The 56,624-nt window shown below is 70.0% G+C and carries 51 protein-coding genes and 5 pseudogenes; 29 read left to right on the top strand and 27 right to left on the bottom strand.

Annotated elements, in window-relative coordinates:
- Window positions 1-206: 206 nt before the first annotated feature.
- From AB0C84_RS12015 to AB0C84_RS12000, 4 genes and pseudogenes are all read right to left on the bottom strand, one after another.
- Window positions 207-1,700, bottom strand: coding sequence for a SulP family inorganic anion transporter (locus AB0C84_RS12015; protein WP_361064425.1), 1,494 nt, complete (start codon window positions 1,698-1,700; stop codon window positions 207-209).
- A gap of 10 nt (window positions 1,701-1,710) precedes the next feature.
- A complete protein-coding gene (locus AB0C84_RS12010; protein WP_361064423.1) occupies window positions 1,711-2,340 on the bottom strand; it encodes a carbonic anhydrase in 630 nt (209 codons plus the stop codon).
- Window positions 2,341-2,561: 221 nt separating this feature from the next.
- Window positions 2,562-2,930, bottom strand: a complete 369-nt coding sequence (locus AB0C84_RS12005; protein WP_361064420.1) for a hypothetical protein — start codon at window positions 2,928-2,930, stop codon at window positions 2,562-2,564.
- A 509-nt stretch (window positions 2,931-3,439) separates the two neighbouring features.
- Window positions 3,440-3,661: pseudogene (locus AB0C84_RS12000) on the bottom strand (transposase); the annotation flags it as partial.
- Between the two features lie 145 nt (window positions 3,662-3,806).
- Here AB0C84_RS12000 and AB0C84_RS11995 point away from each other — a divergent pair.
- Window positions 3,807-5,306: a DUF4241 domain-containing protein gene (locus tag AB0C84_RS11995; protein ID WP_361064417.1), complete on the top strand. Its 1,500-nt coding sequence runs from the start codon at window positions 3,807-3,809 to the stop codon at window positions 5,304-5,306.
- 239 nt (window positions 5,307-5,545) lie between these two features.
- On the opposite strand, the pseudogene AB0C84_RS11990 reads toward AB0C84_RS11995, so the two are convergent.
- Window positions 5,546-5,943 (bottom strand): annotated as a pseudogene (locus tag AB0C84_RS11990) (transposase); the annotation flags it as partial.
- Between the two features lie 186 nt (window positions 5,944-6,129).
- The gene (locus tag AB0C84_RS11985) at window positions 6,130-7,008 is read right to left on the bottom strand and encodes a helix-turn-helix transcriptional regulator (RefSeq protein WP_361064414.1); all 879 of its coding nucleotides are present in this window, start codon (window positions 7,006-7,008) and stop codon (window positions 6,130-6,132) included.
- 607 nt (window positions 7,009-7,615) lie between these two features.
- Here AB0C84_RS11985 and AB0C84_RS11980 point away from each other — a divergent pair.
- From AB0C84_RS11980 to AB0C84_RS11970, 3 genes are all read left to right on the top strand, one after another.
- Window positions 7,616-8,167, top strand: coding sequence for a hypothetical protein (locus AB0C84_RS11980; RefSeq protein ID WP_361064411.1), 552 nt, complete (start codon window positions 7,616-7,618; stop codon window positions 8,165-8,167).
- 148 nt (window positions 8,168-8,315) lie between these two features.
- Window positions 8,316-8,582 carry a hypothetical protein gene (locus AB0C84_RS11975; RefSeq protein ID WP_361064408.1) on the top strand — a complete coding sequence of 89 codons (267 nt, stop codon included), beginning with the start codon at window positions 8,316-8,318 and terminating at the stop codon, window positions 8,580-8,582.
- A 281-nt stretch (window positions 8,583-8,863) separates the two neighbouring features.
- The gene (locus AB0C84_RS11970; RefSeq protein ID WP_361064405.1) at window positions 8,864-10,348 is read left to right on the top strand and encodes an FAD-binding protein; all 1,485 of its coding nucleotides are present in this window, start codon (window positions 8,864-8,866) and stop codon (window positions 10,346-10,348) included.
- A 272-nt stretch (window positions 10,349-10,620) separates the two neighbouring features.
- Here AB0C84_RS11970 and AB0C84_RS11965 read toward each other — a convergent pair whose 3' ends face one another.
- A complete protein-coding gene (locus AB0C84_RS11965; RefSeq protein ID WP_361064753.1) occupies window positions 10,621-10,902 on the bottom strand; it encodes a TetR/AcrR family transcriptional regulator C-terminal domain-containing protein in 282 nt (93 codons plus the stop codon).
- Between the two features lie 60 nt (window positions 10,903-10,962).
- Entirely contained in the window at window positions 10,963-11,478 is a 516-nt protein-coding gene (locus AB0C84_RS11960) for an SRPBCC family protein (RefSeq protein ID WP_361064402.1), read from the bottom strand.
- A gap of 141 nt (window positions 11,479-11,619) precedes the next feature.
- Here AB0C84_RS11960 and AB0C84_RS11955 point away from each other — a divergent pair, with 141 nt between their 5' ends.
- Window positions 11,620-12,498, top strand: coding sequence for a LysR family transcriptional regulator (locus tag AB0C84_RS11955; protein WP_361064399.1), 879 nt, complete (start codon window positions 11,620-11,622; stop codon window positions 12,496-12,498).
- A gap of 128 nt (window positions 12,499-12,626) precedes the next feature.
- Here AB0C84_RS11955 and AB0C84_RS11950 read toward each other — a convergent pair whose 3' ends face one another.
- Window positions 12,627-12,806 (bottom strand): hypothetical protein, encoded by a 180-nt coding sequence (locus tag AB0C84_RS11950; protein WP_361064750.1) that lies wholly within the window; start codon window positions 12,804-12,806, stop codon window positions 12,627-12,629.
- A 31-nt stretch (window positions 12,807-12,837) separates the two neighbouring features.
- Here AB0C84_RS11950 and AB0C84_RS11945 point away from each other — a divergent pair.
- Window positions 12,838-13,044: pseudogene (locus AB0C84_RS11945) on the top strand (IS110 family transposase); the annotation flags it as partial.
- A 589-nt stretch (window positions 13,045-13,633) separates the two neighbouring features.
- Window positions 13,634-13,936 carry a hypothetical protein gene (locus tag AB0C84_RS11940; protein WP_361064396.1) on the top strand — a complete coding sequence of 101 codons (303 nt, stop codon included), beginning with the start codon at window positions 13,634-13,636 and terminating at the stop codon, window positions 13,934-13,936.
- A gap of 292 nt (window positions 13,937-14,228) precedes the next feature.
- Here the strand turns inward: AB0C84_RS11940 and AB0C84_RS11935 are convergent, their stop codons facing one another.
- The 7 genes and pseudogenes from AB0C84_RS11935 to AB0C84_RS11905 form a co-directional block, all read right to left on the bottom strand.
- Window positions 14,229-14,588: a hypothetical protein gene (locus AB0C84_RS11935; protein WP_361064393.1), complete on the bottom strand. Its 360-nt coding sequence runs from the start codon at window positions 14,586-14,588 to the stop codon at window positions 14,229-14,231.
- A gap of 385 nt (window positions 14,589-14,973) precedes the next feature.
- Window positions 14,974-15,189 carry a lantibiotic dehydratase C-terminal domain-containing protein gene (locus tag AB0C84_RS11930; RefSeq protein WP_361064390.1) on the bottom strand — a complete coding sequence of 72 codons (216 nt, stop codon included), beginning with the start codon at window positions 15,187-15,189 and terminating at the stop codon, window positions 14,974-14,976.
- Between the two features lie 138 nt (window positions 15,190-15,327).
- Window positions 15,328-16,302 (bottom strand): MBL fold metallo-hydrolase, encoded by a 975-nt coding sequence (locus tag AB0C84_RS11925; protein ID WP_361064387.1) that lies wholly within the window; start codon window positions 16,300-16,302, stop codon window positions 15,328-15,330.
- A gap of 113 nt (window positions 16,303-16,415) precedes the next feature.
- Window positions 16,416-16,853, bottom strand: coding sequence for a VOC family protein (locus AB0C84_RS11920; RefSeq protein WP_361064747.1), 438 nt, complete (start codon window positions 16,851-16,853; stop codon window positions 16,416-16,418).
- A 551-nt stretch (window positions 16,854-17,404) separates the two neighbouring features.
- Window positions 17,405-17,650: pseudogene (locus tag AB0C84_RS11915) on the bottom strand (IS3 family transposase); the annotation flags it as partial.
- A gap of 154 nt (window positions 17,651-17,804) precedes the next feature.
- A complete protein-coding gene (locus tag AB0C84_RS11910; RefSeq protein WP_361064384.1) occupies window positions 17,805-18,566 on the bottom strand; it encodes an SDR family oxidoreductase in 762 nt (253 codons plus the stop codon).
- A 440-nt stretch (window positions 18,567-19,006) separates the two neighbouring features.
- Complete coding sequence (locus AB0C84_RS11905; RefSeq protein WP_361064381.1) at window positions 19,007-19,225, bottom strand: hypothetical protein; 219 nt, start codon at window positions 19,223-19,225, stop codon at window positions 19,007-19,009.
- Window positions 19,226-19,701: 476 nt separating this feature from the next.
- Between AB0C84_RS11905 and AB0C84_RS11900 the strand changes: the two genes are divergently transcribed.
- Window positions 19,702-20,544 (top strand): enoyl-CoA hydratase/isomerase family protein, encoded by an 843-nt coding sequence (locus AB0C84_RS11900; RefSeq protein ID WP_361064378.1) that lies wholly within the window; start codon window positions 19,702-19,704, stop codon window positions 20,542-20,544.
- A gap of 353 nt (window positions 20,545-20,897) precedes the next feature.
- Here the strand turns inward: AB0C84_RS11900 and AB0C84_RS11895 are convergent, their stop codons facing one another.
- From AB0C84_RS11895 to AB0C84_RS11885, 3 genes are all read right to left on the bottom strand, one after another.
- The gene (locus AB0C84_RS11895) at window positions 20,898-21,494 is read right to left on the bottom strand and encodes a muconolactone Delta-isomerase family protein (protein WP_361064375.1); all 597 of its coding nucleotides are present in this window, start codon (window positions 21,492-21,494) and stop codon (window positions 20,898-20,900) included.
- Between the two features lie 966 nt (window positions 21,495-22,460).
- Complete coding sequence (locus AB0C84_RS11890; RefSeq protein ID WP_361064372.1) at window positions 22,461-23,336, bottom strand: hypothetical protein; 876 nt, start codon at window positions 23,334-23,336, stop codon at window positions 22,461-22,463.
- Between the two features lie 393 nt (window positions 23,337-23,729).
- On the bottom strand, window positions 23,730-24,308 hold the full coding sequence (locus tag AB0C84_RS11885) for a GNAT family N-acetyltransferase (protein WP_361064369.1): 579 nt from the start codon (window positions 24,306-24,308) through the stop codon (window positions 23,730-23,732).
- Between the two features lie 194 nt (window positions 24,309-24,502).
- Between AB0C84_RS11885 and AB0C84_RS11880 the strand changes: the two genes are divergently transcribed.
- The gene (locus AB0C84_RS11880) at window positions 24,503-25,441 is read left to right on the top strand and encodes an ankyrin repeat domain-containing protein (RefSeq protein WP_361064366.1); all 939 of its coding nucleotides are present in this window, start codon (window positions 24,503-24,505) and stop codon (window positions 25,439-25,441) included.
- 137 nt (window positions 25,442-25,578) lie between these two features.
- Here the strand turns inward: AB0C84_RS11880 and AB0C84_RS11875 are convergent, their stop codons facing one another.
- On the bottom strand, window positions 25,579-25,806 hold the full coding sequence (locus AB0C84_RS11875; RefSeq protein ID WP_361064364.1) for a hypothetical protein: 228 nt from the start codon (window positions 25,804-25,806) through the stop codon (window positions 25,579-25,581).
- Window positions 25,807-25,822: 16 nt separating this feature from the next.
- Window positions 25,823-26,956: a hypothetical protein gene (locus tag AB0C84_RS11870; RefSeq protein WP_361064361.1), complete on the bottom strand. Its 1,134-nt coding sequence runs from the start codon at window positions 26,954-26,956 to the stop codon at window positions 25,823-25,825.
- Between the two features lie 306 nt (window positions 26,957-27,262).
- Here AB0C84_RS11870 and AB0C84_RS11865 point away from each other — a divergent pair, with 306 nt between their 5' ends.
- Together AB0C84_RS11865 and AB0C84_RS11860 are read left to right on the top strand one after the other, a co-directional pair.
- Entirely contained in the window at window positions 27,263-28,006 is a 744-nt protein-coding gene (locus tag AB0C84_RS11865) for a hypothetical protein (protein WP_361064358.1), read from the top strand.
- Between the two features lie 647 nt (window positions 28,007-28,653).
- Window positions 28,654-28,956: a DUF4190 domain-containing protein gene (locus tag AB0C84_RS11860; protein ID WP_361064355.1), complete on the top strand. Its 303-nt coding sequence runs from the start codon at window positions 28,654-28,656 to the stop codon at window positions 28,954-28,956.
- Between the two features lie 330 nt (window positions 28,957-29,286).
- Here AB0C84_RS11860 and AB0C84_RS11855 read toward each other — a convergent pair whose 3' ends face one another.
- Genes AB0C84_RS11855 through AB0C84_RS11845 form a run of 3 tightly spaced genes read right to left on the bottom strand, consistent with a single transcriptional unit; the run spans window position 29,287 to window position 32,143 of the window.
- Window positions 29,287-30,108, bottom strand: coding sequence for a citryl-CoA lyase (locus AB0C84_RS11855; protein ID WP_361064352.1), 822 nt, complete (start codon window positions 30,106-30,108; stop codon window positions 29,287-29,289).
- Between the two features lie 26 nt (window positions 30,109-30,134).
- Entirely contained in the window at window positions 30,135-31,325 is a 1,191-nt protein-coding gene (locus AB0C84_RS11850) for a CoA transferase (protein WP_361064349.1), read from the bottom strand.
- A 26-nt stretch (window positions 31,326-31,351) separates the two neighbouring features.
- Window positions 31,352-32,143, bottom strand: coding sequence for an IclR family transcriptional regulator (locus AB0C84_RS11845; protein WP_312878942.1), 792 nt, complete (start codon window positions 32,141-32,143; stop codon window positions 31,352-31,354).
- A gap of 421 nt (window positions 32,144-32,564) precedes the next feature.
- Between AB0C84_RS11845 and AB0C84_RS11840 the strand changes: the two genes are divergently transcribed.
- The 7 genes from AB0C84_RS11840 to AB0C84_RS11810 all read left to right on the top strand — a co-directional run bounded on the left by AB0C84_RS11840 (window position 32,565) and on the right by AB0C84_RS11810 (window position 41,688).
- Entirely contained in the window at window positions 32,565-34,043 is a 1,479-nt protein-coding gene (locus AB0C84_RS11840) for an aldehyde dehydrogenase family protein (RefSeq protein ID WP_361064346.1), read from the top strand.
- Complete coding sequence (locus tag AB0C84_RS11835; protein ID WP_361064343.1) at window positions 34,040-35,041, top strand: alcohol dehydrogenase catalytic domain-containing protein; 1,002 nt, start codon at window positions 34,040-34,042, stop codon at window positions 35,039-35,041. The genes AB0C84_RS11840 and AB0C84_RS11835 overlap by 4 nt, the downstream gene beginning before the upstream one ends.
- Window positions 35,038-36,861, top strand: coding sequence for a thiamine pyrophosphate-binding protein (locus AB0C84_RS11830; protein WP_361064340.1), 1,824 nt, complete (start codon window positions 35,038-35,040; stop codon window positions 36,859-36,861). The genes AB0C84_RS11835 and AB0C84_RS11830 overlap by 4 nt, the downstream gene beginning before the upstream one ends.
- 49 nt (window positions 36,862-36,910) lie before the next feature.
- Window positions 36,911-38,068 carry an ABC transporter substrate-binding protein gene (locus tag AB0C84_RS11825; RefSeq protein WP_361064337.1) on the top strand — a complete coding sequence of 386 codons (1,158 nt, stop codon included), beginning with the start codon at window positions 36,911-36,913 and terminating at the stop codon, window positions 38,066-38,068.
- A gap of 112 nt (window positions 38,069-38,180) precedes the next feature.
- Window positions 38,181-39,050 carry a branched-chain amino acid ABC transporter permease gene (locus tag AB0C84_RS11820; RefSeq protein ID WP_258944843.1) on the top strand — a complete coding sequence of 290 codons (870 nt, stop codon included), beginning with the start codon at window positions 38,181-38,183 and terminating at the stop codon, window positions 39,048-39,050.
- Window positions 39,047-40,918: a branched-chain amino acid ABC transporter ATP-binding protein/permease gene (locus AB0C84_RS11815; protein WP_361064334.1), complete on the top strand. Its 1,872-nt coding sequence runs from the start codon at window positions 39,047-39,049 to the stop codon at window positions 40,916-40,918. The genes AB0C84_RS11820 and AB0C84_RS11815 overlap by 4 nt, the downstream gene beginning before the upstream one ends.
- On the top strand, window positions 40,915-41,688 hold the full coding sequence (locus AB0C84_RS11810) for an ABC transporter ATP-binding protein (protein ID WP_258944841.1): 774 nt from the start codon (window positions 40,915-40,917) through the stop codon (window positions 41,686-41,688). The genes AB0C84_RS11815 and AB0C84_RS11810 overlap by 4 nt, the downstream gene beginning before the upstream one ends.
- A 151-nt stretch (window positions 41,689-41,839) precedes the next feature.
- On the opposite strand, the gene AB0C84_RS11805 is transcribed toward AB0C84_RS11810, so the two are convergent.
- Window positions 41,840-42,832 carry a ThuA domain-containing protein gene (locus AB0C84_RS11805; protein WP_361064331.1) on the bottom strand — a complete coding sequence of 331 codons (993 nt, stop codon included), beginning with the start codon at window positions 42,830-42,832 and terminating at the stop codon, window positions 41,840-41,842.
- A gap of 272 nt (window positions 42,833-43,104) precedes the next feature.
- Here AB0C84_RS11805 and AB0C84_RS11800 point away from each other — a divergent pair, with 272 nt between their 5' ends.
- The 8 genes and pseudogenes from AB0C84_RS11800 (at window position 43,105) to AB0C84_RS11765 (ending at window position 50,236) form a co-directional block, all read left to right on the top strand.
- Window positions 43,105-45,270 carry a PQQ-binding-like beta-propeller repeat protein gene (locus AB0C84_RS11800; protein ID WP_361064328.1) on the top strand — a complete coding sequence of 722 codons (2,166 nt, stop codon included), beginning with the start codon at window positions 43,105-43,107 and terminating at the stop codon, window positions 45,268-45,270.
- 56 nt (window positions 45,271-45,326) lie between these two features.
- Entirely contained in the window at window positions 45,327-45,488 is a 162-nt protein-coding gene (gene pqqA, locus AB0C84_RS11795) for a pyrroloquinoline quinone precursor peptide PqqA (RefSeq protein WP_361064325.1), read from the top strand.
- Between the two features lie 10 nt (window positions 45,489-45,498).
- Window positions 45,499-46,398 carry a pyrroloquinoline quinone biosynthesis protein PqqB gene (gene pqqB / locus AB0C84_RS11790; RefSeq protein ID WP_361064322.1) on the top strand — a complete coding sequence of 300 codons (900 nt, stop codon included), beginning with the start codon at window positions 45,499-45,501 and terminating at the stop codon, window positions 46,396-46,398.
- Entirely contained in the window at window positions 46,395-47,168 is a 774-nt protein-coding gene (gene pqqC / locus AB0C84_RS11785) for a pyrroloquinoline-quinone synthase PqqC (protein ID WP_361064319.1), read from the top strand. The genes pqqB and pqqC overlap by 4 nt, the downstream gene beginning before the upstream one ends.
- Window positions 47,158-47,460, top strand: a complete 303-nt coding sequence (pqqD, locus tag AB0C84_RS11780) for a pyrroloquinoline quinone biosynthesis peptide chaperone PqqD (protein WP_361064315.1) — start codon at window positions 47,158-47,160, stop codon at window positions 47,458-47,460. The genes pqqC and pqqD overlap by 11 nt, the downstream gene beginning before the upstream one ends.
- Window positions 47,457-48,575 carry a pyrroloquinoline quinone biosynthesis protein PqqE gene (pqqE, locus tag AB0C84_RS11775; protein ID WP_361064312.1) on the top strand — a complete coding sequence of 373 codons (1,119 nt, stop codon included), beginning with the start codon at window positions 47,457-47,459 and terminating at the stop codon, window positions 48,573-48,575. Before pqqD ends, pqqE begins: the two co-directional genes overlap by 4 nt.
- Window positions 48,576-48,596: 21 nt before the next feature.
- A pseudogene (locus AB0C84_RS11770) lies at window positions 48,597-49,421 on the top strand (hypothetical protein); the annotation flags it as partial.
- A gap of 542 nt (window positions 49,422-49,963) precedes the next feature.
- Entirely contained in the window at window positions 49,964-50,236 is a 273-nt protein-coding gene (locus AB0C84_RS11765) for a hypothetical protein (RefSeq protein ID WP_361064309.1), read from the top strand.
- Window positions 50,237-50,255: 19 nt separating this feature from the next.
- On the opposite strand, the gene AB0C84_RS11760 is transcribed toward AB0C84_RS11765, so the two are convergent.
- Window positions 50,256-50,939 (bottom strand): TetR/AcrR family transcriptional regulator, encoded by a 684-nt coding sequence (locus AB0C84_RS11760; protein ID WP_361064306.1) that lies wholly within the window; start codon window positions 50,937-50,939, stop codon window positions 50,256-50,258.
- Between the two features lie 36 nt (window positions 50,940-50,975).
- Window positions 50,976-52,697: a TIM barrel protein gene (locus AB0C84_RS11755; protein ID WP_361064303.1), complete on the bottom strand. Its 1,722-nt coding sequence runs from the start codon at window positions 52,695-52,697 to the stop codon at window positions 50,976-50,978.
- Window positions 52,698-53,161: 464 nt separating this feature from the next.
- On the opposite strand from AB0C84_RS11755, the gene AB0C84_RS11750 reads away from it, so the two are divergent.
- The 3 genes from AB0C84_RS11750 to AB0C84_RS11740 all read left to right on the top strand — a co-directional run.
- Complete coding sequence (locus AB0C84_RS11750; protein WP_361064300.1) at window positions 53,162-54,013, top strand: SDR family NAD(P)-dependent oxidoreductase; 852 nt, start codon at window positions 53,162-53,164, stop codon at window positions 54,011-54,013.
- Between the two features lie 251 nt (window positions 54,014-54,264).
- Window positions 54,265-54,813, top strand: coding sequence for a hypothetical protein (locus AB0C84_RS11745; protein ID WP_361064297.1), 549 nt, complete (start codon window positions 54,265-54,267; stop codon window positions 54,811-54,813).
- A gap of 678 nt (window positions 54,814-55,491) precedes the next feature.
- The coding region (locus tag AB0C84_RS11740) for a PepSY domain-containing protein (protein ID WP_361064294.1) at window positions 55,492-56,624 on the top strand (1,133 nt) is incomplete at its 3' end.

Here is a 56,624-nt window from a genome sequence, read left to right as displayed (position 1 = left end):
CAGGTGACTCTGGTGCCGGGACGGCAGCGGTTCTCGGTTCCCCAGGGTCTGGCCGGACGAACGTTGACCGTCTGGGCTGGCCTGCGCAGCCTGCACTTCCCGCTCGACGGGCATCTGGTCCGCACATGCCCGTGTGAGACGGAGTGACGGGGGGCAGATGCGGGCAGGACGCCCGCATCTGCCCCGTCACGGGTTCCGGGCGGACCTCAGGATCGGGCGTCTCCGACCGAGACCATGTCGAGGCTCGCCTGGTTGTGGCGCTCCACCCAGTTCATCAGCGCCGTGTGGCAGGCGTGGTCCAGGTGCCGCAGACCGGTGAGGTCCAGTTGGACCGGCCGATCGCGCGGAAGCTTCTCCAAGGTGTCCAACATCTGCGGTAGACGCAAGAACGTGGCGTGGCCGGCCAGGGCGACACGCACCGGACGCCCGTGCGCGCCGGTCACCTCTTCCCTTTCGTCCACCTCGATCTGGATGTGCGAAGTCTCCCAGGCTGTCTTGATCACAGCCAGCACCAGGCCGAGCAGCACTCCCTCGAACAGGTTGAGGACGACCACTGCCGTGGCCGTGAGGACGAGGATCAGTGCCTCGCCGCGATGACGGCGCCACAAGGGGCGCAACTGCTTGACAGGCATGAGTTTCCAGCCGGCGTGCACGAGCACGCCCGCGAGGGCGGCGAGCGGGATGATTCCCAGCGCCGCAGGGAAGGCCGCGGCGAACAAGAGAATCCAGAGCCCGTGCAGGACGCGCGAAGCCTTGGTCTGCGCTCCTGCCTGCACGTTGGTGGCGCTGCGTACGATCACCGCCGTCATCGGCAGGGCTCCCAGGAGCCCGCACACGGTGTTGCCGGTGCCCTGGGCCATGAGCTCCTTGTCGTAGTCGGTACGGGGGCCGTCGTGCATGCGATCGACCGCGGCGGCGCTGAACAGGCTTTCCGCGGAAGAGATGAGCGCGAATGCCAGCACGGTTCCGAGGACGCCGATCTCGGCCAGTCGGCCCACGTCGCCGATGCCGGGTGGCTGGACGGCTCCGAGAAGGCCCTGTACGTCCAGCCGAGCCACGGGCAGATCCAGCAGGAAGGACGCACCCGTCGCCAGAGCCACGGCCGCGAGCGGCGCCGGAACTTTTCGGACTCGTTTCGGCAGGTGCGCCCATCCCGCCAGCAGTGCGACGGTGCCCGCGCCGACGCCGAGCGCGGCCAGCGCCGCGGCTGATCCGGTGCTGTCGAGGAGCAGGCCCGGCAGCCCGGCGAGTTTGGCCATACCCGAGCCGGGCGCGGTGGCATCGGCCATGGCGTACAACTGCCCGGCGATGATGGTCAGGCCGATTCCGGCGAGCATGCCCTCCACCACGGCCACGGAGATCGCGCGGAACCACCGCCCCATCCGCAGCGCGCCGAGCAGCAACTGCAGGAGGCCCGCCGCGAGGACTATCGCGCCGAGCGTGCTCAGGCCGTATGTCTGGACGGCCTCGTACACCAGGACGGTCAGGCCCGCGGCGGGCCCGCTGACCTGGAGGCTGCTGCCGGGAAGCAGACCGGTCACCAGGCCGCCGACTATGCCGGTGATCAGGCCCAGCTCGGCCGGGACGCCGGAGGCGACCGCGACTCCCACGCACAGCGGCATGGCGACGAGGAAGACGACAAGGGACGCGGTGATCTCGTTCCGAAGCACTCGGGAGGACCGCAGGGTCGTTGGGAGCATCGGTCCTCACCTACAGGGGAGAGAAGGTGTCGGCGTCCGGCCGGTGCGCCAGCACCGATCCGGTGTGCACTTCGTAGTACCAGGCGTGCAGGCCGATCCGGCCGTCGGCGGCCCGCTCGTCCACGCCGGGATAGGCGCGCAACCGCTCCAGTTGATCGAGCACATGTCTCTGGACCGCTGCCGCCAGGTCGCCGCAGCCGGCGGAAGGGGATGCCGCCCGCTCGGATGCGGCGTCACCGGGCAGACGCGGCGAGGTGCCGGCGGCCTCGGCCAGCCATGTGCGGACGGCGGGGGCGGCGCTGAGGTCGTCGCCGCGGACCAGGGCGCCGACGGCCCCGCAGTGGGAGTGCCCGCACACCACGACGTCGGCGACGCCGAGGATCTCGATCGCGAACTCGATGGTCGCCGCTTCGCTGGTGGGACGGTCCAGCCGGTACGGCGGAACGATGTTGCCCGCCGTGCGCAGCTCGAACAGCTCCCCTGGACGGGCTCCGGTGAACAGGGAAGGGATCACGCGCGAGTCGGAGCAGGTGATGAACAGCGCCAGAGGCGACTGGCCGTCGGCGAGCCGATGGAGTTCTCCGCCGTTCTCCGCGGCCCGGGAGCCGAACGTTCGGGCATGGTCAATGAAAGTGCGCATGCGAAATACCTCCAGGGTGCCCCGGCGAATGCGAGGGCATCGTAGGAGTTGGACAAAGGACGATCTGACGGTGTGGTCGTCCGGTCGCGTTGACCCGTTTCCGGTACCGATGTGCGATGAGGGCGTTGTTCATTCATGTGGCACGGTCGTACCGACCAAGCACGACGGCTTACGCCCTCAAACGGTGTTTCGGCAGGAAGAACACGCGCCGGAGGGCGCTGTCAGCAACGGAATACCTGGAGGATGGCGGGTATGTTCCCGGTGGTACGTCTGCTGATCGCGTGCACGAGCCCGCCGACGCGGCGCGGAAACGCGATCGTGCTCACGTCGGCGGTGAATGCCGATCGTGTCGGGGTGTCCGGGGCTTCAACCTCTTTGGGGTTGGCCACGCGACTGCTCGCCCGGACAGTCAGATGCTTGGGCGACTCCTGCGCGGACTTCCGCTCCTCCGAACTGGAGCGAAGTGCGCCCGAGTCGCTCAGCTGGATGCTGCCCGCCGAAGTCGGCGCCGCGAACTCGCCGGGGCCTGCGCTTTGGAGAGCCGTGTCCAGAACCAGGTGCAGGCAGCCGCAAAGGACGATGATGAGCAAGGCGGCGGCACGTCTCATCGTGCTGTGCCCTACCACCGGCGACGTCCTCCGATCGGGCCGGGCTCATCCAGCCGCATCGTCCGCTACTAACTGACCTGTACGTGAAGCGCTGATGGCGCGCCAAGCTGCTTGACAGTGCATTCGAGCGCCCGGCAGAAAGCGGGTGGCAGCCAGATCACGACCTTATCACGCATCGTTAGTCTATGATCACGAAGCCGGAATCGGTTCCAGGGATGGCGGGAGCTTTCCGGTCGGCCGTGCCGGCTTGCGCGGTGCCGGGGTGTCGGCCAGTCCCGTGCGGTCGGCCACCGGTCCCAGGTACAACTTTGAGGAGCGCGTCCGCTGGCCCCTGCCGACCTCGAAGGGGCTCACCTGGTCGCCCAAGGCCGCGCCAGCGCGCCTCGCTGGCTGCCTCGAATCCAAGTGCCGGTCTCGCGCCCTCCCAAGGCCCCCATCAGCGCCTCTGTTGGCGCCCCGCGCCAGAGGATGTGCCCGCCGTGTCCGGTGGATCATGTGTTGATCCGGAGCAGAGCGGTGACCAGGACGATCGCTGCCCGGTAGTTGCGGGCGAGTTTGTCGAACCGGGTGGCGATGCCGCGCCATTGCTTGAGACGTCCGATGCAGCGTTCGACCACGTTGCGGCGCTTGTAGACGGCAGGGTCGAAGACCGGCGGGCGCCCGCCGCGTGAGCCGCGGCGGATCCGTCCGGCCCGCTGGTCGGCGCGTTCGGGGTGGTGGCCCCGATCCCGCGGCGCCGCAGTGACCAGCGGATCGCGCCGCGCGGCCGCTTGCGCTGAGTCAGACCCCGGCTGGATCACCGAACCATTGCGGACCGTCGCCGTGCCGCCAGGCGAGTTCCCGGTCACGGTGTCGCTGATGCGCACGGCAGGCGGGACGCGTGTCGCCGCGGCCCGGGTGACCGTCCTGGACGCCCCGCCCCACGAGTGGGAGATGGCCCTGAAGCCCGGTGAGGATCCGGGGCTGCTCGGCGAGGACCAGTTCTACGGGGTCGGTGTGGACGCCGGAACGGCGGCGTTCCTCGACGCGGCCCGCACGGTGAGCGAGGAAGAGTTCGACGGCCTGATCGAACGCCTCGACGGCGACGGCTCCTTCACGACGGAACTGGACGCTCCAGAGCCCGAGCCGAACCTCATCGCCTTCAGCGCCGGTTGGGGCGACGGCTCCTACCCCGTCTGGATCGGCCGCACAGACGACGGCCGGGTGGGCCGCGTCGTCATCGACTTCCAGCTCTTCCCCGCCGCCCACCGGCCCGCCCCGAAGGCTCCGCGCCCGCCCAGGGGCCTCGGGAAGATCGAGGCCGAGCGCGCCGAGGCGGCTCCCGCCGCGGCCGAAGATCCGCCCCCCGCCGGACGCAAGCGCGCCCACTTCGAAAAGCTCCGCGAGACCGAGCGGCTGGAGTGGGGAGGCCGGCTGCCGACCGCCACCTTGCGGGCGGTGCCGCAAGCGCTGTCCCTGGTGCGCTATGACGCCGATCTCGTGCACGAGATGGACGCGGCAGGCCCCGGTGTCCAGCGCGGGATCGCCGAGTTCGCGGCTCGCCGCGCCGCGACCGAGGCCGGTCTCGCCGATCTCGCGTGGGTCGCCCCGGCGCTGGCCGCACTCGCGCAGGGGCGGGCACTGCCCTTCCCCTTCGACGACCGAGCCAACGCAGTGCGGGCCCTGCTCGCTGACCCCAACGCCCCGGACCGGACGGTCGGCGAGGCGGTGCCGCCGCCGCGGCACGAGCCAACGCAGTCTCTGGTCGAGGGAACGGAAACCGAAGCCGTCACCGTGTTCACCCGGGCGGAGCGCTCGGAGCCGGCACGGATATCGCAGCCTCACATGGCGCTGCCCGCCGTCTTGTGCGCAGGCGATCCGCACGCGCTCACGGGAGCTGTCGGAGCGGTGTCGGCCGGCGTGGCCACGTTCGGCGAGGACTATCCTGCGTTCTTGCAGGAGGTCCGAGACCTCTGCGCCGCGCTGCGCGACAGCGGCCTCCACCTTGCGGACCCTTGCGCCGTCCCGGCGCCCGCCGAAGACCCGGACGAGTCCGCCACCTTGGCCACGCCCATCGTTGTGGAGGCCGCCGACGGTCTCCTGGACACCGACGTCATCGAGGGGATCACCGTGCGGGTCCCAGCGGATCCGGGCATGGTGGTGGACCACGTCGTGCAGGTGGAATTGGTCTTCGGCAACACCAGATTCGTGGACTGGCGACCCGTTGCGGCTCCCGGGGAGACGATGGATTTCGCCTTCGACATCGAACATGGCTACACAGCCGCCTACTACGGCGAGGCGACAGTCTCCTATAAGCAGTTCCTCGACGAGGACACCGTCATCGCCACATCAAAGCCCCTCGTACTGCGCGTCCGTTGAGGGCCCGGGACTCGGGAAGCTGCGATGAGCCCCAAAGTAGTTCTGTGTAGTCGCACGGACGGCTCCCGAAATCTGAGGACCCGCTTTCCGACCTCAACTCCTGGAAGCGGACGCTACAGACCAGCCAGGCGATGGCGGTGCCATGGATGGAAGAAGCTGTCCGTCGGGGTGCCGCAGATATTTCGGCCTGGACAGGCGACACAAGGTGTTGATCTGGATCGACTGCCTGTGGGCATGGCTCATGCAGCCGTCGCTTGGGGGCGGCGAGGTTCGTAGAAGGCGCCGTCGCGGAGCATGGCGAACAGCACGCTGATGCGGTGGCGGCCAGGCGGAGCAGGGCTTGGGTGTGGGTTTTGCCGCGGGCTCGGCATCTGTCGTAGTAGGGGCGGGAGGCGGGGTCGTGCAGGGCGGCGAAGGCTGAGAGGAACATGGCCCGTTAGAGCTGCCGGTTTCCGCTTCTGGGTGCGTGTTCGCCGTGGATCGAGGTCCCTGAGGACTTGGTGGTGGGGGCGAGGCCGGCGTAGGAGGCCAGGTGTGCGGCGGTGGGGAAGTTGGTGCCGTCGCCGACGGTGACCAGCAGGACTGCTGCGATCCTGACCGCGACCCCGGGCATCGAGGTCAGGACCGGGGAAAGAGGAACTGGCGGTGTCGATGAGAAGCACGCCGAGTTCGACGGCACGCCGCACGATACGCACACACTCGGCGCGGTCCTCGGGCTCGCCCCAGATGCCGAGTCCGGTCAGCCGCATGGCACCGAAGCCCAGGCGAGCGATCTTCTTCCCGGCGATCTCGTAGGTGCCCGCGCGGTCGGCGAGGGAGGTGTTCATGATCGGGTGTCACCCTTCTCCAGAGTCGTGTCCTCGTCGGCGTCCTCCGCATCGGCGGCCGCCTGGTCGGCCAGACGTCGCAGGAGGACCAGGCCGTCGTGACTGGCGCTGCTGGGTTCGGCGCTGTAGACGGACAGGTGCTGTCCAGGGGCACTGGTGACCGCGAAGGTCTCGAAGTGCAGCCACAGCTCCCCTGCACGCGGGTGCACGAAGTGCTTCTTCTCACGGGTCCGCGGACGCACCTCGTAGCGAGCCCACAGGTTCGAGAACGCCGGGCTATGCAATGTCAGTTCACCGACGACCCGCTGGATGCGCTCGTCCGCGGGGAACTGTGAGGACGACGCCCGCAAATTGCTCACCGCGAGACGCGACGCGGCGTCCCAATCACCGTAGAACGACTTCGCATACGGGTCCAGGAAGATCATGCGCAACAGGTTGTCGTACCGGGCGAACCCGCCGTAGAGCTCGCGCGCCATCGCGTTCGCGCCCAGGATGTCCTGCGCCGCGCCGACCAGGAAGGCCGGCACGTCCGGCATGCCGTCCATCAGCCGGACCAGCTCCGGAGCGGCGGTCGGTGACGCGGCCGCCCGCGCCCCGAACACCGGCAGGCCTAGCCGGAACAGATGCACGGCGGCGTCGTCGTCCAGTCGCAGGGCGCCGGCGATCGACCGCAGCACCTGATCGGAGGGATGCCGTTCCCGGCCCTGCTCCAGCCGGATGTAGTAGTCCGTGCTCACTCCGGCGAGCAGGGCCACCTCGTCGCGCCGAAGGCCCGGCACCCGCCGAGGACCGTCGTCGAGCAGACCGACGTCCTGCGGCCGGACCAGTGCTCGCCGGGCCCTGAGGTACTCACCGAGCTTGTTCTCACTGTCCACCCTGCCGACAGTAATGCGGACCGAGTCCCCTGGCGTGGGTGCCCTGCACCCACTCTGGCCGAGCCGACGCTGCGGCGTCCCGCCCAAAATTCCTGCTGCTCCGTCGGCCGGACCAGGATCTCGTTCACCGCGACGTGGCGCCGCCTGGTGACGATGAAGGCGATGGTGTCCGCCACATCCGTGGGACGCAGGCACTCCATCGCGGTGTAGCGCTCGTACACCCGGTCCCGGACGTCGGGACGGTTCTGGAGGGGCAGCTCGGTCTCCACCGCGCCAGGCTCTACGAGCGAGACCCGCAGGTGGCGCTGTGTGACCTCCTTGCGGAAGGCTTCACCAAAGGCGGTCACGGCATACTTGCTCCCGGGCACACGCTGCGACGACACACGAACGATGATCATCGGTCCGTCACGAAGCGAGCCTGCCGGCGCTTGCGTGACCACCGCGCGTTCCGGGCCTCGGCCCAGCGGTCCTGCATCGGCAAATACGGTCGGCCCCGGCAGCGCGAGTCCACCCGGGCGACACCATGAAGAGGTCACACCATGCGTGCGAACATTCAGGTCTATGGCGACAACACCGCCGAGAACGTCAAGAACTGGCGGGTGGTCAGATGACTAGCGCGAGCCCGGGATCGTCCCGTCTGATCGCGACGGTGGACGCCCTGCGTGCGGCGCTGGCGGAGAGCACGGACCTGCTCCGGTCCACGCTCGGCGGGACCGTCGACGAGGAGACGGCGGCCGCCGCGGAGGCCGACGGGGTGCCCCGGGAGTTCCTGGACTTCTGCCGGGTGCTGGACGGTGCGAGCTGCGGGCCGTCCGTGCAGCTCTTCGGCTTGGAGGAGGCCGAGGAGCACCAGTTCTACTGCGGGCCGGTGGTCGACTCCCCGCTGGATCTGTCCCCGGAGAAGCTGTTCTGCGTCGGGTTGATCGGCGACACACCGATCTTCCTCGACCGCGCGGGCCGCGGCATCCTCGGTATCCCGGACGAGCACTGGGAGTGGGTCGACGCGGAGCGCTTCGAACGGCTCGCGCCCGGGCTGGAGGCGTTCTTCCTGGAGCGGTTGGCCTCTCCGGAATACGCACGCCTTACGGCGATCGACGACGAGTTGGTGGAGTACGACGACTGGCTGAAACTGCTACGACGAGCCGGTCTCGCCGACTGAACCGCCGGCCAGCCGGTCCGTCCGCGACCGGTCTGAACCGTACCGGTCTACCGATGTCGCAGCCTGTCCTGTGCCGCAGCCTGTCCGAGGCCCCGCTGGCCGACGTCCTTGCTCTAGCTGACGCGCTCCACGAGCCGGTGCGCTGGCCGTGGAGCCGATCACCGGGGACGAGGACACCGATGAGAACCGGCTCGCCCTCTGCTACCCCCGCCATGAATTTAGCCCGGTGTGCGGCCGGCCGGAACTGATGCATCGCCCGGCGCAACAGCTCTCGGCTGTGTTCCGACGACGGTTTGAGGGGACAGGGGGTGATGGTGATGTAGAAGGGGTCGCCGTCCAGGACGTGGTCGTTGTTCCTGAACTGCTCGATGAAGTTTCCGGCGGCGCGGTACCGGTCTGGCCGTGGAGCAGCTGACCGTACGGCGCTCATCATTTCGCTCCGCCCAGCCCCAAGGTGCCGTCATGCGCCTGCGCCTCGCCGTGATGAATGCCGCTACGCCGCTCGCACCGACGGCTCGTGAGACTAATGGGGTAGATGCCGATTGGCTCTGCAGCTTGGTGACCGTTCGGCTCGCCCGTTCTTAGCGTGCGACTGAACATTCCCCCTCTTCGAGGAGGCCGCCGGTGGCCGGACACACGAGAAGGACGATCCTGCGGGGCGGCGCGGTGACCGCCGCATCGGTTCCTCTGGCGCAAGTGACCTCGCCTCCCGGGAAGGCGTCTGTTCAGGGGCCGGTCAGCGTGAAGCCGGGAGATCCGCGCTATCCCTCGCTGGTGCGCCGAGGCTACAACCGGCGGTTCGAGGGGCGGCCAGAGGAGATCCGTGTGGTGCGCTCCGCTGAAGATGTCGTACGTGCGGTGGACGATGCGGTGCGCACCGGCCGGAGGCTCGCCGTGCGCAGCGGAGGTCACTGCTTCGAGAACTTCGTGGACGCCCCGGACGTCCGGGTGGTCATCGACCTCTCCGAGATGACGGCAGTCCGCTATGACCGGCGCCGTAGGGCCTTCGAGGTGGAGGCAGGCGCCACGTTAGGTGAGATGTACCGGAGGCTGTACGTCGGGTGGGGCGTGACCGTCCCGGCCGGAACCGCCGGCTCGGTGGGAGTCGGCGGCCATGTCAGCGGCGGCGGCTACGGTGCCCTGTGCCGTCTGCACGGCCTGTCGGTCGATCACCTGTACGCAGTGGAGGTCGTCGTCGTCGGACGGTCGGGCAAGGCCAGGAGGGTGGTGGCCAGCAGGGAGCGGTCGGACCCCAACCGGGACCTGTGGTGGGCCCATACCGGAGGCGGCGGCGGGAACTTCGGGATCGTCACCCGCTACTGGTTCCGGTCACCGAGCGGCAGGACGCTGCCGGCTCCTCCGGCCACGGTCTTGGACTTCACCCTGTCCTGGCCGTGGGAGCGGCTCGACCGGGAGACGTTCGTCCGGCTGGTGCGCAATTATGGGGAGTGGGGCGAGCGCAACTCGGCACCCGGGTCGCCCGCGTGCGCGCTGTACGCCGAGTTCTCACTGAGCACCAGATCCGCCGGACACATCACGCTGAACGGCCAGGTCGCCGCAGACAGCGGCGCCACCCGGCTGCTGGACGATCTGACCACCGCGCTCGGAGGCGGCGTCAAGGTACGGCCGGCGCGCCAGGCGTCCACCCTTCCCTGGCTGACCGCGGCGATCCACGGTCTCGACGACGCGCCGGGCCCCTTCTACAGCATCAAGATCAAGTCGGGCTATCAGCGGCGGCGTTTCACCGATCGGCAGGCCGCCGCCCTCCACCGGCATCTGACCAGGTCCGACTACGACCATCCGGGCGGGACCGTGTTCGTGAACACCTACGGCGGCCAGGTCAACACCGTGCGTCCCGGCGCGACCGCCACCGCCCACCGTGACTCGATCTTCAAGATCGGCTTCCTCGCCGGCTGGGAGGACGCGGCCGAGGAGGCCCGGCACCTGGCGTGGATCCGCGAGCTCTACCGCGACTTCTACGCCGACAGCGGCGGCGTCCCGGCCGACGGCGCGTTCATCAACTACCCCGACAGCGACCTGGCCGACCCGACGTGGAACGGCTCGGGCATCCCGTGGCACACCCTCTACTACAAGGACGGCTACGCTCGGTTGCAGCAGGTCAAACGCCGCTGGGACCCGCGCGGCGTGTTCCGCCACGCCCTCTCCGTCCGCTCCTCCTGAAGCGAGGACCTACGCGATCGAGATCGGGTTCCCGTCGAGCGGCGGATGATCCCGCAGCTACCGCAACCAGGCTCCGACCGACTCAACTCGACTTAGCTAGGCGTTTGTGCAGGTGAGAGGCTCACTGTTCGGCTCAGATCGACCTAGATCGACTTCTCTGCTTTGCTTCACACCGAAGAGGCCACTGGTTGTCCCGGTCGCCGCGCCGCCATGATCGCTCATGTACGTGATGAAAGATCATTATCACGTACATGCGTAGATAGGAGCGGGCCTCAAGGCGTCCCTGAACTGGTGCGCTTTGGGGTGGTGGGGGCGTAGCTGCGGAGGAAGGCCTGCACGCCCAGGGTGACGAGCTGAGTGATCTCCTTCTGGGGCAGCGGGACGGCGCCGTGGAAAGTCTGCTGGTTGATGTCGGTGACGGTCAGAAGGTGAGGGCGGACGGCGGCGCTCTCGGCGTTGTCGATCTTCAGCAGGTCGCGGTCGGCGATCCGGCGCAGGTACGGCGCCAGGCGCAGATGCCCGGTCTGTGGCCCGGCTGCGACCCACGCCTTCAGGATCGGCGGCGGGATGTGGGCCGCTTCCGCCTCGATGGACTTGTGGCTGAGGGCCCCTGATCAGATGGCGGTCACCCGGGGCTCCGCGGCGGTCTTGATCGAGCCGAGCCAGCGCGTCAGCTCGGCGTGCAGCTTCGCGCTGTTGTAGAAGAGCCCGAGCAGGGTTCCGGCCATGGACTCCTCGGTTCGCAGGAGCGTGGCCCCGTCCTCACGGGTGGTGATGACGTGGCGGTGCGCGACGCGCGAGCCCATCGCGCTGCCGGTCCAGGTGATCTCGCGGAGCGGCTTGACGACGGCGAACCGTGAGGCGATGGAGGTGCGGCCGTTGACCCAGGTGAACCGTGTGTCCACCGTGACGTCGCCGTCTCCGGCGATGCGCACGTCGTGGATGGCCGGGTCGAATGCCGACCAGCCGGCAGGATCGGCGAGCAGGGCCCATACGCGCTCGGCAGGTGCGTCGATCACCACCTCGTGCGTGGATCGGATGGGCGCGGCCTCGTCGATCCGGTGCCGCTTGGCGTAGTTCTCGTGCAGCTCGTCGAGCGACGGTCCGCGGTAACGCATCTCCTGAAACATTCGAGGGGCTCCTTCGCGGGCCTGGTTCAGGCCGTTCAGCAGGGATGACGCGTCCCACTCTCGCCTGCGGGCTGGTCCCGATCAACGACGAGTCCGGCAACCTTTCATTAACCGAACGCTTAAAGATCAGGACAAAGGCCCGTGGAGCTCCGCGATATCGAGATCTTTCTGGCGCTGGCCGAGGAACTGCACTTCAGCCGCACCGCCGAACGCCTCCACGTCACCCCGGCCCGCGTCAGCCAGTCGATCAAGAAGACCGAACGCCGGATCGGCGTGCGCTTGTTCGACCGCACCAGCCGCGCTGTGGGGCTCACCGCTGCCGGGCAGCGGCTCTACCAGTCCCTGCGGCCCGCCTACCAGCAGATCGTCGATGGGGTCGAGGACGTGTCGGTCTCCGCCGGTGACATCAGCGGCACCCTCACCCTGGGCACCATGGGACCTCAAGGCTGGATGATCAACGGCATCGTCGAACGGTTTCAGGCCAGGCACCCGACCGCCCGGCTCGTGCACTGCGAACTCAACGTCGTCGACCCGCTCACACCCCTGCGGGAGGGCACGATCGACGTGGCCCACCTGTGGCTGCCGGTCCGCGAACCCGACATCACCGTCGGACCGATCACCCACACCTCGCCAGTCGTCTTGGCCATGGCCGCCACCCACACCCATGCCGAACGCGACTCGGTCAGCCTGGAGGACTACGGCGACCTGACCTTCATGACTCCCCAGTCACCGATCCCGGCGTCCATGGAGGAAGCCTTCCAACCCTTCCGCACACCGTCAGGCCGCCTTATCGCCCGCGGCCCGACCGTCTCCAACTGGGAGGACGAGCTTAAGGCGACCGCCACCGGACAGGCCGTCGCCGCCGCTGCCGCCGAGGCCGCCCGCTTCTACGCCCGACCCGACGTGGTCTACATCCCCGTCCGCGACGCCCCACCCATCCGATGGGCCTTTGCCTGGCTCACCGCCAACGCCAACCCCCTGATAAGCACCCTCACCAACGCCGCTACCGACGAAGCCTGAGACGACGCGGCCGCGGCCGCTCGGGGCCGCCGGCCGAGGGTCGACGCCCAGCGTGGCCTTCGAGGAGGCTGAGTGCAGGAATTGGTGGTAGCGACTTCTTCGCCGGTCAGCGATCCGTGATTTGTTGATCAGTGGGTAGGCGACGGGCGCGAGGACCTCGGTGACGACCTTGGCGATGGCCTCGGCACGGGCTTGACGTAGCGCATGATCGCCGCGCGCAGGTTGTCGCGGTTGATGAACAGCCGCCGGATCCGGCGCAGCACCGCCTCATCGTCCTCCAGCTCGGCGGCGACGCGTTTGATCCCCACGTTGGTGCCCAGCCCGTAAAGGCACAGCACCAGGCGGGGTTGCAGCACGTCGGAACCGAGCCCTGCACATCGCCGTCCTCAGCCGCATGACCCACGACCCGCAAACCCGCGCCTACGTCGAGCGACGCCGGGCCCAAGGCCGCACCACCAAAGAGGTCCGCCGCTGCCTCAAGCGCTATCTAGCCCGCAGATCTACCGCCTCCTCAACGCCACCGACACACCCACCACCCCAGTTTGACGAACATAGAAGGATCCCAAGCGCAACTACGGCCTCCCTCCGGCTACCGTTCGTTACGCGCGATCGACGGCAGCGGGGGCGTGAGCTGTGGGAGATCGCAACGAACTCAATCTTCCCAGAGGTGCGTCGTGACGCGGTTACGGATGCGGCTTGACCTGCGGCGATGTCTAGAGACCGCTTGGGTTGGGCTTGATTGATCGTGTTCACACCGAAGAGGCCACTGGTTCGAACCCAGTATCGCCCACCGGCTTGGTGGCATCCGGGGTTGGCCACCGGTGGCCCGGTGGGAGGAAATTGGGAGATCACCCTTCTCCCATCGCGAACGAGGCCACAGTGCTACCAGTCACTCTGCGCGGTCGAAGTCGGGCTGAGTGCTAGCCGCATGTCCGCTCAGGAACCATGAGCCGGGGGTGGGCTGGAGCCTGTCTCGCGGCATGCACGACAGGCCGGTGTGCAAGCCGCGTCCTGCTCTGCGGGTGCAGGTAGACAGGTCACCTGGATCGGCTGGAGGCGTTGCTGCTGTTAAGCCGAACCGTCTGACCGTCCCGGGAAGGCCCGCCGGTACGGCACGGCATTCACCGGCTCCGGCTTGGCGGTCATCCGCGCATGCCGGGACGTCCTGCTGAGCGCCGACGCGCCGGTCACCATGCTCGAACGAGCCGTCCGCTGCCTCGCCAAGACCCGCGAGGCCGTCATCGCCACCGGGCAACCCGGCGGCACCGTCGTTTCCCGCGACGGCGGCGATGTCCGCTGGTGGAACCGGCCGGCCATCGGGCCACTGCTGTCCTCACCGGCCCGCCCCGGCTTGACCAACGAGAAGCAGCGCTGGATACCCGCGGCCTTTGCTTACGCTCCCGCTCCTTCTCGCGAGAGCAGTACAGAGCAGAGGTGAACAATGTAGTGATCTACAACGTAAAGGCTTCGCCCGGTCCCGCGGTACCGCGATTTTGTCCGGCGGACACGGGTGCGGACGAGTTGGCGGTTGCGGTGGCTACCTCCAGGCGGGCCGGGCGTTCGCCCGTTCGAGACGCAGATGCTCGGAGATTTCCGCTTCCGACACGCGGTCTGCAGCACCGTCTTGGTGGCACCGGGCAGGCCCGTCTGGGCCCACCGACGATCCCCTGTCCGGACCCGCTCGATCAGCTCGGCCCGGACACCCAGCCCGACCGACCGACCGTCGTCTCTCACAGATGATTCTTCCTGCCGGAGGGAACGGCCCTAGCCTTCAGGGCACCACCCCACCCACGATTTTCAGGACGGTCCCGAAAGATGCCGCTGGCAGCGTCGCAGGCGTTTCTCGAGCCGGTCTTGAGCGCAGCCTGTTTGGTCTCGAAGCGACCCTCCGAGGCGCAGCTGCCTGCGTAGGCGACCCCTTGATCGGGATTGATGTAGTCGTCCAAGTTTCCCGGCGAGGTGGTGGACCCGTCCCAGCCGGGGTTGGTCCGGCTGATCAGCGCCGCGGTGGCCGCCGGGTCGGGCTCGGGCGCGCTGCGCAGTAGATCGGCGGGGTGACCGTCGGTGTAGACGAACGGCCGTTCTGGCACCCATGAATGAGCACCTTCCGTTGCCCGCCAGCCCATCTGGTCACAGCTGGAGGGAACCTACATGATCATTCAGACGGCGGGACGGGGAGGACCTCGCCCTCCTGCAGCGAGAGGAAGATGGGCGCCCCACCCTCCGGAGTGCCGGTATGCAGCGGCCCGCACGAGATACCGCAAGCAGGTCGTGGGGATGAGCGCAGACATACCGTCTTCGCCAGCGACCCTGGACCGCCCACAGCGACGCTATAGCCGTCCCCCGCTCCGACGGCACAGCCCGTCCGGACCTACAGGGCCGGACCTATCTCCTGGAGGGCTTCTTGATCCGCGACGTCCTGGAGCGCTCACAACGCCGGTGCCCGGCCCTCACCACAACAAGCCTACGAGGCAGTCATCTATTACGCCGAACACGATGCCTACGTCGCCCCAGTTCTGGCGGGTTCCTATGGCGGAGGCGGTGCGCGGCCAGATGCTGGAGGGTGAGGCGGCTGTCGTGGTGGAAGAGCGCGTGGGCGACACCCATGTCCGCGGTGCCTCCGAAAGCGGTGGACTTCGGCTCGTAGATGCCGGGCGTCCAGCCTTCGATCAAGCCCTTGGAGATCATCATGTCCAGCGACCGGTCCGTTTTCGCAGGCCGTGGTCGGTGGTCGGGTGATGCCGTGGCCGCCATGTCGGTACTTGCGCAGGAACGACCACTCGTGCGGCTCCGCGCTGAGACGAGCTGGTCATCGGGGCCTCTGGGTACTCAAGGCTTGATGCTGAACGGGCCGAGCGAGTTGTAGTCGAGCCGCAGTGACTCGGCCATCGCCCACGCGTTGGGCAGCGTGAACACGTCCGCGCCGCCCAGGCGGTCCAGCCACCGGGGGACGATGTCGTCGGCCGCCTGCGCCGACACCGCGTCCAGGTAGGCGCGGAAGACGGCCCAGGCGTTCTCGGGGTCGACCGGCGCCATGACCGCTTCGAGGTCCACACTCGAGAGCGCCGCCTCGGTGGTGGCGCGCAGGTCGTTCATGTACTCGATCTGGGTGCGCACGTCCTCCGGCGTCCCCGGGCGGTTGACGTGGCCGCCGACGAGCTGGTCGAAGTCGTATCCGAGGACCTTGTCGTACAGGGCGAACACCCCGGGCAGGTTGGCCGACAGTGCCAGGTTCGAGAACGGCACCCAGCCGGGGAAGACGACGTCGACCAGCATCACGACCCGCTGGTTCGGGAGATAGACCAGGCTGTTCCCCTCGGTGTGGTTGGGGCCGGGGTAGTCCAGATGAATGACGTGGTCGCCGGCCTCGATGGTGAGGGTGTGGTCGAAGACCTCGGTGGGGAGGGGCCGATCCGGGTCGGCCAGAGCCTCCAGCCGCTGAGCGACGATGCGCTGGGCGTAGCGCGGGACGGAGTCGGGGTAGATCGACATGCCGCCCACATGGTCGCTGTGCTCATGGCTGTAGATCACGTGTGTCATGGGCTTGTCGGTCACCCGCTTGATGGCGCGCAGGATGTCGTGCCCAAGCGTCGGGGGCGAGTCGACCACGATGACCCCTTCGTCATGGACGACGAACATGTTCCCGTACTGGCCGTCACTGAGCCAGAAGACGCCGTCGGCGATCTCCTCCATGACATACCCGGCGTCCGGGATATCAGGACCCCTCGCGTTCCGGGGCAGGGGGGCGGTCGACCGCTCCCTCCTCCGCTGGGCCGATTCAGAGAAGCGGGACATCGTCTTCATCGTCAATCCTCCGTCGTCGTCCGGTCCGTGTCGCACCAGCCTTTCCGGTGACCGCGTAGGAACTGAACCAAGAATCCTTAAATCTGGATAGATCCCGATAGTTCGCGTCCGGGTCAGCGGCCCGGCAGGCGCGTGGTGATCTCCTGGAGGAACCACGCGTTACCGTCCGGATCGTCGAAGGAGGCGAACGAGCCGTAGCTCGCGCGCTCGGGGTCCGGCCCGGCCACCCGGGCCCGGGTCCCGGCGTGGTGGAAGACGCCGCCGGCGTCGTGGAACACCTCGCTGACCTTCACGCCGCGCCGGACCATCTCGGCTCGCGCGGCCTCGATGTCGTCCACCACCAGGTGCAGGCCGTGCGTCGAGCCCGGCGCATCCGAGGTGACGCCGGTTCCGAAGATGATGGAGGACGGGGACCCCGGCGGCGTCATCTGCACCACCCGGAAGTCCTCGCCTGTGGTGACGTCGGCGTCCTCCCGCCAGCCGAGCCCCTGGTAGAAATCCTTGGCGCGGTCGGCGTCGGCGACGGGCACGACGACGACCTCCAGTTTCATGTCCACGCTGCCTCTCCTCTCGCGGGTCTCCAGGGCCCTGATACCCACACTCGCCCCGCAAGCCGCTAAAGGCCGTGAACTCACCTTAAAAAGCCATAAAGCCTCGACTATGGGGAGTTTTAGCCCGCTCGCGCAGGCGAGAGTGACGCGCGAGTGGTGTGACTGGCAAGGCTCGGTTCGTCAACGTCGGTATGCCCAAGGAAATCTCTTGAGAGGGGCGGGTCCGCACAGGCTTCTGGAAGGAGCCGGTGCGCTGCCCTGTCATGGCGCGCCGCACGCATTTGGACGGGATGGCCATCACGTACCTCCACCGGCACCGAGCATCTCGCTGACCAGCGTCCTCGTCGGCCGCGGCGTGGGGGAGATCCCCCGGACGTGTCCTGCCCGCCGCCGTGGCCTGCGTCCAGAGCCGGCGGAACCGCCGTTCCCGCAGGTAGAGGCGTACACTCCGGATACGAATGCAAGAGCCACCAGCACAGCCCAGGGGAGCGAAGAAACGAGCGAGCCCCACCGGTCGGTCCGCATGTTGGCATTGATGACGCGAGTGAACCCGCTGCTGCCTTCAGGATCTCGTTCGCCCGCCGAAGCTCGGCGTTCTCTCGCTTGAACCGCTTCAGCTCCACTGACTCCTCAGTGGTGTTCCTCGGCCGGGTAACGGCGTCGGCCTCGGCCCAGCGCCCTGCGCACCGTCTCGGTCGAGGCACCCCCGGCTTGGCTGCGACAGCCCTCATCGCCGACCACTCGCTGGGATAGTCCGGACGGACCTCGGTCACCGTGCGGACAGCGCGCTTGCGCAGCCCCGGTGGATAGGGGACGGACGTGCCATGGCGTGGTTAATGTCCACCACCTGCGCCTTCTGCGCTCCTCCGGATATCCCGACGCCCCAACTAGCTCCCGGCCGACCGCCCGGGCGAGGCAGGGGAGACTCCGGGACCGGCGTGAGTGGCTTGATCAGGTCCGGTGGATGAGCTGCTGGCCGCCGTCGATGTCGTAGGTGGCGCCGGTGAGCGCGGTGTTGGCCATGAGATGCACGGCGAGCGCGGCGACGTCGGCGGGTCCGACGACGCGCCCGATGGGGAGCGTCGCGCGGAGCTGGTCGCGGCGCGCTTCGAGGTCGTCGCCGAGCAGTTCGGCCGACAGCGGGGTGTCGACGAAACCGGCCGCGATGAGGTTGACCCTGACCGGCGCGACCTCGACCGCCAGGTTGGCGACCAGGGCGGGCAGCGCGGCGGTGCCCGCCGCGATGAGCGACAGGCCGGGGCCCCGGCTCCGGCCGCCGGTGCCGCCCATGAACAGCAGGGTGCCGCCGGGGCGCACCCGGCCGACGGCATGCTGGGCGACGGCGACGGCCAGCCACACGTGTCCGTCGAAATCGCGATGCGCCCGCTCGCGGTCGAGGTCGGCCAGGGGTGCGTAGTAGGGGCCGCCGGCCGTGACCATCACGTGGTCGATCGTCTCGGGCAGGGCTCCGAAGAACCGCGCGAGGGCGTCCGGATCGGTCGCGTCGAAGGCCGCGCTGTCCAGCGCGCCCACGTCGGCCGCCGCCCGCTTGAGGCGGTCGGGGTCGCGGCCGGCCACGATGACCGCCGCGCCCTCGGCACGGGCGCGGCGGGCGGTCTCGAGCCCGATGCCGCCGCTGCCTCCGATCACGACGACGGTCTGCCCGGTGAGCTCGGGCGGACGCGGGGCGGCGTCGGACGATGCGGTGGTCATGATTCCTCCCGTATGCAGATCACGCGGTAGTTCTCGGTCCGGCCGGACCAAGCAGCGTTCCTTCTCTCCTTCCCGAATTCGGCGGGTCGTGCAGCATGCCCACAGTCCTTCGACCGCCGCTGCGCGGCGAGTTGCTCCTGCTCGACGGCGAGCAGGACGAGCGTGTCGCTGATGGCGGACCCGCCGGTGAGTCGCCCCCAGCCGGTGGCCGGAGATTGGCGCGGGCGGACGACGGGATGCTCATGCGCTTGGTCGTCGGTCGGGCTCGACCATGCCCGTCGCGCCCGTGGAACACCCCGGTCTTCGCACGCAGGTCGCTCGAAGTGATCGGTGATCCCGGCGGATCCGCGCCCGCGTCCCGTACTGACCGGGTGGTCGGCCCCCGGGCGGAGACGGACTTCAAGCGAGCCGAGGGCAGTACCCACTATGAGTTCACCGACCTACAAGGCCTCGAAGCCTGCCTTGAGGACCTCACCGAACACCTCAACACCCCTCCCTGCGCTTGACGAATCCGATAGGGCACCCCGCGGAGGCCCCAACCGCCGGGCCGGGATCATAAGCACGATCGCGAACGTCGGCGGGCTGGGCTGCGGGCTGCTGATCGCTGGCTTGATCGCCCGATACACCTCGTACGGGTTCACATGGCCGTTCATCGTCATCCTCGCTCTCCTCGCCATCGCGTTGGCCCAGGTGTGGGTGTCACCGCCGAGGTGGGCTGTTCCTGGTCGCGGGCGCCGGCGTCCGCGACCAGGGTGCGCTGCAGCCTGACCGTCGTGATCTCCACCTCCGACTTCTCGTCTTCGCGCTGGCCGCCGGCCCGGGGATCCCTGGCGGCGGCTCCCGTCCTCGTCCGCCCGATCAAGCGACCGCCGGCCATGCCTGCGACGGATGAGGATCTGATGATGCCGTCGTACTGGTGTTTCGGCGTCGAAACCGAGGGCATCTCCGGCGAACCTTCCGTCCGGGCGGGTGCGGGGCGCCGACGAAAGGCCGCCTCAGGCGCTCCGCAGACGACCATGCCGCATGGACCGGTCGAGGCCAGGATGCCAAGTGCCGTAGCGACCGTTCTCGCGCCTCATTCGGCGATCCGGACGCCGACCGACCGCCGCGGCGGGAGATCGACAAGGAGCGTTTCATGAGTACCGCGGAACAGTTCCATGTAAGCGAGGTGACCCGATCCTACTGGCGGGTGACTTTCGACAATGGTCCGGTGAACCTGATGGATCCCGACACCATCGAGCAGCTTGGTGAGCTCATCGAGCGTATCGAGGACGAGCCGGAACTCACGGTCGTGGTCTTCCGCAGTGATAAACCGGGCTACTTCATGGCGCACTGGGACTTCCTGTCCGACTCCGCCCGTGTGGCCGGGATGCCGCCCGGACCAACGGGCCTCCATCCGTACCTGGACAACTTCGTCCGGTTGAGCAAGCTGCCCGTGGCCACTATCTCGGAGATCCGCGGCCGCACCCGCGGCGCGGGCAGCGAATTCGTGCTCTCAACAGACATCCGGTTCGCATCCGAGAGCGCTGTCCTGGGCCAGTTCGAGGTCGGCGTGGGCAGCGTTCCGGGAGGCGGCGCCATGGCGCGGCTGGGGCGCCTGGTTGGCCGCGGGCGCGCACTGGAGATCCTGCTCGGCGGCGAGGACATTCCGGCCGGTCTGGCGGCCGAGTACGGCTACGTGAATCGAGTTGTCCCGGACGCCGACATTGAGGCTTTCGCCGACGCGTTCGCGCGCCGTATCGCGAGCTTCGACAGGGTGGCCGTCGCCGGCATCAAGGGACTGGTCGATGCGGCCACCCTGCCGGCGAACGAGGAGTTCGCGCCCGGCCTGCAAGCGTACTTCGCCACCGCGGGACGCCCGGAGAACCGGCCGTTCGTGCAGCTACTGTTCGACAACGGGCTCCAGCAACCCGACGGCATCGAGACCGACCTCGGTACGGCGATTGGACCGCTCCGCCAGAACCTCGAACGACCGTGACGCCGGAGCGCGAGCGCCCAACGCAGCGCCCTGAGAGGCGTTTGAGTCAGCGGCTGCTGTCCTGATCGTTGAATCCGCGTATTACGGCCGGCTCCAGTCATCGCGGTCCCGACCGTCGGCATGTCTCACGAGCGAGATCGGCCGCAGACGGGGGGCCGGGTACGACGGACCGATTCGGTGGGTCGCCCGGGTGTTGGCGTGGGCGCCGCCCCCAGAGCGTCTCTGATGCCTCGCTGCACCGCGCGCCTCGGTCGCGGCCGCCGGCGTTGAATCGCCGAATAGGGAGTGCCATCAGCCAAGATCGGAAATTGGCGGGAAGGCCGGCGTTTCTGGGAAGGCCCTGGCCCGGGTGCTTACGGGTCGCTGGGGTGGCGCGTCAGGGGCACCGTCTCTGTGGTGAGCCAGGCGGCCAGCGGGAGCGATTGCAGGATGTCCTGCATCAGCTTGTCGTCGGCGGCCTGAAAGTGGCCGAGGTTGCGGCCCTGGCCGGGGAGGCTCCACAGGCGGATGAGGCGGCCTTCGGCGGCCAGTTCACGGGCGCGGGCGGCCTCGCGGGCGAACATCTCGTCGCGGGCCTGCGGGGTCGCCGCGTCCGGCACCTCGACGGTGAACGTGACCAGGTACTCGCCGCCGTCCGCTGCGAGCGGTACCCTGCCGCGCCCTGGGTCGTTGGGGTGGGAGCCCAGCGCGGTGACCTGGTCGGTGCGCCAGACACGCAGCGGCATCGTGGCGAGCGTCCGCTCGAGGTCGTCGGGGCCGTCGGCGGTGAACAGCCCGATCGTGCGCCACTCTCCCGGCCCCAGCGGTGGCCGCCACAGGCGCAGCACCCGTCCCTGGGCGGCCAGGACGCGGGTGTTGGCGGCTTCGCGCGCCCGGATGTCGTCCACCTCGCGCGCCGGGGTTCCGTCCGGGACGCGGGTGGTCATGGTGACCAGGTACTCGTGCTTCATGTTCTGCCTCCTTGGACGTCGGCGTACTCAGCATCATGCCCGTGGGCGCGTCCACTGGAGCCTACGGACGAGCACAGGAGGTGCAGGTCATGGACATGAAGCTCGAACCGCCCGCAAGACCTACCGGGGGTGGACTGCCCTCGCCCAGGCCGTTCCCGGTTCCGACGGGCTGCTGACCGTCCCTCGTTCTCAGATGCGTAGCGGTCGCCGCGATGCTGTAGACGCCGCTACCCCCACAGTCTCCGCAGAAAATGGCGTTGAAATGGTCTGCGGTGCCCCGCGTGGCCCGGTGGTTGGTGCTGCGGTGTGGTCAGGCATGAGATCGGCGATGCCGGACGGAAGGCGACGCGGCTGACAGCGTGCTTGCCGGCTACCAGGCCGGCGAAGTATCTCAACGAGCACTCGCCTTCCCGAGGGTCACGGTCCGAGGCCGAGCCGGTGCCACGGTTGCCGAGACCGTGGATCGCGGACCTGTGGGATCGCGCGCCGGGACCCGTTCGCCCGAGTGCGCATCGCCACGAGGTCCATCCGATCTCCCAGGCACGCAGCCTGCGAGGTCGCCGGCGCCGGTGTCGGTTGCGCGCGCGTCAGGCGGGCTGTTGCGGGTTGGCCGAGTCTGGTCTGTCGCGTCGGGTTCTCATCGCGTTGGGAGGTGGCGCGGCTTGGCAGGACGAGGGTTGCGGTGGGTCGCGTACGGAGGTGGGGGAGTGCCGGTGCTCGGGTTGGCGGAGACGATCGACCAGTTGCGCTTGGAGCTGGCGGCGCTCAGGATGCCGGGCGGATCAGCAGGTGCGCAGCGGCTGGCCGGTGTAGGGCAGAGCGTGAAGTGCAGCGGGACGGGCTGCCCGATCGGCCCCCCGCATGGTGCTGACTCGCCGGCATTTGCTGATGGAGGCGAGCCTGCACTGGATCGGCAAACGGCGGGGAGGTTGGGTCCTCCCCGCCGCGAATGCGGAGCCAGCCAGGTCACTTCCTGTGCTGACTGATCGCTGCGCCGACGCCGGCGGCCGTGACCATGGAAATGCCGATCCAGGACGCCCAGTTCAGCTGTTGGCCTGCGATCAGTCCCAGGATGGCACCGCACGCAGGTTCGATGGGGTTCAACAACGCCACGGCGAAGGGGCGGATTCCCCGCTGCCATGCCATGTTGGACAACACCGTCGACAGAAAGATCAGCGCCCCTGCAGCCAGGAAGATCAATAGATCACTCCTGCCTAGACCGAAGACCGCGTCTGACCCCTCCCATAGTAAAGCCAACACGAACATAAGGATGATATTAGGGATTCTTGCCAAAGTCGTGCAGGCGGTGATGTCGCTTCTCTTGATGCTGGACATCATTTTCATTCCGACCAGGAAATTTGCCGCCAGAACCGCAACGACAACGAATCCCCAGTAGTTGATCTCGCCTTCCCAGGAGGGCGTGAGCACGACGACGCCGGAGAAACCCGCGGCCGGCCACGCCAGGTCCCACCACCGGCGGGACCTCAGGATCTCGATGGTGACGAGCAGCATCGGGCCTCCGACATAGAACGCCGCCAGCACGATCCCGAGGGGCAGCATGCGAATGGCATACTGGAAGGAGACGAACCCCACGGTAAGGCCGAGTCCCAGAATCAGCGCCGATCGCCAGATCGGCCAACCCGCCCGCAAGGACGGCCTGTACGTGATCAATAACGGCGCGATGCCGGCTGTGGCGACCAGGAGAGCGGCCGTGAATGGGCCGATCCTGCCAACCAGTCCCAAGGCGATCTGAACAGTGCCTGCCGTCACGCCCAAGGCAATTGAAATAATCAGCGCAAAAACTGCAATATTAGAACTTCTTGGGAGGTCTGCTGCGCACATGCACCTCTCTCCCTTCTTGTTTGAGTTGCCCCCGCATCCTTTGGACGCAGGCATAGAAGACCGTCCGTGTTCACTACGGAACGGCAAGTGGATCCGCTGTCTCGGCGCACTGCTCTATCGGACGGGTCGCACCGCGGGCCCGCCGGCCCCGTGTTTCCAGGGCCGACAGGCTCCCAGTCGAACGTCATTCCGCCCGGAGCTAAGTGTCTACGTCTTCGCGGCCGTCCGAACCACGGAAGGCGATGGACCATTTCGGGTGGTCGGGAGCCGGAAATCAGAATCCGGGCAGTGTGAGGGCCGAACGGGCCGGTCGTCCGGTCCCGACGGGCGTGGCGTCGAGTGCGGGTCTTCGTTTTCGTGCCGGAACGGGATCCGGGGCCGGGTGCCGGCGCCTCAGCGCATCTCTTCCCACATGGTGCGGGTCATCTCGTACTCGACCTCGCCGAGGTGCGCGTCCGGCAGCAGATCGTCGAACTGCGGATAGTACGTGCGCACGTACCGCCTGCCGATGGCCCGCATCACTCCAATGGATCCGGCGTTGGCGGCCATGGTCTGCGCGATCACACGGCTCTGCCCGACTGTGTCAAAGGCGTGCCGCAGAAGGGCGCGGGATGCTTCGCTGGCCAGGCCCTGCCGCCAGTGCCGGCGGACGAGCCGGTACCCCAGATCGCAGACGGTGGGATCGTCGGGCTGATCGGGACCATGTGCAGGCGGCAGCATCATGAGCCCGACGAACTCACCTTCCTCCCCTCCATCGGAGAGGTGAGCCATCCAAAAGCCCAGCCCGTCCACCTTGCCTGCCATGGCCATCCGCCGCTGATGAGTTGCGACCACCTCGTGCCTGGTCGGCGTTCTCGCGTCGAGATAACGCAGCACCTCGAGGTCGGAGTCGAGGCAGACCTCCAGGTCGAGATGCCGATCGGCCGGCGGTACCAGCAGCAGACGCTCGGCGTGCAAGATCGGTTGAGGCACGTGGCAACCGTTTCACGCCGACTTCGGTGAAGCGATCGTTATTCTCCCCGGCTGGCGCGGTGCCGCAGGGGAAGACAATGCGGGTGCAGGGTCGGCGAGTTGTCAGTGGCTGGCGACAAGCTCGTGTCGGTGGCCCGACGCCCGTGTGCGCCTTCGGGTCACCGACAGATTCTGAGCTGCGACAGGGGACGAATATGACCGACGGTCAGGCGGACTGGTCCGGCATCGTCTACGGCGACTTCACCGACCCGAAGAAGTTCCGGCAACGCTTGGAGGCGGGAGCTGACCCCCTGGGGGAACTGTGGACCTTCGACACTCCGCTGCACGCGGCCGCGCAGAAGGGCTCGCCCCAGGTGGTGTTCGAGCTGGCAAGCCGCGCTCGTGACCTCGACGCCTTCTGTCAGGGCCGTAGCGCCTTGTGGAACGCCGTCTACCACCAGCGTGAGGACAACGCCTCGGTGCTGGCCGAACTGGGCGCCGATCCGTGGCGACCAATGATGGACGGCTGGTCGCCGGGCCGGCTCAGCCTGGCAGGCCCACTCGGTGACCTGTTCGAGGCCCCCGAGGACCAGGCCCTCACCGACCAGGAGCGGGCGATGGCCGATGCTGGGCCGGAGCTGGCCGAGGTGTTCTCCGGCATTTCCTACGACGGGTTCTCGATGGCATGCGTAGCAGGCCTGACGGCCGCCGAGGCAGTACAACGCCTGCCCGTCGGTGAGGTCATCGCCGTGGACGACCATGCGCCGTGGCACGAGCAAGATTTCTACGGCGAGAGGGAAATCGTCGGCGTCACCGATGTCCCCGGCGGCTGCGTGATCGCCCAGCCGTGGGCGTACAGGGCCGTTGATGTGCTGGAAGTAGTGACGGCAGGGACGTTCGCCTACGGCATGTACGCCAACCCCAAGAGCGGCAACCAGGGACACGTTGCCGAGGACGGCCGACGGATCAAACGGGACCTGCACCCCGGCTACGACCTCGATCCCACCTCCACCGCCCGCGAGATACTGGCGAGCTTCGCCTCGCGCCGCAACGCGATCGTGCACTGCCTGGTGTACGCGAGCCTGCGACCCGATTCCACAGACTGCCTGGAGCGCCCGGACACCTGGGTGCGGCTCGGCTCCAAACGCTTTTAGCAGGCACGGTGAAGGCATCGAGCACTACCTCCTCCCGCTCTAGTCCAGCCCCCATGGCCGCACACAAAAGAGAAGGGCCGCGACCAGGAAGGCGACCAGCAATACGGCCAATGCCGGGCCGATTTTGTTCTCCGCGGTCACGATTTCTCGAGCTCGGGCACCAGTGAGCGGGAAAGCCGCCCCTTCCGGCTGGTGACCAGGCAGGCGACATGTCGCTGGCCTCGCGCCCATTCCAGCTCGTCCGGCCCGGCGTAACGCAGCAGGAGGTCCTTCGGCGGGCCAGTGCCGAAGGTCTTCCGCACCCGCGCCGCGCAGAGGGTGAGGAGCTTGGCGTCGTCCGGGTATTTCTCCGGCGCCGGCGGCATCTCCGGCGGTGCGGCGTCACTGCGGGACGGGGCCGTTGACCTCGACCAGTGGTGGTGCGACGAAGCAGGTGCAGGGCGAGGTCGTCCCGACGGCCCAGATCGAGGTGCCCACGCGGGTGAGTCCCTCGACGGTCCCCTCGGCCTCCTCGCTGGTGCCGGTGGTCCAGGCGGTGCCGTTCCAGTGCAGGAAAAGCGGTCTGCTCGTCACCCCGCCGTCCGTCATGCGGTAACCGCCGACCCAGACCCCGCCCTTGCCGTCCGGAGCCGCGGCGCTCAGCCACGACTCGGTCAGCGCGGGCTCCGGCAGGACGCGCCAGCGAGTGCCGTTCCAGTGCATCACCAGCGGCCTGCCCTCATGGTTGCCGACCGCCCACACGTTCTTGGCGGAGACGGCGGCGACGCTTCGCAGTTCAGTGTTGCCCGACGGGAGGGTCACCGGGCTCCTGGTCCAGGCGCGACCGTCCCAGTGCAGGACGAGGGCGACATTGTTGCCCGCGTCGCTGAGGTACCACCCGACCGCCCACGCGTTCGTCGCCGAGAGGGAGGCGACGCCTTGAAGGGTGTTGCTGAGACGACCCGGGTTCGGGGAGGTCGCCCGCGACCACTTCGCCCCGTCCCAGCGTTCGACCAGGGTGACCGGGCCGGGGGTGTTCCGGCCGGAAAAGGATCCGACCGCCCATGCCAGCGTCTTGGAGACCGCCGCTATGTCGTTGAGCCGGTCGGCCCCGACATGCGCGCCGTCGGGCGGCGTGGCGGGCTGGACCGCCGTCCACACGGCGCCGTCCCAGTGCCGGATCACCGGTCCGAGACCGGTGCTGTCGCCGACGGCCCAGACGTCGTTGGACGCCACGGCGCTGACACCGTCGAGGCTGCCCGTACCCGTCGGCGTGTCCGGAATCGTCACCTCCTTCCAGGACGTGCCGTCCCAGTGCTCGGCGACCGGATCGGCGGACTCGTAAGGCGGATGCTTCTCCCCGACCGCCCACGCGTCGCTTCCGCCGAGAACGGCGACTTCCTTGAGGGTTCCCTCCGCGCTTGAGTGCGGCACCTTCCGCCAGTCCGCCTCCGCTCCTAGGACGGGCGGCGCTCCGGCGAACACCACTCCCGCCACCGCCGCCATGGGAATCGCGAAACGCCTCACGAACCGCATGTGAACTCCTCCCCGTTTCCGGCTTTGCAGTGGGGACGCCCGGGCGATCACCTCGGTTGCCGTGATCGACCAACCGTGCCGACCGAAACCGGCCTCCGCACCGCGTATGCCGTTTGGCGCCCCAGGGCGCGAGACGGGGAGAGAACGACGTGGGCTCGGTCGGGGCCAAGCGAGGATGGAGGTAGAGGTTCCTGCACGCGTGGTCGCCACAGGATCGAGTCCGCAGGCATGCATCTCCAGTTGACGCACTTACTCTTGGGGCGATAAGCCGTCGCTTTCCCCATTCACTCCCCTTATGATCATTCGATGCCGCATCCCTCTTTCCGCCTCTACACCTGTGCGGTGCTTCTCGTAACCGCGTGTGCGTGCGGTACCGCCGACAGTGAGTCGGCCCCCGATCGGAGCGCGTCCCCGACCATTCGGCCATCGGAACCGGCCGACACGGATCGCCTGAAGCGGGCGCTGTTGCCGATCCCGGCGGCGCAGTCGAGCGAGACGTTCCGATACGGACCGATCTCGGGAACCTACCAGCAGCTCACGGACAGAATCGTCGACGGTAAGACGTGGCCGTCCGAGCCTTGCGCCGACCGGACGATGATGCCGGGCCGCATTCAGACACTCGGCGAGCAGGCCCGATTCTCGCCCGCAGCGCTCGCCATGTGGACCGACGAAGCCCGGGCCCTCCTCGTGACCGAGACCATCATCAAGCTCACGGAGGCGGACGCCCAACAGCTCGTCGCGACGCCGGCACCAGAAGAATGCCACGCCTACGACATCGTCATTGATGGAGAGAATCACCACGTCACACTGAGAGCCGACGAATTTTATCGGCGTGACGGCGGGCCCGCACGCGTCCAGATCTGGGAACACCGAATCGGCGGGACGACCAAGAGCGCCCTGCAGCTCACCAGCAGACGCGGCAATTACGTGATCATTCTGTCGTTGTCACCGGATGGCAAGATCAAGCTTGCGGATTCTCAGGATATCGTCACCCGAGCAGAAGACCACGCCACGACCGTGCTGAGGCAAGACGAAGGCTCGCGAACATAACATCATCGGACAGCGGCCTGCGAAAGCGCTGAACGTGCCACCCGCCCAGCGGCGGGCTAAAGGTCGCAGTGCTCCACCCTCTCCGGGCGACCACCCAAGCCGTCTCACCGGCAGTCGGGCAAGACGATGAGGCGACCGGTTGGCCACCGCCGGTGCGACTAGACCATGTACCGGCTCGCTTGGGCCCGGTCACGGACGGTCCCGGCGGCTCCGTGGAGAGCGAGCCGGTCGTGTTCAGGTCGTGATGCCCTGCGGCCCGCAGTCGGTCGGCTTCATCGGTTTCCAAGCGGGGGGTTGCCGGCGTCAGGTCTCTACCTTGCTCATGGAGGCCCGTCCTGTGATCGGATGGACCGCTGCGCGGGCGGTGGGAGGGCCAGGCCGATCTTGACGGTGCCGAAGCGACCAGGGTCTGCCTTATGCGGCGGTGGGCCTGCTGACGGGGCTGCGGACCAAGGAACTACGGGCGCTGCGATGGCAGCGAGTGGACTTGGACGTCGGGAATGTGCTGGTGACGCGGTCGGCCCGGGCCGGGGGCGACACCAAGACACCGGGAAGTCGACGTGGGTCACGCTTGCGGTTCACGGCCTGGCCGGATCAGGTCAGGTCCCCTGGTCACACGCGGCCGGAACTGATCTAAATTGTTGTTCGTGGCCTATTCTCCCGCGCCGCCCCCTCACATTCCGCCTCCTGCGCGCAATGGCATGGCCACCGCAGCGCTTGTGCTGGGCATCCTCGGCTTCTTCACCTGTGGCTTCACATCGCTGTTCGCGGTGGTGCTCGGACACATCGCCGGCGGGCAGATCCGCAGGACCGGCCAGTTCGGACGCGGCTCAGCACTGGCCGGAGCACTGCTGGGATGGCTATTGATCCTGGTCGTCCCGGTTGCGTTCGTCGCCTTTATATTCGTCGACCCGGGAGCCGTGAACCGCTTCTTCGCCGCGTTGATGTAGTAGACCTGCAATGTGCTGCCCGACATGGACCGCCGGGGTGATGATTTCAAGCGGGGGCCGCATCGGCCGGTCCTCTGGCACCCGGCAGGGCCGGTCGAGCGCGGGTGGCACCGAGGTCGGCCCGACTGAAACTCCGCAGGCCCGGTGAGGATGGTTGGAGGGCCTGCGGTTCGTCGTCGGCTTTCGCCCGCGTGCGGCTGAGCCTTTCGACGCCGCTGGTCGCCGCCGTGATCGGCGGGATCGTCGGGGCGGTCACCGCTCCGTTCAGCGCGGCGCGGCTGGGTGCGCTGCCCTCGATCCAGCCTTGGCATCCTGTGACCGGACTTGGGGTCAGGTTCTGCGGTGCGGTGATTGCCTCGTCGGGCCGGGTTTCGAGGTGGGGAGGATCTCTCGGGGGACAGGGCCTTTGTTGCGCTGGCCGCCTTGGGTCTCCTCCCAGGCGTGGGCGAGGATGCCGATGCTGCGGCTGAGGACGAACAGGCCGCGCGCGAGAGGGGCGGGGAAGCCGAGTTCGGCGTAGATGATGGCGGTGGCGCCGTCGATGTTCATCGGCACGGGCCTGGTGCGGCCTTCGGCGAGGAGGGCCTCCACGGACCTGCCGGCGCGGAGGTGGTCGCCGGGGACGACGCCGTCGCGGGCGGCGTCCTCGACGAGGCTGATCAGCGGGTCGCGGCGGGGGTCGCGGGGGTGGAAGCGGTGGCCGAAGCCGGGCAGGTAGCGGGGCCAGGCGGCGATGGTCTGCTCGGTGGCGGTGCGGAGGTCGAGGCCGGTGCTCTCGCGCTGGAGGACGTCGTCCAGAAGCCGGACGCATTGCTCGCCTGCTCCGCCGTGGGCGTCGCCGAGGGTGTTGACGGCGCTGGCGACGGCGTTGTTGAGGCCGACGCCGCAGGTGGCGGCCATGCGGGCGATGGCGATGGAGGGGGCTTGGGGGCCGTGGTCGACGGCGGCGACGAGCGCCGCGTCCAGGAGGGCCGCCTGCCTCGGGGCGGGGAGGTCGCCGCGCAGCATCAGCCAGATCATGGACGTGAGGCCGGTGGTGCCGATGAGGTCCTGGACGGGGTGTCCGCGCAGTTCGATGACGCCGGGTTCCATGCGGGTGATGGCGGTCGCCCACCACCGCGCGACGGCGCCCGTCGGGTCGATGTCGTTCACGGGAGCCTCCTGCGCTGGGCGGTCGGTCATGGGGTGATGGCGTCGCGGTCGTTCCAGCGGCTCGTCAGGGCTCGGCGTTCGGGGTTCTGCTCGCCGAGCAGGGGCGGGGGGCCGGTGGGGCGCAGCGGCTCGCCGTCGTGCAGGACGCCGCTGCCGACGGCCTTGAACGCGCGCGCGGAGCCGTCGGGGAACGGGAGTTCGGTGAAGAAGCCGCGGTGGTCGAGCTGGTCGAGCTCGACCGTCTGGGGGACGGTTGTGACGCGCGCGGCGGGGACGCCGGCCGTGCTCAGGAGCTGCTCCCACTCGCGGGCGGTGCGGCGGCGCAGGGAGTGTTCGAGTTCGGCGGTCAGTTCGTCGCGGTGCTGTTTGCGCTGCTCGCGGTCGATGAAGCGCGGGTCGTCCAGGAGGTCGCGGCGGTCGATGAGGGCGCACAGCGTCTCGAACTGCTGCTGGCGGTTCGCGGCGATGTTGAGGGGGCCGTCGGCGGCCGCGAAGGTGCCGGACGGGGCGGCGGTGGCGTTCTGGGTGCCCATGGGCTCGGGCGGGACGCCGCTGACGAGGTAGTTGGAGATCGCCCAGCCCATGGCGGACACCGCCGACTCCAGCATGGACACGTCGAGGAACGTCCCCTCACCGGTGCGGTCGCGGCCCGCCAGGGCGGCGCAGATGTGCAGGGCGGCGGTCAGTCCGCCCACGGTGTCGCAGACGGGGAAGCCGATGCGGAGCGGGGCGGTGTCGGGGGTGCCGGTGATGCTCATCATCCCGGAGAGGCCCTGGATGATCTGGTCGTAGGCGGGCGCCTGGCTCATCGGCCCGGTCTGCCCGAAGCCGGAGATGGCGCAGTAGACGAGGCGCGGGTTCAGCTCCCGCAGCCGCGGCCAGCCGAAGCCGAGCCTCGCGAGGACGCCCGCGCGGAAGTTCTCCAGGAGCACGTCGGCGCCGCGCACCATGTCCTCGAAGTCGGCGCGGTCGGCGGCGTCCTTGAGGTCGATCTCGACGGACTTCTTTCCCGCGTTCTGCGCCAGGAACGAGGCGCCGATGCCGGTCCGGTTCAGCTCGGCCTCCGGGCCGAGGTGCCGGGCGAGGTCGCCCTGCCCCGGCACTTCGATCTTGACGACCTCGGCGCCGAGCAGCATCAGCTGGTAGCTGCAGTACGGTCCGGCCAGGACGTTGGTCAGGTCGAGGACCCGGACGCCGCTGAGCGGTCGCTGTGGCATGCGGTAGCTCCTTAGGTCACGCGGGTTCAGCGTGCGGGGCTGAGCGGGTGGTCGAAGCCGCGTTCGGACATCTCCTCGGCCACCTGGCGCAGGTCCGCCGCGTACTGCTCGACGAGCTCGTCGGGGAAGCGGACGGTAGGTCCGCTGAGGGACAGGGCGGCGACGACGGTTCCGGAACGTCCGACGACCGGGACGGCGACGGCGGACAGGCCGTCCTCCCGCTCGCCGTGGCTGGCGGCCCAGCCCAGGTGGGCGGCCTCGTCGATCCACTCCCGCAGCCGCTGGACGTGGCCCTCTCCATAGGGGGAGGACAGGGCGACGCGGCGCAGGAGGGTGTCGGGGGCGTCGCGCAGCAGGACCTTGGAAGACGCGCCGGCCCAGAGTGGCAGTTCGTCGCCGATGTGCACGACGTGCCGGAGCGGCTGCGGGCTCTCCTGCTGGGCGACGCAGACCCGGTAGATGTCGCGGACCATGTAGAGGTTCACCGTCTCGCGGCGGCGGGCGCCGAGGTCCCGCATGAACTTGCGGGTCTCCGGCGGGAGTTCCCAGCTGCTGCGCGCGAGATGCGCCCACCGCCACAGGCCGGGCCCGGGAAGGTAGCCGTTGGGAGCGGCCCAGAGCAGGCCGTTCTGCTCCAGCGTCTGGACGAGGCGGATGACCGTCGTCTTCGCCAGGCCCGTCGCCTCGACGATCTCGCGAATCGAGATGACGGGGCGCTCCTCGCCGAGCAGGGACATGATCTCGACGGCGCGCTGGACGCTGCGGACGCCCCCGGCGTCGGCCGCCTGCTCGCCGCCGTTCTTCTTCGCTGGGCTCACTGGTTCTCCCCGATTCTGGTCCGGGACGGTGGAAGCACGAGTGTCCCGGTTTCTCCGCGGTCGAGGGGCGCGGAACCGGCGAAGACCGCGCCCCGGGGCGGGGGACGGTTCGTACGTTACACGCAGTCCATACAGCGGTCTAGTTGGACCGTCAGTCGGTCTCGGTGTGGGGCGATCGGGAAGTTTTTCTCTTGCACCCTTCCCCTTGTGAGCCCGGTCACCTATAACTAACTCACTGGTTCGAACATTAAGTTCCGGCTCGATCGGTGGAGGTGCACCCGTGCGAGAGCCCCTCCCGGCCGAGTCGCGGCGCGAAAGTTTCTCCGCACCGGGCCTTGTCAGCGCCCGGCGGCGGCCCTTACGTTGACCCGAAGTCCGCATGATGGCACTAATAGTCCGCTTGGCGGATTAGGAGGCATGGATGCTGGAAGCGGTGCTCGCGGCCGCCGCCGAGGGAGGGCCGGTGCAGGCGGCGGCCCTCATCGGCGGCCGGTGGAGGACGGAGGGTCCGCAGAGCGAACGCGTCGGACCGTATCTGCGCACGACGGTCAGCCGGGCTCCGGCCGCCGCGCCCGCCGACGTCGCCGACGTTCGCGGCCATGCGCGCGCCTACGCCCGGGCGGTGGCCCGGCTGGCGCCCGCCTCGCGAGCGGACGTGCTGGAGCGGGCCTCGTGCGCGGCCACCGACAACCGCGACGACCTGGCCCGGCTGCTCGCGCTGGAACTGGGCAAACCCGTCAGGGACGGCCTGGGCGAGATCGACCGCGTCGCCGACACCTTCGCCGTCTGCGCCGCCGAGGCGCGGCAGATCGGGGGAGAGACCCTTCCCGTCGCCGGATGGGCCCGCGGGACCGGTGACACCGCCTTCACCTACCGGGCCCCGGCGGGCGTGGCGCTCGCCATCACCCCCTTCAACGCGCCGGCCAACCTCCTCGCGCACAAGCTGGGCGCCTCGTTCGCCGCCGGCAACACCACGATCGTCAAGGCGCCGCCGCAGGCTCCCGCCGTCTCCACGGCCGTCGTCGCGTTGCTGGTCGAGGCGGGGATGCCCGTCGAGGCCGTCCAGTTGCTGCACGGGGACGGCGCGGTCGGCGCCGAGCTGTGCGCGGCGGAGGAGGTCGCCGTCATCAGCTTCACCGGGAGCGCCGCCACCGGGGCGGCCGTCGCCAGGGCGGCCGGGGCCAAGCGCCTGGTGCTGGAGCTGGGCGGCAACGCCGCCACGATCGTGTGCGAGGACGCCGACATAGCCGAGGCCGCCCGGATCTGCGCCCGCACCGGCTACAGCAACTCCGGCCAGAGCTGCATCTCCGTCCAGCGCGTCTACGTCCACCGCTCGCGCTTCGAGGACTTCCTGGACCGCTTCACCGCCGAGGTGGGGTCGCTGACCGTGGGCGACCCGCTGGATCCGGGCACCGACGTCGGATCGATGGTGGACGACGAGGCCGCCGAACGGGTGGTGCGATGGAGCGCCGAGGCCGCCGAGCAGGGGGCGCGCGTGCTCCTCGGCGGTGGCCGCGACGGGGCCACCGCCCTGCCGACGGTCGTGGCCGATCCGCCGCCCGGCGCCTCGCTCGTCCGCGAGGAGGTCTTCGGCGCGCTGGTCGCGGTCATGCCCTACGACGACTTCGCCGGCGTGGTCGAGCAGTGCAACCGGAGCCGGTACGGCCTCCAGGCTGGACTGTTCACCCGCGACCTCGATCGCATCGTCACGGCCTGGCGCGAGCTGGAGGTCGGCGGGCTGATCGTCAACGGCTCGTCCAACTACCGCCTGGACCACGTGCCGTTCGGCGGCGTCAAGGACTCGGGATTCGGACGCGAGTCGCCGCGCTGCATGATCGAGGACTACACCGTCGTGAAGACGCTGGTGCTTCGCGGCACCTCGCTGTGGGGCGCCGCGTGAAGGCGGTCGCGCTCGTCGCGCCGGAGACGGTGGAGGTCGTGGACGACCGGCCCGAGCCGGCCTGCGGGCCGGACGACGTCGTCGTCGCGGTCCACGGGGTGGGGCTGTGCGGCTCCGACCTGGCGGTCGTCTCGGGCCACCGCTCCGTGCCCGCCCTGCCGTGGGTGCTCGGGCACGAGGCGTTCGGCGTGGTCGTCGCCGCAGGCGACCGGGTCGCCGACCGGTTCCCCGGGCAGCGCGTCGTCGTCGAACCCAACTATCCGTGCCTGCGGTGCGCGCCGTGCCGGTCGGGCGCCACGGCGGGCTGCCGGAGCCGCCGGGCGGCCGGCATCTCCGAACCCGGCCTGCTGGCCGAGCGCGTCGCGGTCCCGGCGCGCTTCGCCTGGCCCGTCCCGGACGGGTGGGACGACACCGACGTCGCCTGCGTGGAGCCGCTCACCGTGGCGCTCAACGCCGTCCGCATGAGCGGGCTCGCCCCGGGGGACAGATGCCTGGTCGTGGGCGCCGGCTCCCAGGGCCTGCTGGTCTCGGTGGCCGTCACGCACGCCGGGGGCGTCCCGTTCGTCGTCGAACCCCACCCGGGCCGCCGCGCACTGGCGCGGGAACTCGGCGCCGAGGACGCCTCCGACCCGCCCTCCCGGACGAGTTTCCCGGTGGTGATCGAGACCTCCGGCGTTCCCGAGGCGTTCGAGCAGGCGCTGGAGCGCACGTCCCCCGGCGGCGCACTCATCGTCGTCGGCCAGAGCGCCCGGCACGCCCGCCTGTCCACCTTCACCCTCGTGCAGCGGCGCCTGACCGTGCGCGGCTGCCTCATCTACGACCACCCGGCCGACTTCCCCCGCACGATCGCGACGCTCGCCGAGCACGACCTTCGCCCCGGCAGGGTGCTGCGCGAGCGCTTCGAGCTCGCCGAGGCCCCCGCGGCGTTCGCGCGGGCCGCCGGCGCCGCCGGCAAGACCTGGATCAGCCTTCCCCGAACCGAGGAGAACGCCTCATGACCGTGGACGTCCACCCCCGTGAGGACAGCGCCGTGGCGGTGTCCGCGGCGGAGGCGCTCGTCCGGCAGCTCGAAGGCTACGGCGTCGAGTACGTCTTCGGGACCTGCGGCCACACCAACATCGCCCTGCTGGACGCGCTGGGCCGCAGTCCCATCACCTTCGTCATCGCGCGGCACGAGCAGGCCGCCGCGCACGCCGCCGACGGCTACGCCCGCGCCTCCGGCAAGCCCGGCGTCCTGCTCGTTCACGTCGGGCCGGGCATGATGAACGCCGTCACCGGCGTCGCCACCGCCGCGCTGGACTCGGTGCCGCTGGTCGCGATCGCCGGCGACATCCCGTCCTACTACCACGGCCGGCACCCGCACCAGGAGGTCAACCTCCACGCCGACGCCGACCAGACCGCCATCTACCGGCCCTTCGTCAAGCGCGCCTGGCACGTCCACCGGGCCGAGGACCTCGCCCGCTTCACCGAGCGCGCCTTCTGGACGGCGTCGACCGGACGCCCCGGCGCGGTGCTGCTCAACGTGCCGATGGACCTGTTCTCGCGGCCCGTCGTCCCGGCCGAGCATCCGCTCCCGGCACACGAGGCGGCGCCCGCGCTGCCCGCGGACGTCGCGGAGCGGATCGCCGTCCGGCTCGCCGAGGCCGAACGGCCGCTGATCTACCTCGGCGGCGGCCTGCGCGGCGAGGCGGGCCGCCGTGCCCTGCTCTCCCTGGCCGAGCACCTCGACGTCCCCCTGGTCCACTCGCTGATGGGCAAGGGCGCCGTGCCGGACGACCACCCGCTGCTACTCGGCATGCCGGGCTTCTGGGGGCTGCGCACCACCAACGACTACGCCCGCTCGGCCGACGTCGTCCTCGCCCTGGCCACCCGCTTCGCCGAGACCGACGCCAGCTCGTGGGATCCGCGCCACACCTGGAACCTCGGCACCGCCGCCGCCCACGGGGAGGCGCCGGGGCGGCTCATCCAGATCGACATCGACCCCGCGGAGATCGGCCGTAACTACCCGGTGGAGATCGGTGCCGTCGCGGACGTGACCCTCGCCGTCCAGGCGATCGACGCCGCCGTGCGGGTGGTCCGGCCCGAGCCCATGGCACGCCCGGGCCTGCGCGAGCGCATCCGGGTCGCGCGCTCCGAGCTGTTCGAGGGGAGCCGCGAGCGCGGACGCGGCGCCGACTTCCCGCTCCGGCCCGAGCGGATCCTCGCCGACCTGCGGGAGGCGCTGCCGCCCGACGCCGTGCTGGTCACCGACGTCGGCTGGAACAAGAACGGCGTGGCCCAGTGCTACGAGCTGCCCGCCGAGGGCCGGTTCATCACCCCCGGCGGCGCGTCCACCATGGGCTTCGGCCCCGCCGCGGCCGTCGGCGTCCAGATCGGCGCGCCCGGCAGGGTCGTGGTCGCGCTGGTCGGCGACGGCGGCATGAGCGCCCAGCTGCCGGCCGTCCCGATGGCGGTCGAGCAGGGCCTGCCGGTCGTGTTCGTGGTGATGAACAACCGCGCCCACGGCACCATCGCCGACCTCCAGGCCGCCAACTTCGGCGCGAGTCACGGCTGCGAGTTCCGCGACCCGGACGGACGGCCCTACAGCCCCGACTTCGCCGCCTTCGCCGAGGCGTGCGGCGCCGACGGACACCGGATCGACGCACCGGAGGCGCTGCTGCCGGCGCTGCGCGCGGCCGTCGCCGCCCGCCGCCCGGCGGTCCTCGACGTGCCCATGGTCAACGAGCCCGTGCCCACACCCGGGCACTGGAACATCAACGACATCTACCAGGGTGTCTTCCCCGACGGCAGCGGCCACCCCGCGCTGCCCGCCCCCTGAGCCGACCGACCCCCACCCCACCCCGACATCCACCCACCGAGGTGAAGCAATGTTCAACATCCCCAGGCTCCGTGTCACCGCCCTGGCCGCCGGAGTCCTCGCCGCGGGCCTGACCGCGGCGTGCGGTGCCCCCGGTGAGTCGGAGGACTCCGGCTCCGGCGGCAGCGGGCCGATCAAGATCGCCGTCGTCGACGCCCAGAGCGGGCAACTGAGCTCGCTCGGCAAGTGGGAGCACAAGGGCGCCAAGCTCGCCGTCGACGAGTGGAACGCGAAGGGCGGCGTCAACGGCCGGAAGATCCGGCTGGACGTCTTCGACGACCAGGGCGACCCCACGGTCGGGACGAACCTCGCCCGCAAGATCGACAGCCAGGGCTACATCGCGATGCTCGGCACCGCGGAGAGCGCCGTCACGATCGCCATGGCGCCCTCGCTCCGGCAGGCCGAGATCCCCAACATCGCCTCGGGGCAGTCGCCGGGCATGGTGGCTCTGAAGAGCCCGTTCCTCTTCCTCAACGGACCCACGAGCACGACCTACGACGAGACGCTGGCCAAGTACGTCGTCGATCAGAAGAAGCTGAAGAAGATCGCGATGATCAGCAACAACGGGTCCTACGGCAAGGGCGAGCACGACGCCTTCCTCAAGGCGCTCGGCGACCGGGGCCTCAAGCCCGTCGCCGACGAGGTCGTCACCACCGACCAGAAGGACTTCAGCGCCCAGCTCACCAAGATCCGGCAGAAGTCACCGGAGGTGATCTTCCTCGGCGCCGAGGAGGTGGAGTCGGGGCTGATCGTCAAGCAGGCCCGCGACCTCGGCATCACCGTGCCGTTCGCGGGCGCGGCGCCGCAGGGCACCCCGGTGTACCGCGACACGGCCGGTGCCGAGAACGCCGAGGGGACCATCGTCAGCTCGCCCTACCTCAGCAACGAGGTGAGCGAGGCGTCCAAGAAGTTCGCGGCCGCCTACAAGGCCGCCTACGGCGAGGACGCCGAACTGCACGGCGCCAAGGCCTACGACGGAGCGCAGATCCTGCTCACCGCCCTGAAGAACAGCGGCGTCGCGACCGGCAGGAAGCTCGCCGACGCGATCCGCGCGGTGCGCTACCAGGGCCTGCTCGGCGACTTCGCCTACGACGAGACGGGGGTCGGCATCAAGGCCACCACGATCGGGATCATGAAGAACGGGACGGTCGTCGAGGCCGGAACCTGATCCGGCGGCCGGACGGGCGTCGGCGGCCGGACGCCGGCACCGAGCACGGTGCCCGGCCGCCCGCCCCCGTCCCCGGCCGGCCCCTCCGCCGGCCCGCGTCAGAAAGAGAACCATGCAGGTCTTCCTCCAGACACTCATCGGCGGGCTCAGCCTCGGCGCGATCTACGCCCTCGTCGCGATGGGGTTCTCCCTCGTCTACCGCACCATGGGCCTGGTCAACTTCGCGCACGCGGACGTGCTCATGATCGGCGCCTACACCGCCTCCACCTTCTACATGTCCAGCAAGCTGCCCTTCGCCCTCGCCATGGCGCTGGCCATCGCCATCACCGCCCTCATCGGCCTGTTCATCGAGCGGGTCCTGCGCCCGCTGGAGAACAAGGACTTCACCCTGATGCTGATCGGCACGATCGGCTTCGGGATGGTCCTGCAGGCCGTCGCGGTGCTCATCTGGGGCGCCACCGGCCGCGCCGTCGCGTCCCCGGTCAAGGCGGCGCCGCTGGAGTTCCTCGGGCTGCGGGTGCGCACCTACGACCTCGTCGTGCTGCTCATCGCGGCGCTCGCGGTGCTGCTGCTCGTCGGCTTCCTCCAGCGGACGAAGATGGGCGCCGCCATGCAGGCGGTCGCCATGGACCACGAGGCCGCCACCGCGGTCGGCATCCACGTCGGCCGCAGCAACGCCATCGCCTTCGCCGTCGGCGCCGGGCTCGCCGCCCTGGCCGGCGGCCTCGTCGGCCCGCTGCTGTACGTGAACGCGACCATGGGCGGGACCATCGGAATCAAGGGCTTCGCAGCCGCCATGCTCGGCGGCTGCGGGAACGTGCCCGGGGCGATCGCCGGCGGCTTCCTCATCGGGATCCTCGACTCGTTCGCCGCCGGGCATTTCCAGGGCTACTCCGAACTCGTGGTGTTCCTCGTGTTCACCGCGGCCATCATGATCAGGCCGACCGGCCTGTTCGGCGAGACGACGGTGAGCCGGGCATGACCGCGCTCCTGCACCACCGCCGCACCCCGGGGCTCGCGACGCTCGCCGCGCTCGTCCTGGTCGCCTGGCTGCTGCCGTACCAGCTCGGCGGCTACGCCATCCACGTCGTCAACATCGCGCTGGTGTTCGCGCTGCTGGCCATCGGCATGGGCCTCGCCATGGGGATCGCCGGCCAGATCAACCTCGCGCAGGTGGCCTTCTTCGGGGTCAGCGCCTACGCCACCGCGATCCTCACCACCGACAAGGGGCTCGGGTTCTGGCCCGCCGCCCTGATCGCGCTCGTGGCCACGGCCCTGATCGGGCTGCTGGTGGGCATCCCGGCGCTGCGCATGCAGTCGCACTACCTCGGCATCGTCACCCTCGGGCTCGCGCTCGGGTTCATCAACTGGACGACCAACGCCAAGACGGCCGGAGGCGCCGAGGGCATCTCCGCAATCCCCGTCCCGCCGATGTTCGGCATCGACCTGTCCAGCGAGTACCTCTACTACTACCTCGAAGTGGTGGTGTTCGCGATCGCGCTGGCGTTCGGGCTCTTCGTCGTCCGGACCGGGCTCGGCCGCAGGATGATGGCCATGCGGGACGACCCGCTGGCCGCCGGCGCCGTCGGTGCGGAGATCCCGCTGCTGCGGATGACCGCGTTCATGCTCTCCAGCGTGTTCGGCGGCCTCGCCGGCATCCTCTACGCCGGGCTGATCCGCTACGTCGCGCCCGACACCTTCAACATCGCCAACATGTTCCTGCTGCTCGCGATGGTGGTGATCGGCGGACGGCAGAGCCTCGTCGGCTGCGTCGTCGGCGCGGTCGGGCTGACGCTCGTCCGCGAGCAGCTCGTCGACTACCCGACCTACGCCCAGCTCGGCTTCGGCGTCGTGGTGGTCCTCATGGTGGTGTTCGCGCCGACGGGGCTCGCCGGTGTCCCGGCACGGGTGAAGACCTTGGTGGACCGCCGCCGGGGCCGGACCTCCGAGCGCGCCGTCCTGCGCCCGTTCCGGCCGTACGAGGCCGCCGAGCCCGCCGGAACCGCCGGCGCCGAACCAGCGGACGGCGGCGCCGGCCCGGACGGGGAGCCGATCCTGGAAATCAGGGAGATCGCCAAGCACTTCCGCGGTCTCAAGGCGCTCAAGGACGTCACGCTGACGGTGCGGCGGGGAGAGATCCGCGGCATCGTCGGCCCGAACGGCTCGGGGAAGACGACGCTGTTCAACGTCATCAGCGGCTTCTACAGACCGTCCGGGGGCCGGGTCCTGCTGGACGGGCGGACCGTGTCGGGATCGCGCCCGTACCGGCTCTCCATGCTGGGCGTGGCCCGCACCTTCCAGAACCTGCGCCTGTTCGGGGAGCTGAACGTCCGGGACAACCTCCTGGTCGCGCTGGACCGGTCCCGCACCCGCGCGATCTGGCGGTACGCGCTGTGGCCCGTCGGGATCTGGCGGCAGGAGCGCCGGCTGCACCGGCGGGCGGACGAGCTGCTCGACCGCTTCGGGCTGACCGGGTTCGCCGGGGCCGCGCCGGGAGCGCTGCCCTACGGCATCCAGCGGCGCATCGAGATCGCCCGCGCGATGGCGTCCGGGCCGCGCCTGCTGCTGCTCGACGAGCCGGCGGCCGGGCTGAACGGCGAGGAGGTCCGCCAGCTCGCCGAGATCGTCCGCTCGATCCGCGACAGCGGCGTCACCGTCGTCCTCATCGAGCACAACATGGGCCTGGTGATGTCGCTGTGCGAGCGGGTCACCGTGCTCGCCGGAGGCTCGGTGATCGCCGAGGGCACGCCCGCCGAGGTGGTCGCCGACCACGCGGTGATCGAGGCCTACCTCGGAGACTCCGCCATGGCCGGCATGCCCCTCCCGGACACCAGCGAGGTGACCTCATGAACGCCGACACGACCTCCGCCGGAACCCGGCGCGAGAAGCCGCCTCCGGAAAGGGAGGGGGCGACCCTCACCGTGGAGGACCTGTCCGTCCACTACGGGGGAGTGTGCGCGGTCAGCTCGATCGGCTTCACCGTCGAGCCCGGCCAGTCGGTGGGCATCATCGGCGCGAACGGCGCGGGCAAGACCTCCACGCTCAAGGCGCTGATGGGCCTGGTGCCGCGCAGCGGCGGCCGCGTCACCTTCGGCGGCACCGACCTGGCGAAGGTCAGGGCGCGCGACGTCGTCAGGCACGGCATCGGCTACGTCCCCGAGGGGCGGCACGTCTTCCCCGGCCTCACAGTAGAGAAGAACCTGATGCTGGGCGCCTACGCCCGGTCGTGGCGCGACTCCGCGACCAGGGAGAGCCTCGCCGAGGTCTACGAGCTGTTCCCGGTGCTGGGAGAGATGCGCTCCCGGCTCGCCGGCGCCCTGTCCGGCGGGCAGCAGCAGATGCTGGCCGTCGGCCGGGCGCTGATGGCCCGGCCGCGGCTGATCCTGCTGGACGAGCCGTCCATGGGCCTGTCGCCGAAGCTCGTGGAGGACATCCTCGCCGTGCTGCTGCGGCTTCGCGGGGAGGGGCTGAGCCTGCTGCTGGTCGAGCAGAACGCCAAGCTGACCTTCGAGGCGACGAGCGACTGCGTGGTCATGGAGAACGGGGAGGTGGCCATGACCGGCACCTCCGCCGAGCTGCGCGACGACGTCCGCGTCCGCCGCATCTACCTGGGCCTGTAGTGCGGGCGGGCGCTGCACACCGCGCCTGCGGACGTTGAGGCGCGGTCGCCCGTTCCTGCCCGACACTCGCGCCACCTGTCGCCGCCCGGAACGCGATCCGGGCGGCGACAGGTGGGGGAGGCGGCACGGTGGGGCGCCCGCCCCGCGTGCGTCAGCGGCAGAAGGGCTTCTTGCCCATGGCGGACTCGATCCCGTTGAGCAGCAGGCTCTGGAACTCCTTCGCCCCGGCGAAGGAGCCGCCGTCATCGGTGAACGCCTTGGCGTCGTGGCCGAGGGTGGTGAGCCAGGCGCGTCCGCCGTCGTAGTACTGGCACCAGGCCACCGGGTGGAGCGAGCCGTGGCCCGGGTGGTTCATGTTGCCCGCGATCCCCTGCGTCAGGGTCCCCTCGTCCACGGTCGCCAGGAACCGCACGCGGCTCGGGAAGGGGACGAGGTTGTACCACTCGTCGGTGAAGGCCCAGCGGCTCGGCAGCCCCGCGGTGGAGACGTCCTTGCGGTCGACGGTCTGGACCGTTCCGGGCTGCTCTCGCGGGTGGTCGTAGAAGTTGGCGCCGCCGAGGAGGCCCTCGTACCACGGCCAGTTGTACTCGGTCCCGAACGCGTTGTGGACGCCGACGAATCCGCCGCCGCCCCGGATGTACTGGCGCAAGGACGTCTGGGCCGCGTCGTCGAGGGTGTCGCGGCTGGTGCTGAGGAACACGACCGCGTTGTAGCCGAAGAGCCTGGCCGGGGAGGCCAGCTGCGCCACGTCCTCGGTCCAGTCGACGGAGAACCCGTTCTTCCGGCCCATCTCCACCAGGGCCTTCTGGGCCGCGTTCGCGTCGCCGAGCGCGGGGTTCATGCCCGGCGGGAGAGCGGGCCCGAGGTTGGCGTGCCGTGGCCCGGCGGTCCGGCTGTAGACGAGGATCCGGTAGCCCTTCGACGCGTCGAAGTTGCCCCAGTCGTGGTAGCAGCGCGGGTCGGTGCCGCGGCACACGCCGTAGTCGGGGTCGCCGAGCTCCTGGGCGCCGCGGTCCTTGGGCTTGGCGAGCGGGCCGCCCGCGGTGGCGGGCACCCCGGTGAGCAGCGACGTGGTGACGAGCACCGCGGCCGTGCCGAGCGCGGCGGCGGTCGCGGTGGCGAGGCGGGACGAGGGTCTCCTCATGGAACGGGTTCCTTCCTGGCGAGCGGCCTCTATGGTCCGTCTAGTGGTCTAGTTGGACCGTCAAGAGGTTCAAGGAACATCTCATGTGAAGCTCGGCGGCGGCAATACCCGAGCATGCACTGCGACTCCTGCGGCTCTTCTGGGCGACGAAACGATGGTTTTGTGCGACGAGTTCCTTCGGTGCCTCTTGTCAGGGGCCGGAAACCGACTTACCGTGGCGTCCGTTCACTGGACCTTCAAGTCCGCCTAGCGGACCATGAGAGGAAGCGGGCATGGAACGACGGAACTTCCTGACCGGTGCGGCCGCGGCCGTCGGCGGCACCATGGCCTTCGCGCCGCTCCGTGCTCCGGAGGCGCAGGCCCAGACGGCCGGCTCCCGGCTCGCGCTGCCGGTGCCCCGCCAGCCGGCCGCGTTCGGTCCCACCGGACGCGACTTCCCGAAGGTCTGCGGGAACCTCGCCAACCAGAACCACTCCACGCTGCGCGGGATCAACCGCGGCAATGTCAGGCGCCTCGGCGGCGCCTGGCACGTCAACCTCGAAGGGGGCAGCACCTCCGGCCGCTCGCAGCAGAGCACGATCGTCGCCCAGGACGGCGTCCTGTACGTGCAGACCGCCCAGCAGAACGTGTTCGCCGTCGACGGCCGGACCGGCGAGGTCAAGTGGCGGACCGGCGTCGGCGCCCGGCAGACCAACATGCGCGGGGTGGGGCTGGGGGAGGGGCTGGTCTTCACCACCTCCGGCGAGAACATCGTCTACGCCCTGGACCAGAGGACCGGCGCCGTCGTCTGGCAGCGCGAGCTGCTCATCGCCGGGGAGGGCGACCCGTCCTGCGACCCCCAGGAGGGCCAGTGCGGAGGCAACCGCGGCGGGCTCGCCGGGGCCATCGTCTACTGGGACGGCCTCATCTACGTCGGGACCGAGGGCAGCACCGCCGGGGCCCGCGGCCGCGGCTACGCGCTGAACGCCCGGACCGGCGAGGTCGCCTGGACGTTCTGGGGCACGCCCGGCCCCGGCGAGTACGGAAACGACACCTGGGAAGGCGAAACCTGGAAGACCGGCGGGGCCGTCTGCTGGATCCACCCGGCGGTCGACCCGGAGCTGGGCCTGGTCTACTGGACGTTCGGCAACCCCTACCCCCGGACGAACGGCTCCACCCGGGGCGGCGCGAACCTGTTCTCCAACTGCCTGGTCGCCATCGACGCCAAGACCGGGAAGCGCCGCTGGCACTTCCAGTCCGTCCACCACGACATCTGGGACTACGACAACGTCATGGCCCCGGTGCTGATCGACCTGCAGATCGGTCACCGCAAGCGCAGGGTCGTGGTCTACGGCAGCAAGGTCGGGATGTACTACATCCTGGACCGTGCGACCGGCAGGCCCGTGCACGGCATCACCGAGCGGCCCGTCCCGCAGGAGCCGCGCCAGAAGACCTGGCCCACCCAGCCCTTCCCCGGCGGCGAGCCGTTCGTCCACCAGGCCCCGAGCTTCCACGACACCACCAGGCCGGTGCCGTACTACCCGACCGGTGAGATCTTCACGCCGTTCTGGGACGACGCCACCATCCTGTTCCCCGGCGCGGGCGGCGGCGCGGACTGGTCGTACCTGTCGTTCAGCCCGCACACCGGGTTCGTCTACGTCGGCTACGGGCTGATCAATTCGTCCTACTCCAACACCAACGGCGGGCGCGTCAACACCGCGCGCCCCCTCGGGGAATACTTCTCGGGCGGCCTCGCCGCCGTGGACCCGCGCACGAACAAGCCCGTGTGGCGCAAGGAGGGCGACTGGTCCCTCGCCCACGGCAACGGCATTCTCACGACCGCCGGGCGCGTGATGTTCCAGGGCCGGCCGGACGGGGTGCTCGTCGCCATGGACGACGCCGACGGCCGCGACCTGTGGACGTGGCAGTGCGGCGCGGGCGTCCACACCAGCCCGATCAGCTACGAGATCGACGGCGAGCAGTACATCGCGGTCTTCGCCGGCGGCAGCGGGCTGCCCTACCCCGACATCCCCAAGGGCGACCACCTCTGGGCGTTCAAGCTCGGCGGCAAGGTCGGCCCCGCGCCCGCGCCCACGCCGCCGTCCAGGCGGAACCAGATCCGCGCGGCGGCGGTCGCGGGCAGCGCCGTGAACGACACCGTCACGCTCGGCCGGATCTGGGACCCCGCGGCCGGCGCGCCCGGCGGCGAGGAGAACACCGTCGCCCAGAACGCCATGTCACCGCAGCACCTGACGGTCCCGGTCGGGACCGAGGTCACCTTCGTCAACCCCGCCGGCAACGAGCACTCCCACGGCGCCGCGTCGTTCTTCGAGCACGTCTTCAACAGCGGGCGGCTCAAGCCCGGTGAGTCCTACAAGCACAGGTTCACCGGGCGCGGCGAGTACTTCTACAACGACCCCGTCTTCCCGCAGAGCACCGGGAAGATCGTCGTCCAGTGAGCCGCCCGGGGCGGTGCCCCGGGCCTACCGGATCCATCAACGGAAGGGAAGCAGCGATGACCGCGCACACCACCGACACCGAGGCCGCGACCACCGAGACCGGGGAGGCCCGGCCGGCGGCCCCGGCCGGTGACCAGGGCTCCGCCTGGTCGACGCCCGGCTACCAGATCGTCGAGACCTCCATGGAGGTCACGGCCTACTTCGGCGCCGAGCTCTGACCTCGTGACGATGCGGGTGCGGATACTCGGCACCGCCGCGGGCGGCGGCGTCCCCCAGTGGAACTGCGCGTGCCACGGGTGCGCCGCCGCCCGCGCGCACCCGCGATGGCGCCGCCGGCACGCCTCGGTCGCGATCGAGGCGGGCGAGGGCCGGTGGCACGTGGTGAACGCCACGCCCGACATCGCCGAGCAGATCGAATCGAGTGCGGCGCTGCGGCCGCGGTCCCGGGACCGGAGCCCCGTCGCGGGGGTCATCCTCACCGACGGCGAACTCGACCACACGCTCGGCCTCCTGCGGCTCCGGGAGGCGCAGCAACTGCGGATCGCCGCCACCGGCACCGTCCGCGCCGCGCTGGAGAGCGGATTGCGCCTCGACCGCGTCCTCGCTCACTACGCCGACCTCGCCTGGACGGACCTGCCGGAGGACGGGCCCGTCCCGCTGGACGGCTCCGGCCACCTGGAGATCAGCGCCGTGCGGGTGTCGGGCAAGCGACCCCGCTACGCGGCCGATCTCGACATCCCCGGCGGCCCCTGGTCGGTGGCCCTTCACGTCACCGACCGGGGCAGCGGCAGGAGCCTCGTGTACGCCCCGGCGGTCGCGGACTGGTCACCCGGCCTCGCCGCCGCGCTCGCCGCCGCGGACTGCGTCATCGTCGACGGGACCTTCTGGGACGACGAGGAACCACGCCGGTCCGGCTTCACCCGCAAGACCGCCACCGAGATGGGCCACCTGCCGATCACCGGTCCCGGCGGGACGGCGGAGCGGCTCGCGGCGCTGCCCGCGGCCCGGCGCCTGTACACCCACCTGAACAACACCAACCCCCTCGTCGACCCGGGCCACGAGGGGCATCGCACCCTCGCGGCGATGGGCGTCGAGGTGGCACCGGAAGGCCTGGTGATCGAACTGTGAGCACGGCCCCGTCCCGTCCCGCGCCCGGCGGCTCCCGTACCCGCCCCTGGACGCCGGACGAGCTGGAGCGGCGCCTCCGCGAGACCGCCGCCGAGCGCTACCACCACCGGCACCCCTTCAACCTGCGCATGCACGAGGGCCTGCTGTCGCGGGAGGAACTGCGCTGCTGGATCCTCAACCGCTTCCACTACCAGCGCAACATCCCGATCAAGGACGCGATCATCCTGGCCAAGCTGGACAGCCGGGAGCTGCGGCGGAGCTGGATCCGGCGCATCCACGACCACGACGGCCGGGACGGCGACGGAGGAGCTCCCGACGACGCCGGCGGAATCGAGCGGTGGCTGCGGCTCGGCGAGGCCGCCGGGCTGGACCGCGTCCTGCTGCTGTCGGGCGAGGGCGTCCTTCCGGCCGTGCGGTTCGCCGTGGACGGATACCTCAACTTCTGCCGCCTCGGCTCGCCCCTCGAAGCCGTCGCGTCGTCGCTGACGGAGCTGTTCGCGCCGGACCTCATGGTCACGCGCATCGGGGCCTGGGAGCGCCACTACCCGTGGATCGAGCCCGAAGGGCTGCGCTACTTCCAGGTCCGGGTCCGGCAGGGCCGCCGCGACGCCGACGAGGCGCTCGCCCTCGTGCACCGGTGGACCGAGACCCGCGCCGACCAGGAGAAGGTCTTGGCGGCGTTCGCCCTCAAGTGCGACGTCCTCTGGACCCTGCTGGACGCGGTCGAGCACGCGTCCCACGAACGCACCGGGACGGCCGATGGCCGCTGACGCCGCCCCGGTGGCCCCGGCCGTCGCCGCACCGGCCGAACCCTGGCGGCCGGCTCTGGCCCGGTCCGTCCTCCTGCGGTACGACCGCGTCCGCGACGCCGAGCTGCTGCTCATGCCCGAACGCGCCGTCCTGCTCAGCCGGGAGGGCGGCCGCATCCTGCGGCTCTGCGACGGGCGGCGCACCCTGACCGGCATCATCGCCGAACTCGCCCGCACCTACCCGGACGCCCCGCTCGACAAGGACGTCCCCGACTTCCTCACGAGAATCCGCACGGAGGGATGGCTGCGTTGAGCGAACCCGCCGCACCCTGGGCACTGCTCGCCGAAGTGACCCACACGTGCCCGCTGCACTGCCCCTACTGCTCCAACCCCCTGGAGCTGGTCCGGCGCAGCACCGAGCTGGCGGCGGACGAGTGGGCGCGCGTCTTCGCCGAGGCCGCCGGACTCGGCATCGTCCAGGCGCACATCTCGGGCGGCGAACCGCTGCTCCGCGAGGACCTGGAGGAGATCGCGGCCGCGGCCGGACGGGCGGGCGTCTACACCCAGCTCGTCACCAGCGGCCTCGGTCTGACCCGCGAACGGCTGGACGCCCTCGCCGGCGCCGGCGTCAACAGCGTGCAGCTGTCGGTGCAGGACGCCGACCCGGCGAACTCCGACCTCATCGCCGGGCGCGCCTCGTTCGCGGCGAAGGCGCATGCCGCCGAGCTGGTCCGCGCGTCCGGACTGCCGTTCGGGCTGAACATCGTCCTCCACCGGCACAATCTCGACCATCTGCCACAGATTCTCGAGCTGGGCGCGCGCTGGGGCGCCGACCGCATCGAGCTGGCCAACGCCCAGTTCTACGGCTGGGCCCTGCGCAACAGAACCGCTCTGCTGCCGTCCCGGGAGCAACTAGAGCGTGCCAAGACGACGGTCGCCGAACACCGGTCGACCGGAGGCGGGCCCGAGCTCGTGTGGGTGATGCCCGACTACCACGAAGGCGTCCCCAAACCGTGCATGGGCGGATGGGGGGCGCGGTCCATCACGGTCGCGCCAGACGGGACCGCGCTGCCCTGCCCGGCCGCCTACGCGATGACGGACCTGCGCCCGCCGAACGTTCGCGGCAACTCACTGGCCTGGATCTGGACCGAGTCGGAGGCGTTCAACGCCTACCGGGGCACCGGCTGGATGACCGGCCCGTGCGGGGACTGCCCGCGCCGCGAGACCGATTTCGGCGGATGCCGCTGCCAGGCCTTCGCGCTCACCGGGGACGCCGCGCGCACCGACCCGGCTTGCTCCCTTTCCCCCGACCACCACCTCGTGCGCGAGCCCGCCATGGCCGCCGCCCAGGACACCGGCGCGCGGCCGGGCTTCGTCTACCGCAGACCCGGAGCCGGCCGGCGCGTCCCGGCACCACAGGAGAAGTGATGCGGCTCCACCGCTTCGAAGGCCGGGATGACGCGCGCCTACATCGACTACCTGGCGGCCCGCGCGGAAGGCGGAGCGGCGCTGGTGTTCAGCGAGGCCACCTACGTCCGCGCCGATGGCAGGGGGCGCGCACGTCAAGCGGGCGTCGCTGAGGACCGCCACATCCCGGGACTCGCCGCCATGGCCGCGGCCGTCCACGAGCACGGCGCGAAAGCGGGCGTGGAACTCAACCACGGCGGTCGCACGGTGCGGAGCCGCGTCAGCGGACTGCCGCCGGTCGCACCGTCCGCAGTGCCCTGCCCGCCCGCCGGCGGGGACATGCCCGCCGTACTCGGCGGAGAGGAGGTCCACGACCTCGTCGAGTGCTACGGAAGGGCCGCGCGACGCTGCCGGGAGGCCGGCGTGGACGTCCTGTCGGTGCACGCCGCCCACGGATACCTGGTGCACCAGTTCCTCTCCCCGCTGACCAACCTCCGGACGGACGAGTTCGCCGACCCGATGCGGTTCCTCGACCTGGTCCTCGCGGCCGTTCGGAACGCCGCGCCGGAGCTGTGCGTCGGCATCCGGATCTCCGCCTTCGAGGGCGTGCCGGGCGGGCTCGACGCCGCCCGGACCCTGGATCTGGTCCGGGCGGCCCGCCTCGATCTGATCGACTTCATCGACGTGTCGGCCGGCAACTACGAGGCTGCGCAGTGGATGGTGCAGCCGGGGGAGTGGCCCCCGGGATCCTGGCCGACCACGCGGAGCCCTATCGGACGCTCGGCCTGCCGGTGGGCGTGGCGGGACGGATCAGCGATCCGCAGGTCGCCGAGGAGGTCGTCGTCCGCGGCCGCGCCGACTTCGTGAGCATGGCCCGGGCCCTGCACGCCGACCACCGATGGCCGCGCCGTGTCCTCGCAGGCGAGCCGTTCCGGCCGTGCATCGCCTGCAACGTCTGCATCGACAGCCTGCACGGCGGCTCGCCCGTGCCGTGCTCGGTCAACCCTGACGTCGGCGCGCCGGAGCCCCGGCGGAGCGGCACTGCCCGGCCGTCCTCGCGGCTTGGGCCGTCCGGCGGCGTGATCGTCGTCGGTGGGGGACCGGCGGGCCTGGAGACCGCCCGCCTGGCGGCCGGACGCGGTCGTCGTCGCCACCGGACGCGCGCCCCGCCTCCCCGAGGTCGAGGGCGCCGGGCCCCCGCACGTCACCGAGATCGCGGAGTGGCTCAGGGAGGGCGGCGAACCGCCGGAGCAGTGCACGATCTGGGGCGCCGACCAGGCCGCGATGGCCGTCGCCGACCACATCGCCGTCCACGGCGGCCGCGTCCAGATCATCGCCGCGCGCGAGACACTGGCGCCCGAGGTCGGCCCCCGGGCGAGGATGCTGCCCATCGCCCGCTGGCCCCGGCGGTGCGCATCCTGCTGGGACGACGCGTCGTGCGCGTCGGAACCGATCACCTGGTCGTGCGAGGCCCTGCCGGCCGGGAGGAGATCGCCGCTCCCGGCCCGGTTCTGGTCTCACCCGAGCCGGCTTCCGGCCCGGAACGGCCGAGGTGGCTCCCGGCGAACACCGGGACACCCTTCCGCCTGGTCGGCGAGGCGGCAGGCGTGCCGAACTCCCTGGGGGCGGTTCTTCGCGACGCGGTGTCGGTCGCCGGCGCCTTCCCGGCCGAGATCGGCTGACCGCCGGGCGCGCGTCCGCCTACCCCCGGCCCTCCCGGGGTCCTCCGCGTCCGGCGCCGGTCAGATAGGCGACGACCATGTCGCCGATCATCTCGCGGTGCCGGTCCCGGTGCTCCGGCGCCGTCATGTCGCGGCCGAACAGCACCCCGAACGTGTGCTGGTTGGCGATCCGGAAGAAGCAGAACGAACTGATCATCATGTGCACGTCGACGGCGTCCGCGTCGGCGACGAAGTCGCCGCTCGCGCGGCCGGCGGCGAGGATCTGCGAGATCAGGTCGGCGACCGGGCCGCTGAGATCGGCGAGGATCCGCGACTCGCGCAGATGCTCGGCCTGGTGGATGTTCTCGATGCTGACGAGCTTGATGAAGTCGGGATGCGCCTCGTGGTGGTCGAAGGTGAGTTCGGCCAGCGTGCGGATCGCCTCCACCGGTGCCAGATGCCGCACGTCGATGGCGGACTCCAGCTTCCTGACCTCGGCGTACGCCTTCTCCAGCACGGCGAGGTACAGTTTCTCCTTGCCGCCGAAGTAGTAGTAGATCATCCGCTTGGTGGTGCGCATGAGCGCCGCCATGTCGTCCACCCGGGCACCGGCGTAACCGTGCCGCGCGAATTCCCGCTGAGCGACGTCCAGGATCTCCGCCCGGGTGCGGTCGGCGTCGCGCTGACGCTCTCCCGAGGCGGGTGTGACGGACCGCGTCGACATGTGACTCCGCAATGGTGATGGCTGACGGACCAGATCCTAGTGTGGGGCGCGGCGGGTTCGCCGGGCGTGCTGCGCGGCCAGCCGGACCGGCGCATTGGCCGCGCCGTACCCCCGGTAGCCGCCCGTCCGCTGGACGATCTCGAAGAACACCCGGCCGATGGTCGCGGTGTAGAAGTGCAGGAACTCCCCGCGGTCGTCCCGGTCGTAGAGCAGCCCGAGTTCCCGGAGCAGGAGGTGCCGCTCCGCGCCCAGGTCGTACCGGGCTTCGAGGTCGTCGTAGTAGTTGTCCGGAACGACGAGCGTCGCGGCCCCTGCCGCACGCATCCGCCGCGCGGTCGCCACGATGTCCGCGCTCGCCAGCGCCACGTGCTGCCAGGCCAGATCGTCCCTGCCGTCGTGCGCCCCGACATAGGCCACGTTGAGCGCCACCCGCACCCCGCCGTCCTCGGTGGACACCGCGCGGCTGCGCATCAGCCCGTAGGGGTCGGGCAGCTCCAGGCTGTCGTGCGGCCGGAGCCCGAGCACGCTCCTGTAGAACAGCGACGCCTCGTCGAAGTGGTGCCAGGGCTGGGTGAGTGCCACATGGTCTATGTGTGTGATCTCGCCCGTCGCCGCACCGGCGGGACCGCGGTCCTGCGCGAAGTCGTCGGTCCAGCTCGAATGGTCCGGCCGGGCCGTACGGCAGAAGAACACCTCGGTCCCGTCCGGAGCGGCGACGGCGTCCAGCGGCGCGTCCTGAGGGCCGCGCAGCCGGGGCAGGACGGGCGCCAGGAGCGCCTCGGCGCGCTTGACCGACGCGGCCGGGTCGGGCGTCTCCAGCCCGATGGCGCCGAGCGCCGGCCCGTCCCGGCCTTCGGCGCTCCCGCTGTTGACCAGGATGCGCGCCGCCCCCTGCTCCCACAGCTCCACCGGCTTGCCGGTGTGCCGTCCGGCGCGGACGAATCCCAGCGCGCCCAGCACCTCGCCGACCGGCCCGGCCGACGGCGCGGCCAGCTCGGCGAAGGCGAACCCGGTCGGGACGACCGGAGGGGGAAGCGCCCCGCCGGCGGACGCGGAGCCACCCGCCCGCTGTGCGACCCCCTCCTCCAGGGCTATGAGGGAGCGCATGGCGTCCTGGGCGGTGCGCATCGCCGCTGCCTGCCGGAAGATGTCGTTGAAGACCTCCAAGGACAGCGGGCCGTCGTACCCGGTCCGCAGGACGTGGTCGACGAGCCCCGTCACGTCGAGGTCCCCCTGTCCGGGGAAGCAGCGGTAGTGCCTGCTCCAGTAGAGGACGTCCATCGGCAAGGCCGGCGCGTCCGCGAGCTGGAGGAAGAAGATCTTGTTTCCGGGGATCGTGCGGATCGCGTACGGGTCGACGTCGCGGGCCAGGATGTGGAAGCTGTCCAGGCACACCCCCAGGTTGGGGTGGTCGGCGGCGCGAACGATCTGCCAGGCGTGGAAGTAGTCGTCGACGTGCCGCCCCCAGGCGAGCGCCTCGTAGGCGATCTCGATACCGTGCTCCGCGGCGCGCTCCGCGAGCAGCCTCAACTGCTCGGCGGCGAGCATGTCGTCGTCGATCGCCGCAGCGGAGACGTTCGAGCAGACGAGCAGCCGCGTGGCACCGAGCCGCTCCATCACGGCGAACTTGTGCTCCGCGCGCCGCAGCCCGGCGGCGAGCAGGTCCGGCGGCACCGCCTCGAAGTCGCGGAACGGCTGGTAGAGGTCGATGGTCAGGCCGAGGTCCGCCGCCCGGCGGCGCACGTCCTCGGGACTCATGTCGCTGCCGAGAAGATCGTTCTCGAAGATCTCGACCCCGTCGAATCCGCGGCCCCGACGGCCGTCAGCTTGTCCGCCAGCGACCCGCTGAGCGACACGGTCGCGATCGACCTGCGCATACCGCGCCCCCTCTAATGGACGAACTAGTACGTTAGCCTAACATCCGCTCATGGCCCCCGGCACTGGAGACCGTTCGAGGTTCCGTGCCGCGGAACGGCTGCTGGTAGTTCTCTGGCGGTTCGACCTTCTGTTGCGCTCGCCGGGCGCGTAGCGGTTCCAGGGCGCCCGCGTCGGCGGTGCGGCTGGCCTGCCCGTCGGCGTGAGCGCCCCTGCCCGCTCCCCGCACCGGCCGCCTCTAGCTCGGTAGAAGTCTCCGTGGCACAGGCCAGCCGACCGCTGTCACAGGGATCTGGTCGTCGGTGTCTGGTGCTCGAAAGCCACTTCCGAAGGAACGGAACGTCATCATGAGCAAGGTCTGGTTCGTCACCGGTTCGTCCCGTGGTCTGGGCCGTAACTTCGTCGAGGCCGCACTGTCCCGCGGTGACGGGGTCGCTGCGACCGCCCGGAACACCGAAAGCCTTGATGAACTGGTCGCCACCTATGGCGACGCGGTGCTGCCGGTCGCGCTCGACGTGACCGACAGGGCCGCTGTCTTCGCGGGCGTGAAGCGGGCCGTGGAGCACTTCGGCCGTCTCGACGTCATCGTCAACAACGCCGGGTACGCTCAGGTCGGCGCGGTCGAGGAGCTGACCGAGCAGGATCTGCGCGACCAGATGGAGACCAACCTGTTCGGTGCGGTGTGGGTCGTCCAGGCCGCACTGCCCTACCTGCGCGAACAGGGCTCGGGGCACATCATCCAGTTGTCCTCGGCCGCCGGCCTCATCGCGATGCCGCTGGGCGGCGCCTATCACGCCTCGAAGTGGGCGGTGGAGGGCCTGAACGAAGCTCTCGCCGGCGAGGTCGCCGGCTTCGGGATCAAGGTGACCGTGATCGAGCCCGGCGGGTTCGCCACCAGGTCCGGGAAGAACCCCGACCCTCTCGCCAACGGTCACATGGCCGAGCCCGACCCGGCCTACGACGATCTCCGCCGGCACCTCGCCCAGGTCGCGGGCAAGCAGCCCGCCGGAGACCCGGCCGCCGCGGCCAGGACCCTCCTCAAGATCGTCGATTCCGACGCCCCGCCCCTGCGGGTGCTGTTCGGCCAGGGCTTCTACCCGATGATCCAGCAGGCCTACGCCGACCGGCTCAAGACCTGGGCCGACGGCCAGGACCTCTCGGCCGAAGCCCACGGCAACCTCGACCAACCGACCCAATGACCCTCGCCCTGAGCCCTTGAGACTCGGCCGCCTCGTGTGCTTGCCGCTGTGGGCGGTTGTCGGAGGGCCTGGGTGAGCATCTTCTCAGCTTCGGCTACGGCTACCAGGGCGCGCCGGGGGACGTGGCCCGGGGCGGCCTTCCTGGCCTCGGATGGGGTGGCTTGGATCGCCGGACAGGTCCTCACAATTGACGGCGGGAAGGAGCGGAAGCGTTACTAGCACCAAGCCCGGTCCGGATCGATGATGGCCGTGTGCGTTTAGAGGATGATCTGCTCTGGGAGGCCGCTGACCGGAACGGCTGGGGCCTGCGGTGGCTCCGCCATGTCGCGGCGGCGGCCGCCCTCGCCGGCTTCGGTGGCCTGCTCTGGCTGGGCGACGAGTGGTTCGTCTCCGTCGCGACGTTTTGCGGAGCATCGGTCTACGCGGCCTGGGCCACGGCCTACTGGCTGCGGGACAGGCGGCGTTTTGTCCGGGTGACAGTCGTCGACGACGTCCCGCGCCGCATCCGCGTTCACCGCGTCAGCGGGCGGACCACCGACCACGACCCCCGCATGGTGAACACGGTGCACATCACCCACCGGGGCCACGACTACGATCCCGACCACCCGTCGCTGCTCGGCCCGGGAGCGGGAACCGCGACACTGCGGCTGCGGATGGAGGGCCGGCAGCTCACCAGCCGTTGGGCCGGGCTCAACTCCGCAGAGCTTGATCAGGTGGAGCAGTCCTGGCGCACCGTCTGCCCGAAGGCCGCCATGGACGGCAGACGCCTACCGGGGAAGTTCGCGGGCTACTCCTACTGACCCATTGGTTGCTCAAATCGGTCTCGAAAACCAATCTCGTCGGGAGCGCCGGGAGTTACGGGACGATGTCGAAGGCCGAGTTTCCCAGGTTATCTGCCCAATGATTCTTGGTACTTGTTCAAATCCACAGGCACCGCGCAGGCAGTGGCTCGGCACATCGAACGGGCACAACTGATCGGCGATGTGACGATGGTGGAGTCTGCACGCGTCAACCATGACTCGGGCGTCAACGGGCTGAAGGGAATTCCGCACGAGCCGACCCCGCAGCTGGCGCACGCGGCGGCGTGTGCCGGCTCCGCGCTCTCGCTGGGCATCTTGGCCGCCCGCGGGACCAGCGGGGCCAGCGCCCGGACATCCGCCAGCCCCGCCGCTACGCGGATACCCGGGCTCCAATCTTCGTTCACCGGGATCCGGTGCCGGCCGTAACTCTCGTGGGGCTGGGCCGAATGCTGCTCACCAGGGAAGTTGTCTCGTCTACAGTCTTTCAGTTCCTGGTTTGTGAAAATTCATGCTGCTTTGAAAATATTGACACGTTCAAGTCCGACAGGGTGCACTTCGGGCAGCTCATCCCGTATGAGCGACACGTCCCCAATCCCCCTGGCGACAAGGGCGTCGCGGAGCGCTCCCACATGAGGCTTCGGGCGCCCTGTGCCGCAGGGCCCGTGGAAGGAGCACCCTGTGAGACACCAGACCGCGATCGGGGCGGCCGCGCTGGCGGCCGGCCTCGCCGTGGCGATGTCCGTCCCCGCCACAGGAGCGACCGCCCGCACGATCCCGGCCAAGCCGGACCCCCGCACGCTCGCGGCGGTCTCAGCCGACACCTTCGTGGCCGCCAAGCCGGCGGAGTTCATGAAGGCCCCGAAAGACAAGATCTTCCGTACGAACGTCACCTCGGGCCTGCGCGGCCTGCAGTACGTGGAGTACCAGCGCACCTACGACGGCCTGCCGGTCCTGGGCGGCGACATCGTCGTCACCACGAACGCCGACGGCGGTGTGCTGAGCACCTCGGCCAACCAGACCTCGACGCTCGACGTCGGCACCAAGCCAACGATCCAGGCGGCGAAGGCCGCCGCGGTGTCGCGTGGCAAGGTCGCGAAGGTCGACACGGTCTCCACCCCCCGCCTCACCGTGTTGGCGGAGGGCAAGGGACGTCTGGTCTACGAAACGGTCGTCACCGGTCACCAGAAGAAGGGCGAGACGAAGCTGCACGTGTTCGTCGACGCCAAGACCGGCAAGGTCGTCCGGACGTTCGATGACGTCCGCGACGCCGCCGATGACCGAAGCTTCTATCACGGCACGGTGGACCTGAGCACCGCGGCGACGTCGATGACCGACCCCGCACGTCCCGGCCACCAGTGCGGCGGGCAGGGCGGCTCGGCCTACACCGGCAGTGACAGCGCCTGGGGCAACGGCAGCGGGACGAACCTGGAGACCGGCTGCGTGGACGTGCTGTACGCGGTCCAGAAGGAATGGGACATGCTCAAGGCATGGCTCGGCCGCAACGGGACGAACGGCAACGGCCGGGGCTTCCCCTCGCGCGTGGGTCTGAACGACGTCAACGCCTACTGGAACGGCAGTTACACCAACTTCGGCCACAACCAGGCGAACACCAAGCTGGCCACGTCCGTCGACGTCGTCGGCCACGAGAACGGCCACGCGATCTTCCAGACCACGCCCGGCGGCTCCAGCGGCGGCAGCGGCAACGAGAAGGGCGGGATGAACGAGTCGGCCGGCGACATCTTCGGCGCGCTGACCGAGCACTACATGAACGAGCCCTCCACCCTCGACCCGCCGGACTACCTGGTCGGCGA

Origin of the sequence: Actinomadura sp. NPDC048955, assembly GCF_040649435.1 — a bacterium.
In the GTDB taxonomy this organism is placed as follows: Bacteria; Actinomycetota; Actinomycetes; order Streptosporangiales; family Streptosporangiaceae; genus Spirillospora; species Spirillospora luteofluorescens.
Note: the sequence above shows the minus strand (reverse complement) of the source record. Positions and strands in the feature narration are given on the sequence as shown.

Bases quoted from the DNA above. Each gene is read 5' to 3' on its own strand.
- AB0C84_RS11870 (WP_361064361.1), bottom strand. From the start codon at position 26,956: ATGCGGTTCGTGAGGCGTTTCGCGATTCCCATGGCGGCGGTGGCGGGA.
- AB0C84_RS11830 (WP_361064340.1), top strand. From the start codon at position 35,038: ATGACCGTGGACGTCCACCCCCGTGAGGACAGCGCCGTGGCGGTGTCC.
- AB0C84_RS11810 (WP_258944841.1), top strand. From the start codon at position 40,915: ATGAACGCCGACACGACCTCCGCCGGAACCCGGCGCGAGAAGCCGCCT.
- AB0C84_RS11750 (WP_361064300.1), top strand. From the start codon at position 53,162: ATGAGCAAGGTCTGGTTCGTCACCGGTTCGTCCCGTGGTCTGGGCCGT.
- AB0C84_RS11895 (WP_361064375.1), bottom strand. From the start codon at position 21,494: ATGAAGCACGAGTACCTGGTCACCATGACCACCCGCGTCCCGGACGGA.
- AB0C84_RS11805 (WP_361064331.1), bottom strand. From the start codon at position 42,832: ATGAGGAGACCCTCGTCCCGCCTCGCCACCGCGACCGCCGCCGCGCTC.
- AB0C84_RS11820 (WP_258944843.1), top strand. From the start codon at position 38,181: ATGCAGGTCTTCCTCCAGACACTCATCGGCGGGCTCAGCCTCGGCGCG.
- AB0C84_RS11890 (WP_361064372.1), bottom strand. From the start codon at position 23,336: ATGTGCGCAGCAGACCTCCCAAGAAGTTCTAATATTGCAGTTTTTGCG.
- AB0C84_RS11825 (WP_361064337.1), top strand. From the start codon at position 36,911: ATGTTCAACATCCCCAGGCTCCGTGTCACCGCCCTGGCCGCCGGAGTC.
- AB0C84_RS11925 (WP_361064387.1), bottom strand. From the start codon at position 16,302: ATGAAGACGATGTCCCGCTTCTCTGAATCGGCCCAGCGGAGGAGGGAG.
- AB0C84_RS11850 (WP_361064349.1), bottom strand. From the start codon at position 31,325: ATGCCACAGCGACCGCTCAGCGGCGTCCGGGTCCTCGACCTGACCAAC.
- AB0C84_RS11800 (WP_361064328.1), top strand. From the start codon at position 43,105: ATGGAACGACGGAACTTCCTGACCGGTGCGGCCGCGGCCGTCGGCGGC.
- AB0C84_RS11880 (WP_361064366.1), top strand. From the start codon at position 24,503: ATGACCGACGGTCAGGCGGACTGGTCCGGCATCGTCTACGGCGACTTC.
- AB0C84_RS11995 (WP_361064417.1), top strand. From the start codon at position 3,807: ATGCGCACGGCAGGCGGGACGCGTGTCGCCGCGGCCCGGGTGACCGTC.
- AB0C84_RS12010 (WP_361064423.1), bottom strand. From the start codon at position 2,340: ATGCGCACTTTCATTGACCATGCCCGAACGTTCGGCTCCCGGGCCGCG.
- AB0C84_RS11910 (WP_361064384.1), bottom strand. From the start codon at position 18,566: ATGACCACCGCATCGTCCGACGCCGCCCCGCGTCCGCCCGAGCTCACC.
- AB0C84_RS11875 (WP_361064364.1), bottom strand. From the start codon at position 25,806: ATGCCGCCGGCGCCGGAGAAATACCCGGACGACGCCAAGCTCCTCACC.
- AB0C84_RS11755 (WP_361064303.1), bottom strand. From the start codon at position 52,697: ATGAGTCCCGAGGACGTGCGCCGCCGGGCGGCGGACCTCGGCCTGACC.
- pqqD (WP_361064315.1), top strand. From the start codon at position 47,158: ATGGCCGCTGACGCCGCCCCGGTGGCCCCGGCCGTCGCCGCACCGGCC.
- AB0C84_RS11840 (WP_361064346.1), top strand. From the start codon at position 32,565: ATGCTGGAAGCGGTGCTCGCGGCCGCCGCCGAGGGAGGGCCGGTGCAG.
- AB0C84_RS11900 (WP_361064378.1), top strand. From the start codon at position 19,702: ATGAGTACCGCGGAACAGTTCCATGTAAGCGAGGTGACCCGATCCTAC.
- AB0C84_RS11815 (WP_361064334.1), top strand. From the start codon at position 39,047: ATGACCGCGCTCCTGCACCACCGCCGCACCCCGGGGCTCGCGACGCTC.
- AB0C84_RS11920 (WP_361064747.1), bottom strand. From the start codon at position 16,853: ATGAAACTGGAGGTCGTCGTCGTGCCCGTCGCCGACGCCGACCGCGCC.
- AB0C84_RS11930 (WP_361064390.1), bottom strand. From the start codon at position 15,189: ATGATGATCTCCAAGGGCTTGATCGAAGGCTGGACGCCCGGCATCTAC.
- AB0C84_RS11760 (WP_361064306.1), bottom strand. From the start codon at position 50,939: ATGTCGACGCGGTCCGTCACACCCGCCTCGGGAGAGCGTCAGCGCGAC.
- pqqA (WP_361064325.1), top strand. From the start codon at position 45,327: ATGACCGCGCACACCACCGACACCGAGGCCGCGACCACCGAGACCGGG.
- AB0C84_RS11980 (WP_361064411.1), top strand. From the start codon at position 7,616: ATGACTAGCGCGAGCCCGGGATCGTCCCGTCTGATCGCGACGGTGGAC.
- AB0C84_RS11960 (WP_361064402.1), bottom strand. From the start codon at position 11,478: ATGTTTCAGGAGATGCGTTACCGCGGACCGTCGCTCGACGAGCTGCAC.
- AB0C84_RS12015 (WP_361064425.1), bottom strand. From the start codon at position 1,700: ATGCTCCCAACGACCCTGCGGTCCTCCCGAGTGCTTCGGAACGAGATC.
- AB0C84_RS11905 (WP_361064381.1), bottom strand. From the start codon at position 19,225: ATGACGATGAACGGCCATGTGAACCCGTACGAGGTGTATCGGGCGATC.
- AB0C84_RS11865 (WP_361064358.1), top strand. From the start codon at position 27,263: ATGCCGCATCCCTCTTTCCGCCTCTACACCTGTGCGGTGCTTCTCGTA.
- pqqB (WP_361064322.1), top strand. From the start codon at position 45,499: ATGCGGGTGCGGATACTCGGCACCGCCGCGGGCGGCGGCGTCCCCCAG.